The sequence below is a fragment of the Neoaquamicrobium sediminum genome (assembly GCF_013240295.1).
In the GTDB taxonomy this organism is placed as follows: Bacteria; Pseudomonadota; Alphaproteobacteria; order Rhizobiales; family Rhizobiaceae; genus Aerobium; species Aerobium sediminum.
In genome coordinates this window covers 573,222-629,896 of sequence record NZ_JABETK010000003.1, presented here as the reverse complement: position 1 = coordinate 629,896, position 56,675 = coordinate 573,222, and the positions used below count along the sequence as shown (strand labels likewise).

At 61.9% G+C, this 56,675-nt stretch carries 51 protein-coding genes, 5 pseudogenes and 1 other annotated feature (1 of these 57 only partly in view); of the genes and pseudogenes, 25 read left to right on the top strand and 31 right to left on the bottom strand.

All coding sequences use genetic code 11. The annotated features are described in order from the left end of the window. Nucleotides 1–448, bottom strand: partial view of a mechanosensitive ion channel family protein gene (locus HK436_RS25715; RefSeq protein WP_244649404.1) — the 5' portion only. 419 nt of this gene lie to the left of the window's left edge; the window shows 448 of its 867 coding nt (coding positions 1–448); the start codon lies at nt 446–448; its stop codon lies off the left edge, out of view. Nucleotides 449–1,529: 1,081 nt separating this feature from the next. Here HK436_RS25715 and HK436_RS25710 point away from each other — a divergent pair. Continuing rightward, complete coding sequence (locus HK436_RS25710; protein WP_173194489.1) at nt 1,530–1,739, top strand: hypervirulence associated TUDOR domain-containing protein; 210 nt, start codon at nt 1,530–1,532, stop codon at nt 1,737–1,739. 101 nt (nt 1,740–1,840) lie between these two features. Continuing rightward, entirely contained in the window at nt 1,841–2,281 is a 441-nt protein-coding gene (locus HK436_RS25705; RefSeq protein WP_312860743.1) for a DUF488 domain-containing protein, read from the top strand. An 83-nt stretch (nt 2,282–2,364) separates the two neighbouring features. Here HK436_RS25705 and HK436_RS25700 read toward each other — a convergent pair whose 3' ends face one another. Beyond that, entirely contained in the window at nt 2,365–2,559 is a 195-nt protein-coding gene (locus HK436_RS25700) for a hypothetical protein (protein ID WP_173194488.1), read from the bottom strand. Between the two features lie 29 nt (nt 2,560–2,588). Next, on the bottom strand, nt 2,589–3,938 hold the full coding sequence (locus HK436_RS25695; protein WP_173194487.1) for an MFS transporter: 1,350 nt from the start codon (nt 3,936–3,938) through the stop codon (nt 2,589–2,591). 345 nt (nt 3,939–4,283) lie between these two features. Here HK436_RS25695 and rnk point away from each other — a divergent pair, with 345 nt between their 5' ends. The 4 genes from rnk to HK436_RS25675 all read left to right on the top strand — a co-directional run bounded on the left by rnk (nt 4,284) and on the right by HK436_RS25675 (nt 6,495). Further along, nucleotides 4,284–4,724, top strand: coding sequence for a nucleoside diphosphate kinase regulator (gene rnk, locus HK436_RS25690; RefSeq protein WP_244649403.1), 441 nt, complete (start codon nt 4,284–4,286; stop codon nt 4,722–4,724). Between the two features lie 143 nt (nt 4,725–4,867). Further along, nucleotides 4,868–5,407 carry a GreA/GreB family elongation factor gene (locus HK436_RS25685; RefSeq protein ID WP_173194485.1) on the top strand — a complete coding sequence of 180 codons (540 nt, stop codon included), beginning with the start codon at nt 4,868–4,870 and terminating at the stop codon, nt 5,405–5,407. 27 nt (nt 5,408–5,434) lie between these two features. Next, a complete protein-coding gene (locus HK436_RS25680) occupies nt 5,435–6,256 on the top strand; it encodes a sulfite exporter TauE/SafE family protein (RefSeq protein ID WP_173194484.1) in 822 nt (273 codons plus the stop codon). 50 nt (nt 6,257–6,306) lie between these two features. Continuing rightward, entirely contained in the window at nt 6,307–6,495 is a 189-nt protein-coding gene (locus tag HK436_RS25675) for a YjiS-like domain-containing protein (protein ID WP_173194483.1), read from the top strand. 173 nt (nt 6,496–6,668) lie between these two features. Here HK436_RS25675 and HK436_RS32570 read toward each other — a convergent pair whose 3' ends face one another. After that, a complete protein-coding gene (locus tag HK436_RS32570; RefSeq protein ID WP_280515833.1) occupies nt 6,669–6,791 on the bottom strand; it encodes a hypothetical protein in 123 nt (40 codons plus the stop codon). 1,367 nt (nt 6,792–8,158) lie between these two features. On the opposite strand from HK436_RS32570, the gene HK436_RS33825 reads away from it, so the two are divergent. Together HK436_RS33825 and HK436_RS25665 are read left to right on the top strand one after the other, a co-directional pair. Continuing rightward, nucleotides 8,159–8,779, top strand: coding sequence for a PTS sugar transporter subunit IIA (locus HK436_RS33825; RefSeq protein ID WP_173194482.1), 621 nt, complete (start codon nt 8,159–8,161; stop codon nt 8,777–8,779). Nucleotides 8,780–9,160: 381 nt separating this feature from the next. Beyond that, nucleotides 9,161–9,547, top strand: coding sequence for a hypothetical protein (locus HK436_RS25665; RefSeq protein ID WP_173194481.1), 387 nt, complete (start codon nt 9,161–9,163; stop codon nt 9,545–9,547). A gap of 27 nt (nt 9,548–9,574) precedes the next feature. Here HK436_RS25665 and alr read toward each other — a convergent pair whose 3' ends face one another. From alr to HK436_RS32565, 3 genes and pseudogenes are all read right to left on the bottom strand, one after another. Continuing rightward, nucleotides 9,575–10,693, bottom strand: coding sequence for an alanine racemase (alr, locus tag HK436_RS25660; RefSeq protein ID WP_173194480.1), 1,119 nt, complete (start codon nt 10,691–10,693; stop codon nt 9,575–9,577). Continuing rightward, nucleotides 10,690–11,942: pseudogene (locus HK436_RS25655) on the bottom strand (D-amino acid dehydrogenase). Before HK436_RS25655 ends, alr begins: the two are co-directional and overlap by 4 nt. 368 nt (nt 11,943–12,310) lie before the next feature. Next, a complete protein-coding gene (locus HK436_RS32565) occupies nt 12,311–12,445 on the bottom strand; it encodes a hypothetical protein (protein ID WP_280515807.1) in 135 nt (44 codons plus the stop codon). A 608-nt stretch (nt 12,446–13,053) separates the two neighbouring features. On the opposite strand from HK436_RS32565, the gene HK436_RS25650 reads away from it, so the two are divergent. The 3 genes and pseudogenes from HK436_RS25650 to tnpC all read left to right on the top strand — a co-directional run bounded on the left by HK436_RS25650 (nt 13,054) and on the right by tnpC (nt 15,508). Further along, nucleotides 13,054–13,461 carry a transposase gene (locus tag HK436_RS25650; protein WP_173194479.1) on the top strand — a complete coding sequence of 136 codons (408 nt, stop codon included), beginning with the start codon at nt 13,054–13,056 and terminating at the stop codon, nt 13,459–13,461. Then, nucleotides 13,458–13,802, top strand: a complete 345-nt coding sequence (tnpB, locus tag HK436_RS25645; RefSeq protein ID WP_173194478.1) for an IS66 family insertion sequence element accessory protein TnpB — start codon at nt 13,458–13,460, stop codon at nt 13,800–13,802. The genes HK436_RS25650 and tnpB (HK436_RS25645) overlap by 4 nt, the downstream gene beginning before the upstream one ends. 75 nt (nt 13,803–13,877) lie before the next feature. Then, nucleotides 13,878–15,508, top strand: a pseudogene (gene tnpC / locus HK436_RS25640) (IS66 family transposase). A gap of 581 nt (nt 15,509–16,089) precedes the next feature. On the opposite strand, the gene HK436_RS25635 reads toward tnpC, so the two are convergent. Both HK436_RS25635 and HK436_RS25630 read right to left on the bottom strand, forming a co-directional pair. After that, nucleotides 16,090–17,037: a bifunctional GNAT family N-acetyltransferase/nucleoside diphosphate kinase regulator gene (locus HK436_RS25635; RefSeq protein WP_206680575.1), complete on the bottom strand. Its 948-nt coding sequence runs from the start codon at nt 17,035–17,037 to the stop codon at nt 16,090–16,092. A 427-nt stretch (nt 17,038–17,464) separates the two neighbouring features. Then, a complete protein-coding gene (locus HK436_RS25630) occupies nt 17,465–18,340 on the bottom strand; it encodes a LysR family transcriptional regulator (protein WP_173194477.1) in 876 nt (291 codons plus the stop codon). 103 nt (nt 18,341–18,443) lie between these two features. On the opposite strand from HK436_RS25630, the gene HK436_RS25625 reads away from it, so the two are divergent. Beyond that, the gene (locus tag HK436_RS25625; protein WP_173194476.1) at nt 18,444–20,015 is read left to right on the top strand and encodes a proton-conducting transporter transmembrane domain-containing protein; all 1,572 of its coding nucleotides are present in this window, start codon (nt 18,444–18,446) and stop codon (nt 20,013–20,015) included. A 24-nt stretch (nt 20,016–20,039) separates the two neighbouring features. Beyond that, a pseudogene (locus HK436_RS25620) lies at nt 20,040–22,438 on the top strand (YbcC family protein); the annotation flags it as partial. A gap of 624 nt (nt 22,439–23,062) precedes the next feature. Here the strand turns inward: HK436_RS25620 and HK436_RS25615 are convergent. The 3 genes from HK436_RS25615 to HK436_RS25610 form a co-directional block, all read right to left on the bottom strand. After that, nucleotides 23,063–23,773: a CBS domain-containing protein gene (locus HK436_RS25615; RefSeq protein WP_173194475.1), complete on the bottom strand. Its 711-nt coding sequence runs from the start codon at nt 23,771–23,773 to the stop codon at nt 23,063–23,065. Between the two features lie 236 nt (nt 23,774–24,009). Further along, nucleotides 24,010–24,159: a hypothetical protein gene (locus HK436_RS31860; RefSeq protein ID WP_244649402.1), complete on the bottom strand. Its 150-nt coding sequence runs from the start codon at nt 24,157–24,159 to the stop codon at nt 24,010–24,012. Continuing rightward, nucleotides 24,156–24,854, bottom strand: a complete 699-nt coding sequence (locus tag HK436_RS25610) for a LysR family transcriptional regulator (protein WP_244649401.1) — start codon at nt 24,852–24,854, stop codon at nt 24,156–24,158. The genes HK436_RS31860 and HK436_RS25610 overlap by 4 nt, the downstream gene beginning before the upstream one ends. A gap of 135 nt (nt 24,855–24,989) precedes the next feature. On the opposite strand from HK436_RS25610, the gene HK436_RS25605 reads away from it, so the two are divergent. From HK436_RS25605 to HK436_RS25595, 3 genes are all read left to right on the top strand, one after another. After that, nucleotides 24,990–25,652, top strand: a complete 663-nt coding sequence (locus HK436_RS25605) for a 5-formyltetrahydrofolate cyclo-ligase (RefSeq protein ID WP_244649400.1) — start codon at nt 24,990–24,992, stop codon at nt 25,650–25,652. A 96-nt stretch (nt 25,653–25,748) separates the two neighbouring features. Continuing rightward, nucleotides 25,749–27,344 (top strand): cytochrome c oxidase subunit I, encoded by a 1,596-nt coding sequence (ctaD, locus tag HK436_RS25600; protein WP_173194474.1) that lies wholly within the window; start codon nt 25,749–25,751, stop codon nt 27,342–27,344. A gap of 51 nt (nt 27,345–27,395) precedes the next feature. Then, nucleotides 27,396–27,995, top strand: a complete 600-nt coding sequence (locus HK436_RS25595) for a Tim44/TimA family putative adaptor protein (protein WP_173194473.1) — start codon at nt 27,396–27,398, stop codon at nt 27,993–27,995. Nucleotides 27,996–28,116: 121 nt separating this feature from the next. Here HK436_RS25595 and HK436_RS31855 read toward each other — a convergent pair whose 3' ends face one another. Further along, nucleotides 28,117–28,305 carry a DUF488 domain-containing protein gene (locus HK436_RS31855; protein ID WP_312860742.1) on the bottom strand — a complete coding sequence of 63 codons (189 nt, stop codon included), beginning with the start codon at nt 28,303–28,305 and terminating at the stop codon, nt 28,117–28,119. Nucleotides 28,306–28,573: 268 nt separating this feature from the next. Between HK436_RS31855 and HK436_RS25585 the strand changes: the two genes are divergently transcribed. Together HK436_RS25585 and HK436_RS25580 are read left to right on the top strand one after the other, a co-directional pair. Further along, a complete protein-coding gene (locus HK436_RS25585; protein ID WP_173194472.1) occupies nt 28,574–28,717 on the top strand; it encodes a hypothetical protein in 144 nt (47 codons plus the stop codon). Between the two features lie 39 nt (nt 28,718–28,756). Beyond that, nucleotides 28,757–29,044: a DUF6522 family protein gene (locus tag HK436_RS25580; protein WP_173194471.1), complete on the top strand. Its 288-nt coding sequence runs from the start codon at nt 28,757–28,759 to the stop codon at nt 29,042–29,044. Nucleotides 29,045–29,132: 88 nt separating this feature from the next. Here HK436_RS25580 and acs read toward each other — a convergent pair whose 3' ends face one another. The 10 genes from acs to HK436_RS25530 all read right to left on the bottom strand — a co-directional run bounded on the left by acs (nt 29,133) and on the right by HK436_RS25530 (nt 37,908). Then, on the bottom strand, nt 29,133–31,079 hold the full coding sequence (gene acs, locus HK436_RS25575) for an acetate--CoA ligase (RefSeq protein ID WP_173194470.1): 1,947 nt from the start codon (nt 31,077–31,079) through the stop codon (nt 29,133–29,135). Between the two features lie 246 nt (nt 31,080–31,325). Then, nucleotides 31,326–31,544 carry an IS66 family insertion sequence element accessory protein TnpB gene (gene tnpB, locus HK436_RS25570; protein ID WP_280515830.1) on the bottom strand — a complete coding sequence of 73 codons (219 nt, stop codon included), beginning with the start codon at nt 31,542–31,544 and terminating at the stop codon, nt 31,326–31,328. 486 nt (nt 31,545–32,030) lie between these two features. After that, complete coding sequence (locus HK436_RS25565) at nt 32,031–34,331, bottom strand: VWA domain-containing protein (RefSeq protein WP_173194468.1); 2,301 nt, start codon at nt 34,329–34,331, stop codon at nt 32,031–32,033. Next, the gene (locus tag HK436_RS25560) at nt 34,328–35,251 is read right to left on the bottom strand and encodes a hypothetical protein (protein ID WP_312860741.1); all 924 of its coding nucleotides are present in this window, start codon (nt 35,249–35,251) and stop codon (nt 34,328–34,330) included. The genes HK436_RS25565 and HK436_RS25560 overlap by 4 nt, the downstream gene beginning before the upstream one ends. An 83-nt stretch (nt 35,252–35,334) precedes the next feature. Beyond that, nucleotides 35,335–35,700, bottom strand: a complete 366-nt coding sequence (locus HK436_RS25555; RefSeq protein ID WP_173194466.1) for a hypothetical protein — start codon at nt 35,698–35,700, stop codon at nt 35,335–35,337. Nucleotides 35,701–35,708: 8 nt separating this feature from the next. Further along, a complete protein-coding gene (locus HK436_RS25550; protein ID WP_173194465.1) occupies nt 35,709–35,846 on the bottom strand; it encodes a hypothetical protein in 138 nt (45 codons plus the stop codon). Further along, nucleotides 35,843–36,370 carry a hypothetical protein gene (locus HK436_RS25545; RefSeq protein ID WP_011749578.1) on the bottom strand — a complete coding sequence of 176 codons (528 nt, stop codon included), beginning with the start codon at nt 36,368–36,370 and terminating at the stop codon, nt 35,843–35,845. Before HK436_RS25545 ends, HK436_RS25550 begins: the two co-directional genes overlap by 4 nt. Next, entirely contained in the window at nt 36,367–36,789 is a 423-nt protein-coding gene (locus tag HK436_RS25540) for a hypothetical protein (protein ID WP_173194464.1), read from the bottom strand. The genes HK436_RS25545 and HK436_RS25540 overlap by 4 nt, the downstream gene beginning before the upstream one ends. Nucleotides 36,790–36,854: 65 nt before the next feature. Beyond that, complete coding sequence (locus tag HK436_RS25535; protein ID WP_173194463.1) at nt 36,855–37,427, bottom strand: hypothetical protein; 573 nt, start codon at nt 37,425–37,427, stop codon at nt 36,855–36,857. A gap of 1 nt (nt 37,428) precedes the next feature. Further along, on the bottom strand, nt 37,429–37,908 hold the full coding sequence (locus HK436_RS25530) for a hypothetical protein (RefSeq protein ID WP_011749575.1): 480 nt from the start codon (nt 37,906–37,908) through the stop codon (nt 37,429–37,431). Between the two features lie 136 nt (nt 37,909–38,044). Between HK436_RS25530 and HK436_RS25525 the strand changes: the two genes are divergently transcribed. The 3 genes from HK436_RS25525 to HK436_RS25515 are packed head-to-tail and all read left to right on the top strand — an operon-like array spanning nt 38,045 to nt 40,886. Then, complete coding sequence (locus HK436_RS25525; RefSeq protein WP_173194462.1) at nt 38,045–38,527, top strand: putative pterin-binding protein; 483 nt, start codon at nt 38,045–38,047, stop codon at nt 38,525–38,527. Continuing rightward, nucleotides 38,524–39,861, top strand: a complete 1,338-nt coding sequence (locus HK436_RS25520; RefSeq protein ID WP_173194461.1) for a sensor histidine kinase — start codon at nt 38,524–38,526, stop codon at nt 39,859–39,861. The genes HK436_RS25525 and HK436_RS25520 overlap by 4 nt, the downstream gene beginning before the upstream one ends. Beyond that, a complete protein-coding gene (locus HK436_RS25515; RefSeq protein WP_173194460.1) occupies nt 39,858–40,886 on the top strand; it encodes a response regulator in 1,029 nt (342 codons plus the stop codon). The genes HK436_RS25520 and HK436_RS25515 overlap by 4 nt, the downstream gene beginning before the upstream one ends. Nucleotides 40,887–41,206: 320 nt before the next feature. Here HK436_RS25515 and HK436_RS25510 read toward each other — a convergent pair whose 3' ends face one another. Together HK436_RS25510 and HK436_RS25505 are read right to left on the bottom strand one after the other, a co-directional pair. After that, a complete protein-coding gene (locus tag HK436_RS25510; RefSeq protein ID WP_173193772.1) occupies nt 41,207–41,356 on the bottom strand; it encodes a hypothetical protein in 150 nt (49 codons plus the stop codon). 208 nt (nt 41,357–41,564) lie between these two features. Then, a pseudogene (locus HK436_RS25505) lies at nt 41,565–44,619 on the bottom strand (aminotransferase class III-fold pyridoxal phosphate-dependent enzyme). 130 nt (nt 44,620–44,749) lie between these two features. Here HK436_RS25505 and HK436_RS25500 point away from each other — a divergent pair. Continuing rightward, entirely contained in the window at nt 44,750–45,196 is a 447-nt protein-coding gene (locus tag HK436_RS25500; RefSeq protein ID WP_173194459.1) for an Lrp/AsnC family transcriptional regulator, read from the top strand. Nucleotides 45,197–45,263: 67 nt separating this feature from the next. Here HK436_RS25500 and HK436_RS31850 read toward each other — a convergent pair. The 6 genes and pseudogenes from HK436_RS31850 to HK436_RS25475 all read right to left on the bottom strand — a co-directional run bounded on the left by HK436_RS31850 (nt 45,264) and on the right by HK436_RS25475 (nt 52,579). Further along, nucleotides 45,264–45,559 (bottom strand): annotated as a pseudogene (locus HK436_RS31850) (RES family NAD+ phosphorylase). Further along, nucleotides 45,556–45,921 carry an antitoxin Xre/MbcA/ParS toxin-binding domain-containing protein gene (locus HK436_RS25495; RefSeq protein ID WP_376769208.1) on the bottom strand — a complete coding sequence of 122 codons (366 nt, stop codon included), beginning with the start codon at nt 45,919–45,921 and terminating at the stop codon, nt 45,556–45,558. Before HK436_RS25495 ends, HK436_RS31850 begins: the two are co-directional and overlap by 4 nt. Before the next feature lie 305 nt (nt 45,922–46,226). Continuing rightward, on the bottom strand, nt 46,227–49,199 hold the full coding sequence (locus tag HK436_RS25490; protein WP_173194457.1) for an autotransporter family protein: 2,973 nt from the start codon (nt 49,197–49,199) through the stop codon (nt 46,227–46,229). A gap of 5 nt (nt 49,200–49,204) precedes the next feature. After that, entirely contained in the window at nt 49,205–50,809 is a 1,605-nt protein-coding gene (locus HK436_RS25485) for an IPT/TIG domain-containing protein (protein WP_173194456.1), read from the bottom strand. Continuing rightward, complete coding sequence (locus HK436_RS25480; protein WP_173194455.1) at nt 50,721–51,407, bottom strand: IPT/TIG domain-containing protein; 687 nt, start codon at nt 51,405–51,407, stop codon at nt 50,721–50,723. Before HK436_RS25480 ends, HK436_RS25485 begins: the two co-directional genes overlap by 89 nt. Further along, entirely contained in the window at nt 51,404–52,579 is a 1,176-nt protein-coding gene (locus HK436_RS25475) for an IPT/TIG domain-containing protein (RefSeq protein WP_173194454.1), read from the bottom strand. Before HK436_RS25475 ends, HK436_RS25480 begins: the two co-directional genes overlap by 4 nt. 389 nt (nt 52,580–52,968) lie before the next feature. Between HK436_RS25475 and HK436_RS25470 the strand changes: the two genes are divergently transcribed. The 3 genes from HK436_RS25470 to HK436_RS25460 all read left to right on the top strand — a co-directional run bounded on the left by HK436_RS25470 (nt 52,969) and on the right by HK436_RS25460 (nt 56,606). Further along, entirely contained in the window at nt 52,969–54,366 is a 1,398-nt protein-coding gene (locus tag HK436_RS25470; RefSeq protein ID WP_173194453.1) for a sensor histidine kinase, read from the top strand. Further along, on the top strand, nt 54,363–55,082 hold the full coding sequence (locus tag HK436_RS25465; RefSeq protein WP_173194452.1) for a response regulator transcription factor: 720 nt from the start codon (nt 54,363–54,365) through the stop codon (nt 55,080–55,082). Before HK436_RS25470 ends, HK436_RS25465 begins: the two co-directional genes overlap by 4 nt. A gap of 295 nt (nt 55,083–55,377) precedes the next feature. Continuing rightward, nucleotides 55,378–56,606 (top strand): IS3 family transposase gene (locus HK436_RS25460; RefSeq protein WP_173187516.1). Its coding sequence is split into 2 segments (ribosomal slippage): nt 55,378–55,666 and nt 55,666–56,606, totalling 1,230 coding nucleotides; the frame shifts between segments, so codons are not numbered across the junction. Further along, nucleotides 55,659–55,775 (top strand) — a sequence feature (AL1L pseudoknot). (Overlaps the previous gene by 117 nt.) Nucleotides 56,607–56,675: the final 69 nt, after the last annotated feature.

The window sequence follows — 56,675 nt, the reverse complement described above, 5'->3', positions numbered from 1 at the left end:
CGTTGCGCGTGAACAGCCGTGTAGTTCGCCAGCCGATTTCGATCACTCGTCCTCTCGTCCGATCGTTAATGGAAACCCAATCACCGATACGGTAGGGAGCTTCGATGCCGACCGCGATCCCGGCAAAGACATCGGCAAGTGTACCCCGCAATGCAAAGCCGATGACCGCAATCACAAGTCCCGAACCGGCGATAGCGCCGCTCCAGCTCTGGCCAATCACCAGCATCACCGTTGCGATGGTCGCAGCAATGAAAAGAGCCGCTGAAACCAGTTCAAGCAGAAGTTTCGGAACCTGACGACGTTTGCGACCGACCCGTTCCAGCGCCAATCCGACGAGGCGGCCGCCAAGCCAAGCGGCAGAAAAATAGGCAGCGCCGCCCGTCAAGACACGAAGCGGTTTCTCCGAGACGTCAAGTTCGAGCCAGGCCAGTGCCTGAGGGTGCAGCATGTACGACGCGACGGCCGCCGATATGCACAGTAGCGGCAACAGCATACGCGTCAGAATGGAGCGAACGCGCCTCACATCCGCACCACGTCGAAGCGATGCGGTTTGTGTCCCCGACTTGAGCGGCTGCATCCCTGATAGGAAGCCCGCAAAGATTGCACGTCAGCGATGAACGGAGTTTTGCAATGAAGGCAGCATGTGGCTGCACGCGGCGAAAAGTCACCGGAGCGCCTGCGCACAAAGGGCTGGGCATTTATGAACATATCTCTCTCCATCGCCGGGCAGAACCGGCAAGACACCTCGAAGAACCTGTGAAAAGATCCCGGGGCGGGAAAGAGCCGATGTCTCTACATCAACGCGGTTCCGCCCCCGCAAACCCATGGGTCTGCGAGGCATTCCTGATCATCAGTGAGAGGAGTACGTGGGACATACTATGTATTTAGCTATTCATGGCGTTCTTTCAAGTGATCGTTGGTGCGTCTGAAGCACGCATGCGTCTCTCATCTTGCAGACTTCTTTTCTTTGGGATCGGCCGAGATAAAAGACAGCCCCGGTTAAGGCGACGCATTGCTCGGAAATTGCTAACAGGAAGAATTCGCAGCATCGTCTCTGATCCATCTAATACTTTGTAGATTATAATCCATGTACCGCCATTAACCGAACCGGCTGTGGAATAAATACGTTTCGACGTATTCAAATATGCTTGATGTTCGGACTCGGATTTTTAGGCTAAGAGATCGTAAGAAAATTAAGGCAATTTACAACGAATTTCTGATTGACCAAAATTATCGTGAAAGTGCATTATTCTTGCCGCTGGCGACAAATTCTACCAAAAAATTACTTGTAATCCGCATCCGGAGAATTGGTGTGCTCGAACGCTCGCTTTGCCAACTCGCTCATGCCATCTATCCCAAATCGACGACTGCCCGCGCTAACTTGCCGGTGGTACTGGGCCGTCTACTCCGGTCGTTCGGGAATGTAGCTTTCGTTCTCGAACCATCAGCCCGGGCCATGATAGCGCGAATGGAACACTGCCCTCCAGCTTGCGTTAATTTTGCCAAAGCCACTCGAGCGAGATAGTGCAATGGCCAAGTTCAACATCGGAGATTCAGTGAGCTGGAATTCAGAGGGCGGGCGGGTCTCCGGAAAGATCATCAGGATTCACGAGCGTGATTTCGACTACAAGGGGCACATGCGGCGCGCTTCCCAGGAAGAGCCTCAATACGAAATCAAGAGCGAAAGAACGGACCATATCGCCGCTCACAAGGAATCGGCACTTTCGAAAATTGGCTGAGGCAATCGAGGTGGGCACGGCCTTCACCATCGGCCACTCAAACCGATCATTGACGACCTTTAAGCAGATGCTTTTGGGAGAAGCCGTGGATCTGGTCGTTGATGTGCGTCGGTTTCCCAGATCGCGATCCAATCCGGCCTACAATTCGGGAGAGTCTCGCACCACAGCTCCAATGTGACGGGATCGGCTACATCCACTGCCCGCCACTTGGCGGTCTAAGGTCCAAAATCTCGGAGACTCCGCCTGTCGATAACGGCTTCTGGCGCAACAAAAGCTTTCAAAATTACGCCGATTATGCCCTCACCGACGTATTTCAAACGGCATTGATGAAGCTTCTCGACCTTTGTGGCGAAAATCGTTGTGCGCTCATGTGCGCGGAGGCGGTATGGTGGCGTTGCCACCGGCGGATCATCTCCGACTACCTGATCGCACATGGCGTGAGCGTTTATCATGTCATGGATATCGGAAAGCTCACACCGGCGCATTTGTCGGATGGTGCAGTTGTCGATCCCGATCTGCGTGTTCGCTACCCATCTCAGTAGTGACCACTAGGCCTCGTTCGGAAATCGGTTTGTTTCGCAGTGTGCCCAGCGCCTCGATGTCGCACCCAAGCGACGACAGCCAGCTATCGTCCGTTCCGCCGATAACTGAAGCTGGAGCAGAATGACGACACATCACGATTGATGACCGCGACATCCCAATCTTCGTCATGGCTCACAAAGCAAGTGACGCCGTCGCGATAAGCGAACCAGAACAAAGGAAAAGTCGTCAAAGCGGGCGTCGCCTCAAGCATGTTCATGGCCACCACCGAACGCTCCATGCGCCACATCTTGACTTCGCATACGATGACTAACCTACCTCAGTCCCCTTATCGATCGCAGTATCATCGCGATGATATGGGTCTGTAAGGAAAGGATCCGGCGTCGCGTCCGTCGTTCTCACGTCGAGAGCCAGCGACTCTGGAGTCGGCGCAGGCAGCGGCGGCATGACGCGAAAGTCATCGCGCTCTGAGGGATCGAGCGCCCGCGAGCGCATCGATCTCCAGAGTGCATAAAGACCATAGACCGCATAAACGCTGCCCATCGCGACGAAAAACCCGTTGGGTCCCATTCCGTCCATCAGTCGGCCTCCAAGCTGAGGTCCGACCATGTTGCCGATGCCATAGACGATCAGCAGCCCGCCCGACACTTGCAGGAATTCGTCCGCGCTGGCCTGGTCGTTGGCGTGGGCGACGTTCAAGGCGTAGATCGTGAAAAGGACCGAGCCGAGCGCGAACACGCCGACTATGATCGCTGCAGGGTCGGTCGGGGCAATCATCACCATGCAGGCGGAGATCACGGCGCCTAGCGCGCCAGCGAGTGCCATGACGTAGCGCCTGTCGACCCGGTCCGAAAGCCAGCCGAACGGTATCTGGAAGACAACACCACCGACCATCGCGGCGGTCAGCATGGTGGCAATGCCCACCTCGGATAGCCCCGCCGCCTGACCGTACAATGGTCCAAAATAGCTCCAGTTGCCGAAGATCACCCCCGCCAGGAACGAACCGACGACGGCAGCCGGGGATTTTCTGAACAGAGCACGGGCGTTGATCGTTACCTGTGTTAGCGGTTGGGGCGAAGGCGCGACCGAAAGGGCCACCGGAAGCAGAGCCGCTCCGAACGCGAGCGCGCCGACCATGAACAATGTACCGGTCATGATGTTGCCAAGCGGCAGAATGAACTGTCCGACTGCCACGCCCGCCATAGACACGATCATGTACGCCGCGAAGACGGTGCCCCTATTGGCGTTGTCGACGCGTTCGTTCAACCAGCTTTCGATCACCATGTAGCCGCCCACTAGCGTTACCCCGCCCAAGGCCCGGAAGAGGGCCCAGGCGACGGGGTGAGGTACGAGGGCGAGGAGAAGCAGCGAAGCAGCAAGCAGAGTCTGCAGGACAGCAAACACCCTGATGTGGCCGACGCGCCTGACGAAGAGCGGCGTTAGGATACATCCAGCGGTAAAGGCCACGGCATAGGCCGTTCCGATCCACGCAATAGCGGTTGAAGACCAGCCCTCGGCGGACGCTCTGAGAGGAACGAGCATGTTACCTAGACCCGTCCCGACCATCATCAGGAAGGTTCCCAGAAGCAGGGCGCCGAAAGAGCGGAGTCGTTGCCACACGATGCTGAGTTCCGAGTCGATACGTCGAAGAATGAGCATAGGCATTCCAAAGGCTTGCGGCCCGCCCTAAAGCGTCACGTCGCTGGCGCTTTCCGGGTATTGCCGCCGCGCCCCTCCAAAGCTTGACTTTCCTGCTGCAAAGGCCCACCTCTGGGCCATGTACAAGACCGAGCGCCGACTTCTTACGTTCTCCAGGGTTTGCCCCATCGCGGGCATCTAACCCCCGGCCAGGTCGCGTCGCGCCCCGGCCGCGGGGCATAGGCTGATTTCCGCAACCGCGGTCATCGGCATCGAAAGCGGCAACAACTCCAGACATAACATCACCCGGCGACGCTTACGGCGCGCAGGCGGCAGCCACGAGAGGGCCGAGCCATGGCTCACACAATGAAGAAGAACCGAAAGCCTACGATCACCGTAACCCGCACCGACAGCGAGCGACTCTGGCGGCTGGCCGAATCCTATGTCGGACGGAATCGCGCGGTCGCGGAAGAACTCCTTATCGAACTCGAACGCGCGAAGGTGGTCGCCGACAGTCGCGTCGCTGCGGACGTTGTGCGCATGGGCTCCACCCTCCGCTTCACCAGCGACCTCGGCGAGGACCGAAGCGTTACCCTTGTATTCCCGGGCGAGGCCGACATCGCCGAGGGCAGGATCTCGATCCTCACGCCGATCGGCGTGGCGCTGGTCGGTCTCGCCGCCGGACAGTCGATCGACTGGACCGCGCGTGACGGCCGCACTCATCGGCTGAGAGTGGAATCTGTCGAGGCACCTGCATCCCGGAATACGGCGGCAGCCTCGTCGGCGGATCTGCCGGCCGCGTTATGACTGAAATCAGGCCGCCGTGCCGCCTCTCGCTTTTCGGAGGCTGCCTTATCGCAGGATCGTAGCCCCTGCGCCGCATGCCGCGGCCAGGGGATCTCCAGTGCGCCATAATGTATGCGCTCCGTGCGGAGCGATGGAGAACTGCGATGACAAGAGAAACCTGTTTCCTCACGACAAAGGACTTCACGATCGTGGAAGTGATGCGTGACCGCTGCCTCGGCCAGGACGATCCGCTTGCGCCCATACTGAAGCGGAAGATCGAAGCAGCGACCGTGATGTTTCGCGAAGACATCCCCGTCAATGTCGCCACGCTCAGCAGCAGGGTGACATTCAGCGTCAACGGACGCGATCCCGACACACGCGTAATCTCGTACGACAAAGTGACGACCCCAATCGGCATGTTCCTGCCGATCACCAGGCCTCGTGGACTGGCGCTGCTCGGCCTCTGCGAAGGCTCAGAGTTCGTCTTGGCCGACGTTGACGGTGCTGAAGAGCGTATCGTGCTCCACGAAGTGCTCTACCAGCCGGAGGCTGCAAGACGCGACAAGGAAGCCATGGAGCGGATGAGCGCTTTACCTTCGGGTAAGCCGTCGCTGCGGGTGATCCGAGGCGCGCTCCACGATCAGCCCCGTCTTGCGCCGGTGGGCGCTTGCGGTTTCGACGATCCCGGCCCTTCGGCCGCCTGAGCGCGTGCTGCGGTGCAGGAGAAACGCATGACTGAATACCTTATCCTCGCCGCGGCAGCCTTCTTCGCCGGAATGCTGAACACGGTCGCAGGCGGCGGCACGTTCCCGACTTTCCCAGCTCTCGTCTACGCAGGCGTGCCTCCCGTGGCCGTGAACGCGACCTGGGCCGTCGCCGTGTTTCCTGGCTATCTTCTCGGGGCGTTTGGTTTCCGCAAGGAGATCGCCGCGTTCGACAGCATGCGGCTCCTCAAGATCGTTGCCTTTACGTCGATCGGGGGGCTTGGCGGGTCGCTGTTGCTCCTGGTGTCGTCCAACGAGGCTTTCTCGCTCGTCGTACCCTTCTTGCTGGCGCTGGCCACGTTTGCGTTTGCCTTCGGCCCTCGCATCCAGGCCTGGGCCAGCCGCCACGGTTCCGGCAAGGCGGAAGGACCATTCGGCACGGTCCTTGTCTCCATCTATGGGGGCTATTTCAACGGGGGTCTTGGGATCGTCCTTCTGGCGCTGTTCTCGCTCTGGGGCATGCGCGACATCAACGTGATGAACGGCTTGAAGAACGCCCTGTCCTCCGTGCTTTCGGCCATTTCCGTCGCGACCTTTGCAGCGGCCGGCATCGTCGCATGGCCACAGGCGGCCCTCATGATGGCAGCAGCCACGGTGGGCGGGTACGTTGGCGCGCCCGTCGCTCGGGCACTGCCTATGGTCGCGGTCAGGATCATTGCTGATCCGGCACTGACCCCGGGAGAGCTGGCGACAAGCCAGCTCTCCCGGGGACGTAATCCACTACTTAGACACGCGCCGTCTTGCGCTTCTCTCGAGCGCGAGCGGATGCGCGCGGCTGACATCGCTTAACGCCGTGACCGTCGGTCAAGCGGCGTGCGCCCAATCACTTGGAGAACACCATGTTCGAACACGACAACCGCCGACCTCGATCCGCATTCGGAAGACTGCTCCTCCGCGGCCTGCGCCGCTGGCAGCGGCAAAGAGCGATGGACCAGCTCCAGGCTATGGACGACAGGGAACTCTGGGACATCGGTCTTACGCGCAACGACATCCCGCGGGCGGTCGAAGGCTTGTTCAGCGAGAAGTAGCGGTGTCTCACGGGCACTGTCATCCACTCAGTTTCGATGTTTCGAATTGGACCCCACGACGAAGATAATCATTGCATCCGGCATGCTGGGCCTGTTGCTCATCGCATTTGCGACGCTCTGATCGAACGAGAGGATGCCTGCACGCAGACGCAGGTTCGCGTGCAGGCTCAGCGCTATCGCCGCTTGCCGGGCATCGAAGTCCTGGCCATCAGTTCCGAGACGGACCCTGTCCCGACCTTCTTTTGCTTGTTCTGCTTGGGCTTGCGGGCTTCCTTGTTGCCCTTGCGCATTGCCATGACGGCTTCCTTTCCTACGGCCCGCCACACGTGGCTGCATGGCAGCCCGCGGCGCAATTGAAAACTCTCGTGGAAGGATCCCTGGCCCGCCGCCCTTAAGGCTGCACGAGCCAGGGCTAGCTGCCGTTTTTGGGCTGCTTGCGGAACGGAAGCGAGGTGTGGAATGGCTTGGTCACGACTGCGTCTTGGCCAGGGAACCTGGGAAGTCAAACCTTCGTTGCCAGCTACGTCAGATGCCCGGGCGACATAAGGTCGCCTCGGAAAGCTGACGGCGAATGCCTATGTAAGCCGCATGTGCATGGAGACTTTCATCAAGATGTCGAGGCTTGCCGGGAACGGACGCGTGCCCTCCCGGGGCAGGTTCGCCAACCTTGGATTCCGCACCTAAGCCTGCTCCGGGAACTCTCGACGACATTGCGGTCTACCCCTGCGGCCCGAGAGGGCCGCATCGATGGAGCGTGTAATGAGAAACACCCATGTCCGGCTGATCTGCCTTCCCTGCAACCGTCCGCTTCCGCGGTCCGCGGCCAGGTGCCCTTGGTGCCTGTCGCCTATGGTCCAGCCTTCTGGAAACAATGTCTATTCGTGCATCGGGTCCCCAGTGCCTTCGTCAGCGCCGTCGGTGCGGCCATGACGAGGACCTTGAAACAGACGGCTGTCGCTGAACTGCAAACGAGAGCCTACGCGGCTCTCCCCTGGCGCATGAGCAGTGAAGGGACGATGGAGGTCCTCCTGCTTTGCGCGCGGAAGGACGGTCGATGGGCGATCCCGCAAGGGGCGCATGCGGCTGCAAGAACGGGATTTCGGTCCGCCGAACGCGCGGCATTCCATGACGCGGGCGTTGCCGGAAGGCTCGGACCGGAACCCGTCGGCCGCTACAGTATGCATCGCGAGCTTGCATGCGGTCGCACGGAGTACTGCGAGGTCAACGTGTTCGGACTTCATGTCTGGGGCACGCTGACTAACTGGCCTTCGGACAGGAAGTTGCTAAGAAGATGGATGGACCTTGAGGAAGCCAGGCAATGCGTCGCCGAACCTGGGCTTGCGGCTGTTCTTTCTTCCCTGATCGCAGGGCCCGCCCTCCAAGTGGACGGAGCGGCTTTCGGTCGCACTCGCGATGCGGTGCAAGGCGATCCCTCGGGGGTTGCTTCGCCTGCAGGAACGGCTAGGGTCGGCGCATGCTGACCGCGCCTGCCTTCATGCTCCCCAAAGGGGCGCGCCTGCTCAAAGCGGGACGCTGACCCGGACGCCATCTGACCCCCTGGCTCTGCGTCCGGGTCCGCCAGGCTCCAATCAAATCACATCGACTTTCCCGCCCGCAATGCTGGGCAGTTGCCTCGGCGCTTCAGCCAAGGCCGGAGTCCGTCATGGATATTTTCGACCTCCTGCATCGGCGGGACATTGTCTTGAGCGCGCCAGCACGGGCCAAACGTTCACTGCTGCGCCTTCTGGCACACACATTGTCTGCCCGCTGCGGCGTGCCTGCGGATTCAATCCTAGCCGCGCTTCTCTACCGCGAGAAGCTCGGCTCGACCGGTATCGGTCATGGCATCGCAGTTCCGCACGCGCTGATGAAAAGCCTGTCGGAGCCTGCGGCAGCCCTGGCGGTCCTCGACCCTCCGGTCCAGCACTGGGCATCGGACGAGCAACCCGTCGATGTCGTGCTGGCGGCCATCTGGCCGGGTGAACACGTCGGGTGGTTCACGCCCGCGCTCGCCCGCTCCTGCCGCCGACTGGCGTGCACAGGAGCGCTTAAAAGCATTCGAAACGCGGCGACGGCGGATGAAGTCCTTGAATGCCTCCGGCGGCTGAATGAAGCGCGATGGAGTCCGCCCACTTCCTCGCTGCCAGGTTCCAGCCAGCCTGTCGGGGCGACATATTGGGAGCGCCGGAGATGGCGCCAGCCCTCGAAACGAGCCAGCAGGCCCGCTGGCGAGACGGAACAATGTCCGACCAGAACGTCGCGGATGCGTTGGAATGCGACGTGAACGTGGTACGCGAGATCGTTTCAGTGTGGGCCTACCGTACTCCGTCGACCGCGCCAGCTTCCCTCGAGCAACGGCACGGCCCGCAGGCAAGCATCAGGCTCGCAGTGGCGCACGCGCTCCATACGGCCGCCGGGCTTGCAGTCGCCGATGCGGCCGCGGTCGCAGTTGGATGCTGGCAAGTGTCCGCGTCTCTGCTAAGGATCGTGGAGTTCCGCCCGCGACATGGGTCCTCCGCCGTCGATACGGATCCCGACTTGCAGGAATCCGATCCGTTCATGCTGTTTGCGGCGCATGCCCCGGAAGCCCTCCCAGTGGCGGCGGCTGACGAGTACCTCGACGTGGCTGATGGCCGACGCATCTACTGGAGGAAGCCGCGCCGAGATGTCTATCTATGTGCTTGCATGCGAGTTACACAGGCTGTCGGCCGCCTGCAGGCGCGCTGATACTCCAGCACTCCAGGAGGAATATCTGGAACTGCTGGCCCGACTTCGCGAGCCTGCGGACCATTCATTCGAATGGATCGGCACAGTGGCCGACGGGCGCTTCCCGCCCGCGCCCGACAGGTTCGCCGAACGGTGCCCGACGATGCGTCAGGGACCAGAGGGCGGCACGAAACAAAGCTATGCGGAGTCCTACACCAGCAAGGTTTCGGTCAACGTGTCGCTAGCGGCACGCTCGATGAAGCGTCGCGCTCTCGGCCTCGCCGTGAAGGATCCTGTCACCAGAAACAGGCCCACGCCGACCCAGGAACGAACGATACCAAGATGACGACGCCCTAGGAACTGTTCGATGAGCCTACGCTTCTCCGCAACATGTAGTGGGCTCGTAGTCGCGGCTGAAGCGCCGCCCGAGTCGGGTGAGGATTTCGTAGCCGATGGTGCCTGCATTTCTGGCGACGTCATCGACCGTCTGCTCAGAACATAAGAGGTTAACGAAGCTGCCTTCCCCGGGGAGATCGGCGCAGTCGGTCGCATCGACCACGATGCTGTCCATCGAGACGCGTCCTGCAAACGGGAGACGCGTTCCTCCGAAGAACGCCGAGGTTGTTGCGGTTCGCGGCCAGCCGTCGGCGTAGCCAATGGAAAGCGTCGCGAGCCGCATGCGCCTGTCGGCGCAGAACGTATGGCCGTAACCCACGCGAGTGCCCGTGGGCACGTCCCGCAGCTGCAGGACGCGCGCGGACAGCCTGACGACTTGACGCATTGGATTTGGCGTCCCGGGAACCGGGTTGATCCCGTAGAGGGCGGCACCCGGTCTCACAAGGTCACCGTGGAATTCCTGACCAAGGAAAATGCCCGACGAGTTGGCGAAGGAGGACCGAGCCTTCTTCGGAAACACCGAGCGGAGCTTGGCGAACTCGCGCCGCTGCCGTTGGTTGGCGAGATGCGTGGGCTCGTCGGCGCAGGCAAGATGGCTCATGATCAGCTCCACTGAAAGCCCCTCCAGGAGGGAGGGATCGCTTGCCAGCATGGCGACGTCGCCCGAAGACAGTCCGAGGCGGGCCATGCCCGTGTCTAGATGGAGCGCGACTGGCATGCTGCGTCCTGCCTCGCAGGCGCGACTTCGCCAGGCAGTGAGTTCTCCTGCCGTGTTGACGACCGGAATCAGGACCGATCGCAGGAACTCGTCCTCGGCCCCCGGAGGGGTGCCGTTGAGGACGAAGACGCGGGAGCTGAAACCGATCGCCTTCCTAAGAACGAGCCCTTCGTCGAGATGCGCGACGAAGAAGGTCTTGCACCCGGCCTCTTGTAGCGCTGCCGCGACCTCCGGCGCTCCGAGACCATAGGCGTCCGCCTTCACCACGGCGGCACATTCAGCTGGCTTCGCCAGTTTCGACAGCAGCCGCCAGTTGGAAACGATCGCCTCAAGATCGATCGTAAGGATTGCGCCTGCTCGCATTCCCTTCGCGCTCATGCGCGGTACCGTCCGGGATTGAGGTCCGATAGGTCGATATCGGGAACCCTGTCCGAGATGAGGTCCGCGAGAACGCGTCCCGAGCCGCACGCCATCGTCCAACCGAGGGTTCCATGTCCGGTGTTGACGTAGAGCCCGGGGATGGACGTAGCGCCGATGATCGGCGGGCCGTCTGGAGTCATTGGTCTCAACCCACACCAGAAAGATGCGGCAGCAGCGTCGCCCGCCCCGGGGAACAGGTCGGTAACCGAATGCTCGAGGGGCCCGCGGCGGGAACGCGGCAAGGATAGATCGAACCCAGATATCTCGGCAGTACCCCCAACGCGGATGCGGTCTCCCAGGCGGGTGATAGCGATCTTGAAGGTCTCGTCCATCACAGTCGATACAGGCGCGGCCGCGGCATCCGTCACGGGCATTGTCAGCGAATAGCCTTTCACCGGATAGACAGGAACATGCACACCGACGGGGGCGAGCAGTCGGGGAGAATAGCTTCCCGCAGCGACGACGACGGCGTCCCCGTAAGCAGACCGCCCGCTGTTCGCACGCCCGTGACCCTGCCGCCTTCTTGGACGAGTCCCTGGACGGAGACGCCAAAACGAAAATCGACCGCTGCTGATGCGAGTGCCGCCAGCTTCTCGGTAAAGACGCGGCAGTCTCCGGTTTCGTCGCCAGGAAGCCGCAGGCCGCCAACGAACTTCTCCGTCACGCGCGCCAGCGCAGGTTCCGCAGCGACACAGCCCGATGGGGCAAGGACAGTGAAATCAACCCCGAACTGCTTGAGGACCTCGACGTCGCCGACGATTCCGTCGAGTTGCTTCTGGGTGCGGAACAGTTGCAGGGTACCCTGCGATCGCTCGTCGTATTCGATGGCGGTCGTAGCCCTCAACTCGCGAAGGCAGTCACGGCTGTACTCCGCGATCGGCACCATGCGCGCCTTGTTCACGGCGTAGCGCCGCGACGTGCAGTTGGCGAGCATCTGCAAAACCCACGACCACATCGCCGGATCGAACCGTGGACGGATGGCGAGAGGGCCGTGCTTCATCAGGAGCCATTTGATCGCCTTTAGGGGCACTCCGGGACCCGCCCACGGTGAGGAATAGCCAGGCGACACCTCACCAGCATTGGCGTAGCTGGTTTCCAGTGCGGGACCGGGCTGTCGGTCGAGGACGGTGACTTCGTGTCCGGCGCGCGCCAGATACCACGCAGAGGTCACGCCGATGACCCCGCTACCTACGATGAGAACCCTCATGTCCGCCTCCTGCGGACGGCGAGTTTGGAAGCCGCGCACATGCGGCTGGGGCATCTGTCGATCATCATGCATCTCCACCGGGCCAGGGGGCGGACCCGGAAATCAGAACTGAATTTTTGACTTGGTTGGATTTCCGGCCCCCGGTCGACGGCCTTGCGGCCGCGCCAGGGCTAGATGCATGCGATAAGGCTGCCCGCGTGGTTCATGAACCGGATGCGGGTCCGCGATGATGTCCTGTCCATTCGAGAAGTGGGCACGGCACGAACTCAAGCGTTTCCAAGTCCCACAATAGCGCCGACTACGCTTCATGCAATGACCAGCTCGACGATTCCGGGCATCCAGAGGCAGCTGTGCGTGTTGCTGCTCTCTCAGAACAGCAGAGCGAGCACAGCCATCGACGCGACTGCCAGAGCGATCATGCTGGGTACCATCACGGCTACGCCCGAACCGAATGCGAGCGCCGCAACCCAGTCGAACTTCCTGTCGGTATGCTCGCGCATCATTCGCTCCCTGTTTCCGCAACGTTGGTGCGCTCACGATCGTTCCGATCCCGTAGCGGTGCGTCGTCTATCTCGTGCAGCAGCACGCGCTCGGCCGCGCCGTCCAGGTCTTCCAGCTGCGCACTTCAGGCTAAGTCGGCCTGAGATTTCAATTTATTCGGCCCTCCCGTTCGGGTGGAAAGCGCAGTCCTTGCCGCGCTCCCTGCCGCTGCCGATCTCGTTTGCCAGCCAGCCCACCGACTGGTCAGCGGGCTGGCGCGCGAATGTTATGATCGCAACTGCTTTTCGGCCGCAACCTCTCGCCGCCACGCAGTAGGTGGGGCAAACAGATGTTCTGGAACAGAACTTGCGCTGGTGAGCGGCTGTCGGCAACTCCAGCACTGCGGCCCCACTGCCATGGTGCACCCGCAAGATAGGCAAGGTTGAGCGACGATCATGGCTCAGAACTCGATGTTTTTCATCCGATCGACCAGCACGTTCCGATCTTCCGGAGATTTCACCCGGATAGTCATGGCGTTGCTCTTGACCGGAAGTAAGCGGGTAAGCCACCCCACGTAGCGGTTTGTCGGTTTGAGGCTCATTTTCGTGGTGAGAATCACGAGGAGAGTCATATGAGCGACAGGGTGGGTCAGGTTCGGACCTTCGAGGTTTTGACGGCAACGGCGGTGTCATCGCGTCGGACGCCTCGCCATTGGTCGGATGATGAGAAGGCGCGGCTGGTCGCGGAGGCGTTTTCGCCGGGAAGCACGGTAGCAGAGGTCGCCCGCTCTTATGAGCTGGACGTGTCCCAACTCTATACGTGGCGGAGGAAGGCGCTGTCCTCGGGGGCGATCGCGCCGTTGGCGGTGCCCTTGTGTGGGCGTGGTGGCTCGGCGACCGATCCGGTGAAGTTCACGCGCTTTGACGCGGGCGCCAGCGCGGCGGTGGAGCTTGTGGTGAGCGATGTCGTTGTGCGGGTCGGCGAGGATATTGCACTGGATCGGTTGGCCGGGATTATCCGGGCGGTGCGCCAGGCATGATCGCGTCGGGCGTTGTGGTTTACGTGTCGGCGCAGCCTGTAGACTTCCGCAAGGGAGCGGCGTCCCTGATGGCGCTGGTGAGGGATAGTGGTCTCGACCCGTTTTCCGGGGCGCTTCATGTGTTCCGATCGAAGCGGGCGGACCGGGTTCGCATCGTGTGGTGGGATGGCAGCGGGGTGTGCCTCTATGCGAAGGTTTTGGAGGAAAACAGCTTCTGCTGGCCGGGCGTATCGGCGGCGCGGCTGCGTCTGGACCATTCGCAACTGATGGCGCTTCTGGCCGGTCTGGACTGGAAGAAGATCCGTCCTGCGCGGATCAAACGCCCGCTGCTGACGGGGTGAAATCGCCTCTCGGATGGCCGCTCAAAATCGGCTGAACCCATTGGAAAATCGGGCGTTTTGTGCTCTACTCCCTCTATGGTTTTATCCGTTGCCGAACTGCCGGACGACATCGACGCGCTGAAGGCGATGATCCAGGTAATGGCGCGAGAACACGCTGAAATTGCGCGTGGGAGTGCAGCTCAGTTGGACGCAGCGAAGGCGGAGATCGCCCGGCTGAAGGCGGTCGAGGCGGCGGCCAACGAACGGATCGCCAACCTGACGACGATCATGAATGTCCTGCAGCGCGCGCAACATGGCACGCGGTCGGAGCGGTTGCGGCTTGCCGCCGATGACGAGCAGGTGGCCTTCGCCTTCGAGGAGGTGGAGACGGGGCTTGCGGCGATCCAGAGCGAGCTCGACCGCGCTGCCGGCAACAAGCCGAAACGCGCGCCGCGTCCTCGGAAAGGCTTTGCCGCTCACCTCGAACGCATCGAGGAGGTCATCGAGCCGGAAATCCCTGCCGAATGCGCGGGCCTTGAAAAGATTCTGATCGGCGAGGATCGCTCCGAGCGGCTCGACGTCGTGCCGCCGAAGTTCCGGGTCATTGTCACGCGCCGCCCCAAATACGCCTTCCGTGGGCATGATGGTGTGGTCCAGGCGCTGGCGCCGGCGCATATCATCGAATGCGGTCTGCCGACGGAGCAACTGCTCGCCTATATCGCCGTCTCCAAATATGCCGACGGCCTGCCGCTCTACCGGCAGGAGGCGATCTATCTGCGCGATGGCGTCGAGATCAGCCGGAACCAGATGGCTCAATGGATGGGGCATCTGGGCTTCGAGCTTCAGATATGCGCCGATTACATCCTGGAACTGGTCAAGGAGGGCGAAAGGGTCTTCGCCGACGAAACGACATTGCCGACCCTTGTACCCGGCTCCGGCAAGGCCATGACGGCCTGGCTCTGGGCTTACGCACGCGACGATCGCCCCTATGGCGGAACCAGCCCGCCAATGGTCGCCTATCGCTTCGAGGACAGTCGTGGTGCGGAATGCGTGGCGCGCCATCTCACCGGTTTTAGCGGCGTCCTTCAGGTGGATGGCTATACTGCCTATACGAGCCTCGCCAAGGCGCGGGCCAGGCTTGGCAGCAATCAGGCGATCCAGCTCGCCGGGTGCTGGGCGCATCTGAGGCGAAAGTTCTACGATCTGCACATCAGCGGCGTCTCGCAGGCCGCGACCGATACGGTCGTCGCCATGAGCGCGCTGTGGAAGGTCGAGGATGAGGTTCGCGGCCAGAATGCCGAAACCAGAGTGGCGCTGCGGCAGGCAAAGTCCGCGGCCATCGTCACCGGCCTCTTCGGCCTGTGGGAGAAGGAACTGCGCAAAATCTCCGGAAAATCCAAAACCGCTGAGGCCATCCGCTATGCGCTCTCCCGGCGCGAGGCGCTGGAGTGGTTCCTGACCGATGGCCGTATCGAGATCGACTCCAACATTGTCGAACGCGCAATCAGGCCCCAGACAATTACGCGAAAGAATAGCCTGTTCGCCGGTAGCGAGGGGGTGGACGAACCTGGGCAACACTGGCCACGCTTCTTCAGACCTGCAAAATGAACGGCGTCGATCCGCTTGCCTGGCTCACCCAGACCTTAAGCCGCATCGCTCAAGCATGGCCGGCCACCGAAATCGAAGCCCTCATGCCCTGGAACTTCAGCCCTGACGCCATCGGCTGACCGCTTACGACCGGAACCTGAGGCGGCAAGCTTACCTCGATTTCGGGTGCATGCTCTGCGGCCCACTTTTTGAAGCGAGGGATCTTGTTTGGTCCGGCGATGGGGAATGTGTAGCTGTAGCTGAAATTCATAGCGGTTGTCCTCTGAACCCATGACGCAGCATCGCGAGCGCACAGGGCGCTCGCTCAGCGATGGCGGCATGTCAAAACTGGGAACTGGGCTTAACCTGGTGCCGCTCTTGCTTGCGCAGTTAGTAGCACCAGGCCTTCAGCCGGGTTGGCTGAAGCCCTTTGCGTTGAGGACTATGCGAAGATTGATGCGCATCAGGCATCTGTCGGCCATATGCCGATGGAAGTCAATCGACCCCGAGCGGCCTGCCAAACGGGCGAAAACTTACCACCGGCGCCATCGTTCAAAAGCCGAACATCACTACGCGTGTTAATCGGCGCAATGAGAGTTACGTCTCCATGCCAGATCTGAGTCAGTACTCAGCCTGCTGACGGACCCGGGTCATCCGATCATCAGCGGCATCCATAGTTCGTCCGCCACTGAAACTGCGATCCGTTTTAACAGGTTGTGTACTACGCCGACTCGATCTCGAAAGTCATCGTACGACTAGAGCTCAAGGTCCCCAAACGCTTCCGGCTGGTAGACCACCTCCTCGATGCAAATGCGTCTGGTGCGTTCTGCCACCAACCAGTCGATGGAATCGCCTTCCTGATACCCCAGAATCGCGGTGCCGACCTCGGAGAGGATCGATAGCTTTCGAGAGGGTCGTCGGCGTCGTGCGGATAAACAAGAGTTACTTCCTGTTGCGTGTCGTCCACGTTCAGCACGACTCTCGAGTTCATCGTCACGACATCGCGCGCGACATGCTCAGGCTCAACGATAATCGCTCGCTCGATCTCGTGTTTGAGATCCACTTGTTGGGCCTCTTCCTCGACCTCAATCAGTCTCTGTAGCCTTGCCTTGTCGATCTCGGTGACGCAGATCCGGGAAGAATCGGTCATGGCGCCTTCGCGCAGCAATTGGAGATACCGGTCAGCGGTCATGGCCAAATGAGTGAGCGTTGGCGTTCGCAGTTTCGGGAGAAAGCCGCAGCGCTCAAAGCCCTTCAGCGAGCGCGCGTTGTTGGGATGAATTTTGGCGATGACGCATTCTGCCCGCATGTCAAGAAAGGCTAGCTTCAAACCCTCCCGGATGGCGCTCCAGCCAAGCCCGCGTCCCCAGTTGTCGTGGTCTCCGACGACCACAACGATCTCACACTCAGGGCCACTCTTGACTAGCCGTACGAATCCGACCGGAATATCGTTTCGATCGTAGGCCATGAAAAAGCGGCCGCCCTGATTGAATAAATGCGTCAAAATAGGCAGCTGCGCTCGATCGACGGCTTGGGCGATGAACCGCGACACGCTACTTGAGTCACTCAGGTAGCGGGTGACGCGTTCATTTTCCATCCAGTCCATCAGGGCGAGTGCGTGTGTTCGGGTTATTTCCGGCCGCAACGAGATATAAGGCTTCGCCATCATCGCCACCTTGGGTCGCAAAGAATGAAAGCCTGTAACGGTGGGAGCCGTGCTGGTGCTTTCGGATACGGTTGAGGGTTGGAGTGCTTCACTATCAAAAATCCAGCAGTGAGGCCAGAGGCAAGTGCTTGCATATGCGCGAGGGCGCTGCAGTGGCGTCTCTGGAAACGAGCGCGAATGTCCAGTTACGGCTTAGGCAAGGTTCGGCCGATCGTCCGAAATGGTGAAAGGTTTCGCGTGCCGGCAGTCATATGAAAGCCTCTCTCAGGAACGCGAGGGCCACAGTCCGGCGCCCCTCCTGCGAAGTGGGTGCATGCCGGCGGGCGCAAATCAGTCGCTTGATGAGGTCGGGTGGGGCATTTTGAGGAACTGGCCTAACGCGCGATGATGCGGCACGGGCGCTGGGCGTCGGGTACCCCTCCAATCGCTTCTACGTCGAGCCGTGCAGGAGCGTTCGCAAAGCCGGGTTGGGAAAGCGACGTTCCATCGTCACAGCGAAGAAGGTCTCCGTGATCCCTAACGGCTCATCGCCCTCGACGAGGAGGCCGGCCGCCAGCTCATCCTTGACGACGATGGGCGGCAGGACAGCAAGGCCAACATCTTCGCGGGCCAGAAGCCGCATCATCGCCATGTCCTCGACTTCCGCGACGATCTGCGGGCGCACCGCTAGGCGATCGGCAACAGCATCAAAGCCGGCGCGCACGCTGCTCTCCAGCGTCGGCACTATGACGGGATGGTCGCGCAAGAGGTCAACGAGGCCAGCTCTGCCATGAAACCGATCCGGTGTGCCGACGATGCCGACCGGCTGTTCTGCGATCCTGCGGGCCACGAAGGACGTGAGCATATCGCGCGCGGGCGCCTGGTTGATCAGGACGACGTCGAGGTTCAGTGTTTCCAGAGCGCGCAACAATTCAGCGGCGCCGCCGGAGCGCAAGACGAGCTCGATGTCGGTCCGGCCCAGAACGGGCCGCAGAAACTCCATCTGGAAGTTGCGCGACAAGGTGGCGAGCGCCCCGACCCGTAGGGCCCGGCGCGCCGTACCGGTCTCGCGAAGCGTGCCGAGCAGCTCCTCCCCGGTCGCGAAGATCACATCGGCGTGGTCAAGCGCGATGCGGCCGGCTTCGGTCAGATGAAGTTGTCGCCCGCGCCGGTCGAAGAGCGCGTGGCCGAGTTGCTCTTCCAGTTTGCGAATCTGCACCGAAAGGGCCGACTGGGTGAGGTTTAAGCGCTCGGCCGTACGCGTGAGGTTGCCGTCATGCGCGACGGCCCGGAAGTATCGCAGGTGGTGATAATTAAGCGCTGCCATGACGTTCGATAATACCGAACGGATTTGAGCGAACAATGCATTTTATTTCGGACGGTGGCTCGGCTAGCAGCAGGAGGTCACTACCGCTCCTCGGGAGACTGTCTTGTCAATCAATATGCTTCCGCTCGCCGCACCGCTTTTGCTTTTCCTCGCTGCTCTGTTCGCGTCTTTTCGCCAGGGTCGAAGGCCGCCGAACGTAGTGGCCATGGCCGAGGGGTCCGCCATGTTGGCTCTCGCCATCGCGGCCGGGTCGCTGCTTCTCCTGTTGCTGCAGGGCCCGGGCGATAGCGCGCTGATCGGTTGGGCTGGTATGGGCCTCTCCGCGCGGCTCGACGCGGTGAGCGTGACGATGCTGCTGCTGGTCTCCTTCGTCGGCTGGATCGTCCTGCGCTATTCGCATAACTATCTCGACGGCGAGGCTAGGCAGGGCGCCTTCACGGGCTGGATGTGCGCGGCACTCGCCGCAGTCCTGCTCCTCGTCCAGGCCGGCAATCTCGTCCAGCTGCTCGGTGCGTGGATCGCGACGAGCTTTGCGCTTCATCGTCTGCTGCTTTTTTATCCCGAGCGCATCGGGGCACGGCGCGCCGCGCGCAAGAAGCAGCTCTTCGCGGTCCTGAGCGCCCTTTTTCTGGCCGGGTCGGTTCTGCTGATGAGCACGGGCCTCGGCACCACTGACATTGCTTCGATCAACGCCATGGCGAGATCGGGCGACCTCCCCTGGCATGCGTCGGCCGCAGCGGGATTGCTGGCGATCGCAGCGCTCCTCAAATCAGCACAGTTCCCGACCCATGGCTGGCTGACCGAGGTGATGGAGGCGCCGACGCCCGTTTCGGCGTTGCTCCATGCCGGTGTGATCAATGCGGGCGGCTTCCTCCTCATCCGCTTCGCCGACGTCATGCTGTTCGCGCCTGGTGTGCTGGCGGTGCTGGCGATTATCGGCGGCTTCACGGCTCTCTTCGGCGCGCTCGTCATGTTGACGCAGTCCGCGGTAAAGACCTCGCTCGCCTGGTCCACCGTTGCGCAAATGGGGTTCATGATCCTGCAATGCGGGCTGGCGCTGTTCCCGCTGGCACTGCTCCACATCGTCGCCCACTCGCTCTACAAGGCGCACGCATTCCTAGCCTCGGGCGGCGCCGTAGAGCAGGTCGCCTCCATCCGCCGCTCGGGTCCGGTCGCAATTCCCGATGGCAGCGCCGTCGCCCGCGCCTTTCTCATTGCACTGGCGATTTATGGCGCGATTGGCGCCGCCTTTGGTCTCGGGTTCGGGTTCGAGCACAAGTCGCCGCAGGCTCTCGCGCTCGGTGCCATCCTCATCTTCGGCGTTGCCTATCTGCTGGCCCAGGGGCTGGCGGACGCAGCACCCCACGCCCTGACGACGAGGACGGCAATTTATGCGACTACAGCCGCACTCGGCTACTTCGCCCTCCAGACGGCAGCCGAGTGGCTGACGGCCGGCGTGCTGCCCGCGACGCCCGCACCGGGCCGGCTCGAATGGACCTTGATGGCGCTCGCTGTTCTGACTTTCGGCCTGGTTGCAGTCGCGCAAGCGCTATTCCCGCTCTGGGCGGGCCATCCGGCGGCTGCGGGCCTGCGGGTCCATCTTACCAACGGGCTTTATGTCAACGCGATGCTCGATCGCATGCTGGGCGGTTGGGCCGTCCGCAAGCCTTCGTGACGCTCACAGACCAGGTAGAGTACCATGCTGATGACTGCCCCCAAGCCCCAAGTTCCCGGCCGCGAAGCAATCGTCGCGGCGGCGCACGACGCGACGCGCGCCATCCCGCCGCTTTGGCCGCTGGCCTCAAGCGTCGCGGTCAATCCGTTTCTCGGCCAGACGGGCGAACCGCTGGCCGTAACCGCGGCGCGTCTGCGGCGGGCGGCAGGTATCCCGCTAACCATGCCGCGCCGCTGGTATCTGGAGCGCCACCATGGTGGCGAACTTATCGACAAGGACCTTGCGGAAGCGCTCGAGGCAGCGCCTGCATCGCAGCGCCCGCAGACGTTCGCCGCGCTGAAGCAGGCCATGCGCGTCGAGGCGCCACCGGCGCGAGCGCTGCCCACTGTCGCCGAGTTGGCGGGTGAGGCGAGCGGCATCGACTGGCAGGCCGTGGTCGATGAGCGGATCAGCCACTGGGCGGCAGGCTATTTCGATCAGGGCCAGGCGCTCTGGGCCGCAGCGGAAGGACGCGGCGCCTATTCGTCCTGGCGCACCGTCGCCATGCACGACCTGACCCCGGAAATTCTTGGCCTTGCCAACTTCGCCAAAACCGTCGCGGACACACCCGAAACCGCCGAAGCTGCCTTCATTGACGCGGTCCAATTGCTCGGTCTTTCCGAGGCGGCTCTGGAAAGCTGCTTCCACCGTTTGCTGACAGGGCTCGGCGGCTGGGGGCAGCTCGCGCGCTACCGCCTCTGGCAGGCCGAACTGACAGGTGGAACGGACGGAACGGTGACCGAACTCCTCACCATTCGCCTCGTGTGGGACGCAGCACTGCTGCGCCGCTACCAACAGGACATCGGATCGCGATGGCGCGAGACCGTGATTGCCCATGCCGAACCGATTGCCGCTAGCGCGGAGGATCATATCGACGCGATCCTCCAGGAGGCTACTGAGCGCGCGGCCCAGCGGCGGCTGCGGGCCCTTTTAGCTGAAGCGCGGCCTGCCGCGCCGGCTTCGTCGCGACCCGCGATGCAAATAGCCTTCTGCATCGACGTGCGCTCTGAGGTCTTTCGCCGGGCGCTGGAAACCCTGGATTCCGGCATCAGCACCTTGGGTTTCGCCGGCTTCTTCGGCATGGGGATAGCTCACCGCCGTTTCGGCTCGGACGTGGTGGAAGCACGCCTGCCCGTGCTGCTCCAGCCCGCTCTCTTCACGTGCTCTGGAGAGCCGACGCCTCAGACCGGGCGCGCCGATCGGGCGGCAAGGATTGCGTCGCGCGCGAAACGTGCCTGGGGCCGCTTTAGGCTCGCTGCCATCTCATCTTTCGCGTTCGTCGAGGCGGCGGGGCCGGTCTATGTCGGCAAGCTCCTGCGCGATGCGCTAGGGCTCACCCGCACCGCCGCTCCGAACGATCCGGCGCCGCGCCGACCGAGGAAATCGGACCTGAGCAGCGGATCGCGATGGCGGAGAACGTGCTCATGGCCATGTCGCTCACCGAGGGCTTCGCCCGGCTGGTGCTGATCGCTGGTCACGGCGCCAACGTCGTCAACAATCCGCATGCCACCACGCTGCATTGCGGAGCCTGCGGCGGCTATTCGGGCGAGGTCAATGCCCGGCTGCTCGCCTCGCTTCTCAATGAGCCTGACGTCCGCGCCGGCCTCATCGGGCGCGGCATCGTGGTTCCCGAGGACACGCTGTTCCTCGCCGCCCACCACGACACGACGACCGACAACGTCATGATCTACAGCGCCGATCATCCGTCGGCGGACCACGCCATAGACTTGGCAAGGGCCAGAGGCTGGCTCCAGGCCGCGGGTGGGCTTGTCCGCGCGGAACGGGCGAGGCGCCTGCCCCGCGCCGAGTCGCAAGCTGACATCGCCCGTCGCGCCCGCGACTGGGCCGAACTGCGGCCCGAATGGGCCCTCGCCGGCTGCAAGGCCTTCGTCGCCGCACCGCGGTGGCGCACCTCGGGCCGCGATCTGGCCGGCAGCGCCTTCCTGCACGACTATGACTGGCGGCGGGACGGGGGCTTCGGCGTGCTGGAACTGATCCTGACCGCGCCGGTCATCGTAGCGAGCTGGATCAGCCTGCAATATTACGGCTCGACCGTCGCGCCCGGACTCTTCGGTGCCGGCAACAAGCTACTGCATAATGTCACCGGCGGCGTTGGCGTGGTCGAAGGCAATGGCGGTATCTTACGCGCCGGGCTGCCCTGGCAATCCGTTTATGACGGGGAGCAGCTGGTACATGAGCCGCTGCGGCTCTCTGTCGTGATCGAGGCGCCGCGCGAGGCGATCGCCGACATCCTCGAGCGTCACTCGGAGGTCCGGGCACTGTTCGACAATCGTTGGCTGCACCTCTTTGCGCTCGATGAAGATGGTCGAATGGCCTGGCGTTACGCTGGTAATCTGACGTGGAAAGAAGCAGAGGAAAAACCTCGAGTTTTCAGACAAGCCCATGAAAACGCGGCTCCAATCACCAGGCGTCTTTCAGTAGCCACCGTTCACCCGTGTGCACCCTATGCCGGACGGCACGCCGTGCTCGCCACCATGCATGGCAAGGAAGCAGCGATCGCCCGATCTTGCACAACCGTCTCGGGCTGATCATCCCCATCGCGCCTGATATCGACATCGACGCGCTCGGAACCTTCACCGGCGCGGTTCTGAGCGCCGGCACCATTCGCGAGATGACGAACGCGAAGGCGCGGCTGAATATGAGACCACAGGCCTGCCGATCGGCTTTGCCAGCGAAGGCGGCTACCTGGAGCGGGCCATGCGTTTCCATGGGCGGAGCGGTGTGCCTTCGCGTGGCTGGAGCCGATCGACCCCGACAGCGGAAGCACGCTCCCTCACAACGAGAGCATCAATTCGCTGCTCCGCAGCCGCCGGTGAGACCAGCAGTTGAAGCGTTTCAAGATCGTGCTGGGCCAACCGTGCGCTCCCCGGGTGGTTCTTCGGAAGCTGCGGCTCGATCGCCGCGCACACCTCGTCGTCCAACCAGTAGACCTTCCTCATCATTAGTTGATAGAATGAATGATGCTGGAGGGTCGGCTTCCGATAAAATCAGATCGCGCCGTATGCAACCTTATAGGCGAGATCGATTAACACCCTACGGTCGTCGACAGCGCTTACACCTGGAATATTCTCTACGAGCACCTGCGACGCGCGGCGCTCGTCTTCGGACTGAAATGTGCCCCACAGGGTTACCACTCCGTCCGCCACGCTGGCGTCAAGACCCGTGGTAACTGTCCAGCTTTCCTTTCGAAGAGCGGTCAGCACATCCGTCCTGATGTCGGACTCTTCGCGCGAAACCGGCAGCAACGTGCCTTGAAAAGCTACCGCCAAGGCCCGAATGAGGTTCGCGCGGCTCACTATTCCTGTCAGCCGGCCGTCGCGCAGCACCGGCACTCTCTTGATGTGCCTGCGCTCGAGGATGTCGGCAATCTCACGCACCGGGGTCTCTTCGTCCACCGTCACGACATCGCGTGTCATCACGTCTGCAACATGGACGGAATGGGTTTTTGCATAACCTCTGGCCAGCGCGCCGTTGTCCCTGAACAGCCCGAGCCACCAGGAGCGATTGGGCGGCAGGGTGTCAATCTCCTCGCGATGCAGGAGATCTCCCTCGCTGACGATGCCCCTCAGTGTGCCCTTCTCGATCACGGGCACGGCGCTGATGCCGTGGGTCAAGAGGAGTTCCGCGACGTCCGCGACCCGGGCGTCCGGGCCTACGGAAATTATTGGAGATGTCATGATGTCCTTCGCCCGCAACATTGATGCCTCCAACAATCGGACCGGTCTTTGGAACTACCCGATTGTCTTGTCAGTCTTAGAAAAAGTCGAATGAATTTAATCCCTATTTCAACGCAAAATAATTGTCTTAAAGCAGATACTCAGTGTGGCTTCGGTCCGCAGAATCTGATCGACCGCGGGCAGCTTTGCAGCGCTGGTCAATACCCGGTCACGAACGCACGATGGCAAATCCCGGCGGGAGCGCGAAACGGCGGCGATCAGGTGACCACCTGCTTCAGCCCCTGCAACGCGTCCTGCATGTCCGCGCGTCCCTCTCCGGTCTCGGGATAGACGGCATAGGCGGGGTAGGTGAACTCGGGCGCACCTTCCACGATCTCCAACTCGCCCGCCTCGATGTGAGGCTTCACCACCCCCTCCGGAAATAGCCCATACCGCCTGCTCTGAGGATGTAACTCAGGCCGAGCGGGCCAAGCCCTACCATCAACCCCGGCTCGCGGAACGCGGGCGAGCCGGTGCCATGCTGGGCCGCGAAAAGCGGTCCCCAATCGACATAGACATAGTCCGGCGCGGCGTCGTCGTTCACTTCCCGGTCCGGTGTTCGGACCAGTATCAGTTGCTCTTCCTGGAGAAGCTCCACCCTGAACCCGGGCAGAAGCTTCGGCGCGTAGAGGACGGCGATGTCGAGCACGCCGGTTCTCAACTGCTCGATGAGTTGGTCGGGCACACCGACATGGGCATGGATGGCGATTTCGGGCTTGGCCTTGCGCATCCATACCAGCCAGTCGAGCAGGAGCGGGTTCCACAGGCTGAGTTCACCGCCCAGCGCGATCACGCTGGTTCGACCGGAGGGGATCGCAAGCTGTTGGCGGGCGCGCTCCCATATCTGGACGAAGGATTGGGCGAATCGCTCGAACTCGCGACCCGCCGGCGTAAGCTGCGCACCGTTGCGGTTGCGCACGAACAGACGCCGGCCTAGTCCCTCCTCCAACGTGCGAATGCGTGCGCTCACTGTGGTCTGCGTGACGTGCAGTCGGTCGGCTGCGCCGAGGAACGAACCGCAATGGACGATCTCCAGGAAGGTACGGGCGCGATCGATGTCCATTGCTAGTCTCCTATAGTGCAATATTATTGCATCTATCGGGCATTTAATTCCATTTGCTTTCCTGATTCAAGCGTCCCACCATTCGAACCCAAAGGACGAGCCCACAGCCCGAGCGCAGCGAGCGAGATCGTCGCGATGACCAAGGATGACAAAGCGCCTGCGGCGACCGGGGAATACGCTTCCCCGCCCTGCTTCATGCACGAGCTTGCACCCGAATACCGGGCGGCGCCGGAGCGGACCGATGAATGGGCAGATGTGGCCCGCTGGAGAAAGGCGGAGCGCAAGCGTCTGGTCAATGATAGGCTTGCCATGGATGCCGAGACGCGCATGGAACGGTCCCAGAAGATCGCCTCCGGGCTCGACCGCGCGATTGGCAAGGTGGCCGGTCGCATTGTTTCCACGTACTGGCCGTTCCGAGGCGAGCCCGACCTGCGCGACTGGTCGATCAGGGTGATCGAGCGCAGCGGCCGGATTGCGCTCCCGGTCGTCGTACAGAAGGGCGCACCACTCGAGTTCCGCATCTGGACGCCGGGCGATCCGCTGGAACGCGGCGTCTGGAACATCCTCGTCCCCTCGCGCGGACCGGCTGTGCAGCCCGACATCGTTGTGGCCCCGGTGGTGGGCTTCGATAGTGGGAACTACAGGCTCGGTTATGGTGGTGGCTTCTTCGACCGCACCCTTGCGGCGATGACGAAGCGACCTCTCGTCATCGGGGTTGGCTACTCCGAGGCCCGGATTGCCACGATCTATCCGCAGCCGCATGACATCGCCATGACCACGATCGTGACTGACGAGTGACGACACAAGCGGGCACTGCTCGGCTTCCCATGTGACGGACTTCTGCGCCGTCTGAGGCCGGAGCGGCCCGCCGGAGTAGACGGCAGGAGGCCGGCAATGACGGAAGCGACCATCACCCCTGAAGACCACAAGCCCGGCCTCCTAGAGCGTTGGCTTTATACCACCAACCACAAGGATATCGGCACCCTCTACCTGATTTTCTCTATACTCGCCGGCATCCTGGGCACGGGACTGTCTGTGGCGATCCGCATGGAGCTACAGGAGCCGGGTATGCAGATCTTCGCAGCGTCGGAAACCTTCAACGTCTTCGTGAGCGCGCACGGGCTGGTCATGATCTTCTTCGTCATCATGCCGGCGCTGATCGGAGGCTTCGGCAACTGGTTCGTGCCGATCATGGTCGGTGCGCCGGACATGGCCTTCCCGCGTATGAACAACATCTCCTTCTGGTTGCTCGTCGCTTCCTTCATCCTGTTCGTGACGTCGATGTTCGTGCCGGGCGCGCCGGGCTCGTTCGGCCATGGCGGCGGCTGGACGCTCTATCCTCCCTATTCGAGCATCGGCCAACCGGGGCCGGCGGTCGACCTCGTCATCCTGTCGATCCACCTTTCCGGCGCGGCCTCGATTCTCGGCGCTATCAACTTCATCACCACCATCTTCAACATGCGCGCTCCGGGCATGACGCTGCACAAAATGCCGCTGTTTGCCTGGTCAATGCTGGTGACGGCGTTCATGCTGCTGCTGGCGCTGCCAGTGCTGGCGGGAGCCATCACCATGCTGCTAACCGACCGCAATTTCGGCACATCGTTTTTCGCACCGGCCGGGGGCGGTGATCCCATTCTCTACCAGCATCTGTTCTGGTTCTTCGGCCACCCGGAAGTCTACATCATGATCCTGCCGGCCTTCGGCATCATCAGCCACGTTATCTCGACTTTCGCGAGGAAACCAGTCTTCGGCTATCTAGGTATGGCCTACGCCATGGTCGCAATCGGAGCGATCGGTTTCCTGGTATGGGCGCACCACATGTTCACCGTCGGCATGTCGCTCGACAGCCAGCGCTATTTCGCCTTCGCTTCGATGGTCATCGCCGTGCCGACCGGCATCAAGGTGTTCTCTTGGTTGGCGACGATGTGGGGTGGATCGATCAGCTTTAGAACGCCGATGCTGTGGGCCTGCGGCTTCGTTCTGCTGTTCACCATCGGTGGCGTCACCGGCGTGGTGGTCGCCAATCCCGGCGTCGACCGCATGTTGCATGATACCTATTACGTCGTCGCCCATTTCCACTATGTATTGTCGCTCGGCGCGGCCTTCGCCATCTTCGCCGCCTGGTACTACTGGTTCCCGAAGATGAGCGGCTACATGATGAGCGAGACGCTGGGCAGGTTGCACTTCTGGGTGACCTTCGTGGGGGTAAACCTTATCTTCTTCCCGCAGCACTTTCTCGGGCTCGCCGGCATGCCTCGCCGCTATGTCGACTATCCGGATGCCTTCGCCGGCTGGAACCTAGTCTCCTCGACCGGCTCCTACATCTCTGCCGCCGGGCTCGTCATCTTCCTCGTCGCGGTGGCGGAAGCGTTCGCCCGCAAGCGGCCCGCAGCCGCCAACCCATGGGGCGAGGGCGCGATGACGCTGGAATGGACGCTGTCCTCTCCGCCACCATACCACCAGTTCGAAACATTGCCGCGAATACGCTGAGCGGACAGGGCAGGCAGGGTCGAAAGACCCGAGCGTGCCATGGAGATCGAAATGAGCGAATTTGTCGATATGAGCGGCAACCTGTCAGCAATCATCCTGTTCTGGCTGTGGTGGGCGCTGCTGAGCGTCCTGGATGTGATATCCGCGAAGAATCGCGCAGGAACCGCAGGGTCGAAGGATGTCAAAGAGTGCACTGACCGGATCGACCCCGCCTGCTGCGAGAGGATCCGGCGAATTGATCCGTCGTTCGATGAAGGATATTTCCTCCAAGGGGCTTCCAGGGCCTACGAGATCATTCTCGAAGCCTACGCCGCAGGCAGTCTTGATACGCTGCACACGCTGCTCGAAAGCGAGGTGCTTACCGCATTCGAGCACGCAATCACCGATCGTGAAAGCAGGGGCGAGACGCTGGAGTTGACCTTTATCGGCATAAGGGACGCCCGCATTGTCGATGCCGAAGGCGCGAAAGGCGGCGCGGCAATCAGTGTCAGTTTCACCGCCGAAATCGTGATTGCAACTCGTTCCCCTGACGGGAAGATCGTCCACGGCGATCCGGAGCGCGTGGTCGAAACCCGAGACCTCTGGACATTTGGGCCTGATCCGGCGTCCACAAACCAGTCGTGGCTGGTGACTGCGACCGACAGCGCATGAGAGATCCCGGGAGGCGGTAGCCGTCGTGCCTGACGGCGAGGAAATCCCGCAGCACGACAACATTGTTGCGCTCGGTGTCTCTCGCTGCCTCGAGCAGTGTCGTGGCCGCTTCCTCTATCCCCTAGCAACACGCATCCATCTCTGTTCCATTGGCCCGCCATTCCCATTCGTAGCGACGACGGAACTCCGGCCATTTGTCCGAATCAGGCCCGAACCATTGGCTTAACTCGGTACTTGGGGCGATTTCCTTCGCCCAATGGTCGATGCAGGCTTCCTCCTTGCCGAGACCGCGCGGCCACAGGCGATCCACGAGGACTCATAGACCGTCCCTATGATCCGGGGCCACATAGACGCGCTTAAGCTGCAGTTTCAAGGTCATCGAACACGAGCCAGACAAGGCACTGCGCCAGAGCTGCGGGCTAACCGAGCACAAGCACACATGCTTCGGTTCGCGAGGCTCTTGAGATAGCATGAACTGCGGGCGCTGCATGATTCCCGACACGCCTCGCTGCAGGCAGGCACATGTTGCCGCCCGGCTGCCGAAGGCGCCGCGACTAAGGTGGAAAAGAGGTTAAGCGATGGCCGAGAAAGAAAACGGCAGGGGTGCCGCCCACCCTGCGTCGAACAACCCAGACGAACGGGAGCAGAGCCCTCTTTTGCCGGTGCATTGGCGGCCTCATCCGATCATCGGCGGGATGGCCGCCTTGGCTATCATCGTCTGAGGGCGGGGCGTGACTGAGATTCCGAACACGGACAAAGCGATGAAGGTCGATATCGACAATAGCGAGATCACCGTCGATGCGCGCGTTCTGGGCGAGCTGTTACACGTTCCAGCGGCCGAAGTGCCGGGATTACTACGGCTGGGCGCTATCACTAGCATATGCGAACGCGGTGTCGGTGCAGATGCCGGACGCTACCGACTGACCTTTTTCCATTCGAACAGTCGGGTTCGGCTGAGTGTCGATGCTCAGGGACGGATCGTGCAGCGGGCCGTGATCGATTTCGGAGACCGCGAATTGCCGCCTGTGCTCCGTCGGGCAGGTTCGTAGGCCTGCGACAAGAAGGGGCAAGCTTTAGACACGTCGGCGTGGCAGGGCTGGCGGCTGAGCAAGATGCGACCGGCAACCTGCCGCCTGACTATACCGCATCCTTTCTGGCCCTTGCGACATCCGCAAGAGCTGCAACGACCCCGGGGTCGACAAGGGTGGAAACGTCGCCGAGTTCCTCGACCTTGCCCTCCGCGAGCTTGCGCAGGATGCGTCGCATGATCTTGCCAGAGCGTGTTTTGGGCAGTGCGGTAGCCCACTGGATGACGTCAGGCTGGGCGATCGCGCCAATCTGGCGCCGAACGAAGTCGCGCAGCTCCTGCCTCAGCGCTTCCGTTTCCCCCTCGCCAGCTTTAAGCGTGACGAAGGCGTGAATGCCCTGCCCCTTGACCGCATCGGGATAGCCGACGACGGCCGCCTCAGCGACGGCCTGATGGGCGACCAGCGCGCCCTCGATCTCCGCCGTGCCCAGCCGATGGCCCGACACGTTGATGACGTCGTCGATGCGGCCGGTGATCCAATAGAAGCCGTCCTCGTCGCGCCGGCAGCCGTCGCCGGTGAAGTAGAGGCCCGGGAACCGCCGGAAATAGGTTTCGATGAAGCGCGCCGGGTCGCCATGGATCGTACGCATGATGCCTGGTCCTGCGTCCCGAAGGCACAGCAACCCCTCGGCGACACCTTCAAGCACCCGACCTGCGTCGTCGACAAGCACCGGCTCCACGCCAAAGAAGGGCAGCGCCGCAGAACCTGGCTTGAGCGGCGTGACGCCGGGAACCGGCGCGATCATGATCGTACCCGTTTCCGTCTGCCACCATGTGTCAATCACCGGGCAGCGTCCCTCGCCGACCACCTCGAAATACCAACGCCAGGCTTCGGGGCTGATCGGCTCGCCGACCGAGCCAAGGATCCGCAGCGAGCTGCGGTCGATGCGCATGACATGTTCGTCGCCCTCCCGCATCAGCGCACGAATGGCGGTCGGAGCTGTATAGAAAATTGTGACCCCGTGTCTGTCGCAAATCTCCCAGAATCGCGATGGTGTCGGCCAGGTCGGTATACCCTCGAACATCACCGTGGTGGCGCCGTTGGCGAGCGGGCCGTAGACGATATAGCTGTGCCCCGTCACCCAGCCGACATCGGCGGTGCACCAAAAGATATCGCCGTCGCGGTAGTCGAAGACGTGGCGGTGCGACAGGGCACAAGCGACGAGGTAGCCGCCCGTCGTGTGCAGCACTCCCTTGGGCTTTCCGGTGGAACCCGAGGTGTAGAGGATAAACAGTGGATCCTCGGCATTCATCCATTCGGGCTCGCACTCGGCGTTCATTGTATCGACGAGGTCCAGATAGCGTATGTCGCGACCTTCCACCCAATCGACCTGGCTCGCCGTACGACCGACGACGATGCATTTCTCGACGAACGGGCAGCTCTCTATCGCTTTGTCCATGTTGTGCTTAAGGGGTATTGTTCTGCCGCCCCTTACACCCTCATTGGCGGTGACAACGACACGCGCGCCGCAATCCCTAATTCTGCCGGCGAGCGCTTCCGCAGAAAATCCGCCAAAGACCACCGAATGCACCGCGCCCAACCGGGCGCAGGCAAGCATCGAGATCGCCGCCTCGGGAATCATCGGCAGGTAGATCGCGACCCGATCTCCCTTACCGATCCCCAGCGATCGCAGGCCGTTGGCTAAACGGCAGACGGCGCCATGAAGCTCCCGGTAGGTGATCCGCTCGGCAAGGCCGGGCTCGTCGCCCTCCCACAGGATCGCCACCTGATCCCCGCGCGCATCGACATGCCTGTCGACGCAGTTGTGGCACGCGTTGAGCGTACCGTCCGCAAACCATTTGATCGAAACGATGTCGGGTCCAATGTCGATATTACGCACCCTTGTGAAAGGCACCTGCCAATCGACGCACAGAGCCTGCTTAGCCCAAAAGGCATCGGGCTCCTCAATCGAGTGCCGATACATCTGTGTAAAGGCATCCATATCGAATGAAGGGACATAACCCGGCACACTTACGACATCGAGTGTAGCAGACATACGACCTGTTTCCGTCTTGCTTGAGGGCCGGAGCGAAGCCGGATATGACCAGCAACCACGACATTATCGGAGCTGCCAGACCTCACCTCAAATGAAATTATGTGCCGTCTCTGCGCAGTAATTTTGTAGTGAAATATTGTCCTCCACATTGTCCGCGCCCGCTATTCGGCTAGAGTGCGGGCACCTGAAACTTTCAAACTGCTTGAACAGCGCCGTCAAACGCATCACGCCGCGCTACACCTTCGGTCAGCGGAACTCGCCATCCTCCAACAGTTTCGCATGTATACAGACGCCAGTGCGGTCCCCGAAGATCAGCTTGAACCGATCCGTTCGTTTGGCACGGAAGATATAGACCGCATCGCCACATGGATCGGCACCCATCGTCTCGCGAGCCAGCGCGGCCACTCCCTTCCCTCCCTTGCGGAAGTCCCCCGTTTCATCGGTACCATATCTCTGACGGCACATGGCGGCCCGATCACGACGTTGCCGTCAGCGCACGGATCACCGCCGCAACCGTCTTGGCGTCGGGTCTCCGGCCAACCCGACTATCGATGCCCTCGATCTCAAGCTCGATCCCACTTCGGCTTTTCCGTGGCGGCCTATGTCTTCCATGAAACTGCCTTTTAGCAGTTCGCCCCGGAAGCAGACCGGAACGCCGTTCGGCAGCTAAGCACGGCTGCTGCGTGGTATTCCGGTGCTTGGCTGCTTGCACGGGTGATAGGCATAGCTCTGCGCAGAACGGGACCTGATCGCCGCAAGGCGCCGAAGCTGCTCGGAGAGCTCATTGCCGTTATCGGATTCGCCATTCGCAATGTGCTTTGCCTGCGATCGTCCCCTGTGCCCCTGGCTCTGCAGCCGCGACGGGTACGACAAGGGCGAGAAAGCCAAATTCAATGATGGCTGATGTGAGCATGGCTGTGACTACTCTAGGTTCATTGGAATTGTCGTAGATCATTCGCCGAGCGTGATCATCGCGCGTCCGAGAACGCTCTGGCTTTGTAGGTCGAGAAACCGCACTTCGTATTGTCCCGGCTCGTCCGGGAGCTTGAATACCGTTTCGGTTTCGTCGCCCACGCGATGGACTGCAATCCAGGTAAAGTCGGGCGCATCAGCTCGTGCCAGCGCCACGCGCCGGTCGGCATCGCCAGCTTCGATTGTCCACGAAACTGTAACGATATCGCCCGGCCTTGCTGTACCAGGAACCATAAGCCCGGCACCCTCGTCTATCGGCGCATCCGCCGCCAGCACCTCGAGCGGTCGCCGGGCCATGACCCGATCGCCGCGGTCCAAATGGTAGCGGATTTCATAGGCACCAGGCTCCGCGGGTGCAGTGAACGTGGCCTGATCTTCGTCCTGAATACGGCGATAGCCACTTTGCTCGCCGTCCGGTGTGCCGCCGGGAACGATGGCTATGTAGTCGCGCGGATGTATGGCACCGGTCCAGGATAGCGTGATCTCGGCGCCGGCCCGCGCCCTGTCCGGTCCGTCAAGCGAAACATCACCATCCAGCACCTCGACCGGAGTGCGGGCGAGCACGCGGTCCCCCACGTCCAGTTGCAGGCGCACCTCGTAGAGGCCGGGCTCGGCAGGCGCCCGCAGCTCTCCCTCGCTCTGATCTTGCATGCGATCATAATCGGCATAGGTGCCGTCCGCGGCACCGGCGGGAACGATCGTCACGTAGTCGCGCGGATGCAGGCCCTCGCCCTGCCAGGCGACCGGGAACGCCGACCCGACAACGACTTGAGCCGGCGCGGAGACACTGACCTCGGCGTCGACAACCTCGATCGGGGTGCGGGCGAGCACGCGGTCCCCCACGTCCAATTGCAGGCGCACTTCGTAGAGGCCAGGCTCGGCAGGCGCCCGCAGCTCGCCCTCGCTCCGACCTTGCATGCGATCGTAGTCGGCATAGGTGCCGTCCGCCGAACCGGCGGGAACGATTGTCACGTAGTCGCGCGGGTGCAGGCCCTCGCCCTGCCAGGTGACCGGGAATGCCGACCCGACAACGACCTGGGCGGGTGCGGAGACCGTGACGTCGGCATCAACCACCTCGACCGGGGTGCGGGCGAGCACGCGGTCCCCCGCGTCCAATTGCAGACGCACTTCGTAGAGGCCAGGCTCGGCAGGTGCACGAAGCTCGCCTTCGGTACGGTTCTCCAGCCGGTCATAGTCCGCATAGGCTCCGTCTTCGGCGTCGGCGGGGACAATTGTCACATAATCACGCGGAGCCAGTCCCTCACCTTCCCAGCTCACCGTAAACGCGGAGCCAACCAAGGTTTGTGCCGGGCCGAATACCTGGGCGGCGGGCTGCTGCGACGTGATGGGCGGGAAAATGGCGTGGACACTGCGCGCGCTGTCCAACGCCAAACTGGCCTCGGTCTGCGAGAAGTCATCCTGCGCCGTCGAATGGACCGTCACGATATACTCGCCGAACGGAAGGTCCGTGGTGAAGGGGTTCGCGGTGCCGGTCTGCACCATGTTGAACGAAGTATCCGATATCTCCCAGATCACCTCGCCGGACAGAAGCGGAAGCTCCAGTGGCGCTGCTGGCCGCTCCCAGACGGTCTCGTCGCCGATCTCCTCGCCTCCGAGATTTGCGGTGAAGGTGAAACTCCCTGAGGCAGGCGCGGCAGTGACCTCGCGCAAGGCCTCGTTGAGTTCCTGGGCATTGTCGGCAGTCAGGAAGCGGCCGCCGGTTTCCTCGGCGATGCATTGCATCTGCAACAGGGCGTCGGCTTCGCCCCGCACATCGAAGCCAATGACATGGGCGGTAAAATCTACGCCCGCTTCTTCCAATGCACGGGCGGCGGCGCAAGGATCAGGATTGCAGGTCTCGATCCCATCGGAAACCAGGATCACCGTCGCCGCCTGTTCGGTGTGGCGCAACGCCTGAGCCGCGGTGATGACGGCATCGGTCATCGGGGTCATGCCCCGCGGGTTCAACCCTTCAACGATGCCGGCGATCTCTGCCGCAGTGCCGGGCGCGGGTTCGACCAAGGTCTCGATATCCGCGCATTGCCCGCGCTCGCGATGGCCATAGGTGACGAAACCGAGATTCTGATCGGCGGGGAAATCCGACACAATGTCCCCGACGACATCGCGCGCGATGGTGATTTTGTTTATCCCATCGATCTGCCCCCACATCGACCCCGAGGCGTCCAAAACAAGGATCGTGCTGGGGCGCTCCTGGGCAAGCGCCGCCGGCGCAAGGGCGGATGTCAGGGCGATAAGCCCGGCGGTCACAAGAGATCTCATGCGGCTTCTCCATCGCGCGCTGTCCCGAAGCGGGCACCGGCGCGCTCTTTCAGCTTGCGGAAATGTGAGGACATCTGCTCCAGCCGCGCATCCCACTCAGGGTCGGGCTCCTGGCCATCGGTGATCCTGAAATAGACCTGCATCAGGCAGGTGACGGCGAAGGGCTCGAGAAAGGCCGCCTTGACGCTCCAGGCGAACAGCAACGCGAAAACGAAGCCGCCCGCCGACCAGGCGCCGGGCATGACGTAGACCAGTGCCGCTGCCGGCGCGAGCATCACGAGGAAGATCAGGAAGGCGAGACCATAGGTGAAGAGGGTCAGCCAGGCGGCGTTCCGGAGCATCGCCTTCCAGTTCTGGCCATAGAGCACCAGCGCCTCGCGTGCGGATCCCCAGGGATCGGTCGAGCGGGTGCGGATGGCATGGGCGAGGATCACCTCATCGATGAAGCCCACCGCCACGCGCAGGAAGGCCTGCACAATGCCCATCAACTGCCGGACATAGGGGATCGGCAGGATGGACAATACACCGCGCACAAGGCCGATGACGGCGCGAATGACTCCCTTGACCAATTGGTCCAGCGCGAAGAGCAGTGAGGCCTGGCCGAAGCGCCCCTTCACCACGGCCGCTGCATGGGCAATCTGGCCGCGACCTTCCGGGAGGGGCTTGCCGTCAATCAGTTCGACAAGAACCGCGACATGGCCTGCCTTAACGATATAGAGAATGTATTCCCGAAGCCAGTACATTACAGCGCCGGTCAGGCCAAAACCAGCCATGCCGCCCCATACCATCGCGGTCGCGCGGAACTCGTCATCCCCGAAGGCGCCAACGCCCCAGCCGACCCCAATACCGGCGCCGGTGGCCAGAATATAGGCCAGTGTGATTCCGAAATAGACGGCGGCACGTAGGAGCACGAAAGGCATTGTTCGGCCCAACAGTCCGAGAGCTTGTCCGATATTGAAATCCCACATGGCTCCGGTTCCTTTTGGGGCAATCAGCTTGAAGGTTAAGATGCGGGGGAAGCTTGTTCGCCCCCGAGATGGCGTCGCAGCCAGGCATTGATGTCATTGGCGACCTGCCCAGGTCCATCGCCCGATACGCCCCAACGTGACAACGGAACCCGTGTTGCCGGGCGGGTGTTGCGAAAAACCAGAACCACCTTCGAGGTGCTGCGGTCCTCTCGCGAGGTATGGCTGCGGTCAAGTTCGGCACTGTCGAGCGCCTCGAGCGGATAGTCCCGCTGACGCGTGACGAGGCGCGATGTCCGGATGATGCTGACCAGCCCCGACCCTGCGTCCAACCTGAGCCGTGTGCGCTCGGACAGGGCGATATATCCCGCGAGAAAGGCCCCGTTCAGCCCGACCAGCAGCACCAGCGCGGTCAGGATTTCTCCCCGATCAGATTGGCCAGCCCGATCAGGGTGATCGGCAGGACAGGCAGCATGACGAACCACAGGATAAAGCGCGGTATCGCCAGTTCCAGTTCCAGTCGTTCGGGCGTATTCGTCTCAATACTCATGACGGGTTTCCCTTTCCCTGGCGGGAGAGCCAGCCATTGACGACGCCCGTCAGATGCGCCACCTCTTCGGGATCCGGGCGGAACATGGGCACTATGATCTCGCGCCGCTCTGGTCCCGATCCGCAAATCAGCACCAGCCGGGTCTCATCGTTTCCTGCCGCCGTGCCATAGTGCGCGATGCTTTCCAGCTTGTGCAGGTCCGAGAGTGCGAATGTCTCTTCACGCCGCCCGCGCAATGTGGTCACACGCAGCCGGACAAGACCGGCATGCCTGTCCAGGCTCAGTTGAGTCAGCTGCACCAACTCGTGCATGTAGAGCCAACCGATCAGGCCCACCACGGCAAGCACGATGATCCCCGTTCCGGTCGCACCATCCCCGATGGCTGCCAGGCCCGCCGCGATCGCCACCAATATCACCGCCGCAGCAATCACCGCCCGCCGGACCGGACGATTCTCGATCTCCAGCACGCTGTCGGAGATTTGCGTCACGCGCAGCGGATCAGCCAGAAACTCGGCCAGTGTCATGGGCCTGCACCCAACGACGTGTCGATCCGCCCCTCGACGTCGCGACAGTCGTCCGGGGCATCCCGGCGGCATAGGGTTGCCGCAAAGCTGGCCTGGATGCGGCCTTCATCCTCAAGATCCAGCAGGTCGATCGACATCTGCGGCGGCTCTTCCTCGCTTTCCCAGACCGCGCCCGCCATCGCCCCGCGATCGGGCCGCATGTCGATGGCCAGACCGGCGGGCGGCGTATCTCCGGAAGGCTTGCCGTGAAAGATCAGGCCGATAGAAATGCTGCCGTCACCAAGTGCATGCAGTTCGATCATGGTCAGCGGGCCGATATCGGTGATCTGCACCATCGCCGAGCCATCATCCTGACGCATCACCTGCCAGTTCAGTTCTTCACCGTCCAAGTTTGCCCCGATCTCGCCGATGGCGTCCAATGCACCAGCGGGGGTTGCGATTCCTAGGGCCAGGACAAGCGGGACAAGCACCTTCATTGGCATTCCTATCGGCTGATCAGCTGTTCGCGGACGCCCCGCGCCGAATTGCGTTTTGTTCCCATCGCCTCATTGGCCGAGAAGAAACTGATGATCCCGTCCGAGCGCCGCGCACCGGTGCCGAATTGCCATTCGAATTGCGGCGCCGAGACAATCTGGCAATCCTGAACCAACGCCCATTCCCAAGGCTCCGCGCCGGGCTCGGAACCCGTTGAAGTCAACATATAAAACTGCGGGTCCATTGCCTCGCCACGCACAAAGTCAAAGCGCAGCGGCTTGTTGCCACCTCGAACCGGCACCAGTTCGGTCTGAATGCCGTCCGAACCCAGATACAATCGGTTGCGGTTCCGATCATAAATGATCTCGAAGGTGCTCTCCTGAACGCCTATTGCCACACTCGTTCCGATGGCGGCTTCGGTCCACGTTCCCGCGATCAGCGGACCAATCTGTCGCAGGTCAAAATTACCGGCGCGATGGACGTCCGCGTGGCAGACCGGGTTGGACGGTTCACCGGCCAGTGCTGAGGTTGCCGTAGCGATCAGCAGCAGGGCCGCAGTTTGGGCAAAGGCGGGTCCAGCCATCTCAGTCAAGCTCTTCAAGCCGGGTGTCGAAGCTGAAGGTGACGGGCCGGGTTTCGGATGAGGGGCCGCCACTGACTTGCCCGGTGAGCGTGCCCTTCAAGGCGACAATCCCGTCGCCCGGCGTGAATTCCTCCAGGGTCAGTGTCAGGCTGTCCTGATCGCCGGTCCAATTCCGTCCCATGTCGCGCGCAAAGGTGATCGTCAGCGCCATTTCGCCGGGCGCGGGCAATTCGCCATTGATCGTCAGTTCCAGATTGACCGGCCCCTGATCGCCCTCCATCTGTGAGGCAAGCAAGGAGGCATCGGCATAGTTGCCGATGATCGTCGCGCCGGACAATTCGGGGGCAACAGTCAGCTCCAGCGGCTGATCGCCAAAACTGCCGGTAACCAGCCCTCCAGGCTCGTCGGCCAGCGCCGGCAGCGCCAGAAGACAGGCCAGAACAGGTATGCCCGCTCTTCGCATGGTCGAGAAGATGGTCAAGCGTAGATCCTCCTGCTGTTTGATTCCGAGTTTAGTTCTGCTCAAGACTGGCCGCCCCGTTCGTTTGAACGGGGAACATGTAGTCTCCTGTGATAGAGTTCAGTCCGGAACCTGGTTTTCATTTTGGGTTGTGGTGATGAGCTTGCGGTATCACATCGTTCAGACCGCGTTGATGACGGCACTTGTGTTCATGGCCGTACCAGCGGCTGCCGAGGACGTCCTGCTGACCCTGACCGGCGCGGTCACGAACGGCAGAGTGGAGATGACGCGCGCGGATTTCGATACGATGGACTGGCATGAGTTTTCGACATCGACCAGCGTCACAGATGGCAGGCCGGAGTTCCGCGGTGTGCTGATGCGAGACGTCCTCGCCCATGCCGGAGCCGAGGGAAGTAGTGTGCGCGCGACAGCGTTGAACGACTATGTCGTCGATATACCTGTCGAGGATTTTCACCGGTTTGATGTTCTAGCCGCGCTTTACATGGATGACGTGCCTCTGACCCCGCGTGACAAGGGTCCAGTCTGGATCGTCTATCCGCGCGACAATCACGGCGTTCTGGCCGATATACGGTATGACATGCGATGGGTCTGGCAGCTTGTCGCGCTGCATGTGCAATGACCGGCACAGGCGGGCGGGCCCGCTATCTGTGGCTTGGTGGGCTGGTGGCGATCTGCCTGGGCCTGTTGGCGCTGGCTGCGTGGCAGCTTGTGGTGCTGGAACGCCAGATGCGCATTGCCGCAACCGAGAACATGATCTGGGTCTTTGGCCAGACGCAGATCGAGGCCTTGAACCTTGCGCTGGCGCTCTCGGATGAGGCAGCGCCACAACAGATCCAGACCCGTTTTGATATATTGGTTTCGCGGCTGACGCTGTTGGAAGAAGGGCCGCAACGTCGCTTTCTCGAGAATGCGGGAGTGTCCGAAACACTTGCACGCTGGCGCAGTGGGCTTCTGGCGCTTGACCCCGCGCAAGGTGCCGATCCGGCCGCGCTGCGGGCACATGTCACGGCGCTGGTCGCTGCACTAAGGACCAAGGCGAGTCTGGTGATGTCCCATGAATGGCAGAGTCAGGCCACGCGCCTGGACAGCCTGAAGCACCTGCATTTGCTTGCGCTGATGTCAGTGCTGGGGGCTGCTGTAGCGGGATTGGGGCTGGTGGCAATCCTGATCGATCGTGAGAGGCGGCTGATGAGCGGACAGCTGGACCACCTGCGGGCTGAGAAGCTCGCCAGCGATCTGGAACGCGAACGCGAAACTTCCGAGAACCACCGCCGGTTCGCCGACCTGATTGCCCATCAGTTCCGCACGCCGCTAGCCGTAATCGACAGCGCGATGCACCGCCTGACGCGGCGCAGCGGCGGCCCGGTTCCACCAGAACTGATCTCGGAAAAGGCGGCGGTGTCCCGTGAGGCGGTCGCGCGGCTCGTGAAGTTGACAGATACCGCATTGATGATGTCCCGGCTGGAACGCGATGCGGTTCTTCCTAGCCTGCGCGCCCATGACCTAAACGATCTTGTATCTTCAGTCATTGATGACCTGATGGCGACGGCGTGGGACCGCGACCCGGCCCGTATTCGGCAGTCGGTGCAAACAGAACCAACTGTCGCGCTGTGCGATCCGATGCTGACCGCCGAAATTCTGTCCAACCTCCTGCGCAATGCGCTCTTGTATTCTCCGCCCGATTGCCGCGTCGATGTGAGTGTTTTTCAGTCGCGGGACTGCATCGTCTGTCGGATCGAGGACAGAGGGAGGGGTATGTCGCCCGAAGAGATTGAGCGTGCTTTTGACAGGTTCTACCGAGGCAGCGGGCACGAGACTTTGCCCGGCTCCGGATTGGGGCTGACGCTTGCGCGCGATCTGGCGCGAATACAGGGAGGAGACGTGACCTTGACGCAGCGTGACGGGGGAGGCCTGACAGCCGCGCTTTACCTGCCGAAGGATGACGTCGCATGACCGCGCCACTGATCCTGTGTGTCGAGGATGAACCATCCCTGCGCGACGACATCGCCTTCGAACTGCACGAGGCCGGTTACATCGTGAGCGCCGCCGGAGATGCGCGCGAGGCGCTGGCCTGTCTGGAAAGGCAGCGCCCCGATCTGATCCTCTGTGACATCCTGATGCCCGGCATGGACGGCAAGAGGTTCATGTCCCATTTGCGCCGGACGAGACCCGATCTTGATGACGTGCCCTTTGTCTTTCTGACTGCCCTGTCCTCGCGCCAGCAGGTAATCGATGGGCGCATGGCGGGGGCCGACGATTATGTGACCAAGCCCATTGATTACGACCTGCTTCGTGCCACCGTTGAAGCGCGCCTGAACCGGATGCAAAGGTTGCGCGAAATGCCGGGAGACCGGTCCGGCCTGACCGCCCTCGACCGCTTGGCTCTTGGCGTGGTGCTGCTCGACGCCAATGGCGGCGTGGTCCATGCCAACCCTCTCGCCCAAAACTTGTCGGGCGCGGCCGGAATCTCGCTGAGTGGGCGTATTACCGCCAGCGGCGAAAATGGCCGGAAGCTGTCCGCGTTGATCGCAGGGTTGGCCCCGGGTAAAGGGATGGCCCCCACGGGGTTGCGCTTGGACGATGGGTGCCGGCTCGTGCTTATCGGGATGTCGCTGCCAGCGCACTCGCACCATGATGAGGCGGTCGCCATGCTGATACTGAGCGGCACAGACAGCAAGCCCCCTATGAACACTGCGACCCTTGGCCAGTTGTTCGGCCTGACGCCGATGGAAGCCCAGGTCGCGTGTTTGTTGGCCGAAGGGTTGCGCCGCAGCCAGATCGCAGACCGGTTGGCGATCTCGGGTACGACCGTCGCCTTCCATCTGCGAAACATCTTCTCCAAGACCGGGGTGCAAAGGCAGGCGGAACTGGTGGCATTGATTCTGTCAGTCCCACCGACACAGTGCTGCGGTTGTGAGGACTTCGCGCCGCCCGTGCCGGACTGCGGGTCGCTACGCCCCTCGCCCCGTCGGCAATGAAATCGATCGGTGGCTAACAGATGGCGAAACAATTGCAGATACGGTCGCCGACGACGACCACTTGCTAGGGTCCAGATCTGTATTTTGCAGAGCTTGCGGTGTTTCCCTTGAGGGTTTCAAGGATCTGTCCGCACTGACGGCTGCGAGCAGCTGTCGTGCTGTATCGGGTTTCACAAGGCCGAACGTTGCATTGACTCAAAGCGGGCTCGTTGGCCCATCTGGTTACCTTCGCAGATCGTTCGTCCCTGCGTTCCCTCTCGGGACACCGCCCTCGGATCAGCTTTCCGGCTTCACCGCTGGCATATGGAATCTACCTCACCTCATGCTTCGAACAAAGTGCCGTCAGGCAGCATTGCGTGCGTGATCACGGCAAGACGGCGGGCAAGCGCCACGCGCGCTGCATTGTTGACCGAATCTTCGATGGCGGCACCCACACGATCATCGTAGGCGTGATTCGCGATATTGCCCATTACACGTCACGGAAGCCTCTTATCTATCATGCTGGTTCATTTGGCACCGTTTCGATGGGGCTCCCAGAATGAACTACCGAATAACGGGAAACCTGTGAGGAATACCTCTCGCGCATGATCGGGATTGGAACGGAGATACCTTGGGGCAGAATAAACGCCCTGACGGGAAGTGACATGTCGCAACGCGCGCGAATACTGCACGGGCCTGCTAAGCGCCTTCGGCTGATACCATGGCGAAAGTGTCCTCTAACACTTCAATAAGATGATCCGCATCAGCACGGCTGAAGACCATTGGCGGACGCATCTTAAGCACGTTGTCTTGCGGTCCCTCGGTGCCGATCAAGACGCCGCGCACCTTGGCCCCCTCATTGACCTTGCGGGCGAAGGCAGTGGCAGGCTCCTTCGTTTTGCGGTTGTTAACCAGCTCGATACCGAGGAACAGGCCCTGCCCCCTGACGTCGCCGATGACCTCATAGCGCTGTTGCATCGCCCTGAAACGGGCGACGAGGTAGGCACCGATCGCGGCGGCGTTGTCGCGAAGGCGATCCCGCTCGATAACGTCGAGCACGGCAAGACCCGCAGCGCACGACACCGGGTTGCCGCCGAAAGTGTTGAAGTATTCCATGCCATTGTTGAACCGATCGGCGATCTCGCGCGTGGTGACCAGCGCCGACATCGGGTGGCCGTTGCCTATGGGCTTACCCATGGTGACAATGTCGGGAACCACGCCTTGCATCTCAAAAGCCCACCAGTGGCTGCCAACACGACCGAAGCCGACCTGCACCTCATCGGCGATGCATAAACCGCCAACAGCGCGGACCATCCTGTAGACTTCGCGGAGGTAACCCTCGGGCAGAATGACCTGGCCAGCGACGCTGGGGATGGATTCCGCGATAAAGAAGGCTGGCGCGCGGCCCTGCTTGCGCATCGTTTCGATCTGTTCGCCAATGCTTTCGGCAAAGCGTAAGGCATACTCCTCCACCGGCCAGTCCAACGGCGCACGGTAGCTATCGGGAATGGCCGCCTCGAAGACATGCGCCGGCTTGCCCTTGCCGCCCTTGCGCTTGTATTTGTACGGGCTGAGGTCGATCAGTTCCTGGGTGGTGCCGTGATATGCCCAGTCGAGCACCAGCGCATCATTACTCCCGGTCATGGTGCGTGCCATGCGCAGCGCGAGCGAATTGGCCTCGCTGCCGGAGCAGGCGAATGAGGCGACCGACAAGCCCTCCGGTAAGGTTGCTGTCAGCCGCTCGGCGTAGGTGACAACGGCGTCGTGCAGGTAGCGCGTGTTGGTGTTGAGCCTCGCTGATTGGGTGCAGATGGCCTCGACTATGTCTGGGTGGGCGTGGCCGAGATGGCAGACATTGTTGAAACAGTCGAGATAGGCGCGGCCTCGGTCGTCGATCAGCCAGGCGCCCTCGCCGCGCACGAACTTGATCGGCTCGGAATAGGAGATCGACAGATTAGGCAAGAGCGACGTCCTGCGCGCGGCGACGATCTCGGGGCGCGTCCGACCTGTCTGAACAAAGGTCTCGGGGGTATGCCGGCGAGCGTTGCTGCATCCGGAAACAGCTCGCCCCAAACATTGAGATATCGCGCCTCGCCGACACCCAGTATATCGCGGGCGGAGAGATTGAGGTCGGTCGATATCTGGAGGTGCAGGTGCGGCGCCCACCCTCCGTTTTCCACTGGCGCTCCCATTTCGCCGACGAGCGCGCCGGCTTGCAGCTTCTCGCCCGGCTTTAGGCGCGCCATCGCCTCATGTGCCATGTGGCCCCACAGTGTGACGAAGGGCGGGCAGCCGTCAGGTCTGTGTTCCAGTTCTATGAGACAGCCATAGCCGAGTGGGTCTTCCTCGATTTCCACGCTTCTGACGGTGCCGGGGAGCGGCGTGTAGACTTTGTGCCAGCCTGCAAAAACAGGTCGAGGCCAAGGTGATGGACCCGGCGGGCGCCCTCGATGAAACGCGAACAGAAGATATCGGACGTGTAAACCGTGCGCGCCTCACCCCATGGGCCGATGCCAAGTTCGATGCCGTGTTCGGCACACCAGGCGTCCCACCAGGCGGTGGCCTTGTCGGGCTGCCGGGCGGCCGAGGTGACGGTCATCGGATGGGCCGGATCGCCGTAGGGCACCAGCGCCTTGACCTGGGTTGCCGGGTGACGATCGAGGACCGGCGCAAGGCTTTTCCTGTTGGCCTCGATCCAGGCGACTACGGCCCGGGCGCCCGGTGTAGCTTCGAATCCGCAGGCGTTGCGTAGGATGGACGTGGCGAACCTGCGGTTCATGGCGCCAAAGCGGCGGAGCAGCCGCCAGGCCGGGGCCTCGGAGATAGCAAGATAGGGATTGTCGGCGGACTTCTCCTTGCGCTGCGCCGACAGCGTAACGGAGATTACCAGGCGCATCGCGATGAGGTCGAACAGGACGTCAAGCTCCTCCTCGCGCAGCGGATACTCGGCGTGGAAGCCGGCAACCAAGGTTGCAGCAGCGCCGATCGGGTCTTCGACATCGAGAATGGAGTAGGCGCAGGCAACGGCCACCTCAGCGATCAGAGGTGAGTAAAGCGCGTCGCCGAAATCGATTATGCCGGCGATGCGCTCATGGTTGTCCTCGTCGACGAGGACATTCCAGTCATTGGCATCGTTATGAATGACCTGGGCACGCAATCCCGCAAGATGCGGCGCGACCGCGGCATCGAAGTGATCGAGCAGGCCACGCACAAGCGCACGATCTGCCACATCAGAGATATGGTGGAGACGCTGACGCGCCGCACCGGCTTCGCGGATGTCCCAGTCGAACGTACGCAATGCGCCAGGATGGATGAAGCCCTGAAGTGCACTGTCAAGTCGGCCAAGCGCACGGCCAAGATTTTCGAGAAGCGCAGGGGTTCGCCCTGACATGGCCATGGGCAGTCCGGGCAACCACGTCACAAGGCGGACCGCGTGACGTTCGCCGGCATCACTTATCGCGTCGGCCAGCGGCGTGCCGTTTTGCGAGATCGTCAGTCGGGGTGCGGCGACATCGGGGTTGTTTCGCGCGAGATGGTCAAGCAATGCGACTTGGAACTCGCACTCCGAAACTGGTTCGCTGGCGTTGACAATCTTGAGGATCCACTGCGAGCCGTCATCGTGTGAGAGCTTGAAATTCTGGTCGCGCTCACTATCCAGGACTGTGACACGACCACCGATGCCAAACCTATCCATAGCCAACTGGGCGGCTTCTCTAAGGGAAAATGCGGGCGCGGGATGAGTCACGTCGGTCATGGGCAATCCAAAATTGTCATTACTGGAGCTTGGCACGAGCCGAAAAGTTCGGCATCCGGCAAAGCGTCGGTTGCACCGACACTATGACGACCTGGACCAGCATTTTAACGACGCGGATCGAAACCTCGCCATGAACGAACTCGATGCCAAGGACAGAGCCATTCTGGCAATTCTTTCTCAGGAGGCCCGCATCCCGCTAAAAACGTTGGCTGGGCGGGTCGGGCTGTCACGAAGTGCCACCAGCGGCCGCGTCGCCGCCCTTGAAAAGAGTGGCGTCATACGCGGCTATCGCGCCGATATCGGACTAATGGATACCAAGCTGGTTTCGGCGTTCCTGCTGATGACGCTGGTATCTACGCCATCAATCGGTGTGCTCGACCAACTGGCGGGCTACGCGGAGGTGCGACGGGTGTCGTCGGTCACCGGCCAGCTCGACCTGGTGGTCGAAGTCGAGGTGGCTTCGATTGACCAGCTGAACACCCTGCGTGACAACATTTCCGCGCATCCGAGTGTGCAGAACCTCACGACGCTGATTGTGCTGCGGCGGGACATCGAGCGGCGGGAACCAAGTAGCTGAGCCCGTTGCGGCATTGCCGTGTAGGTTGGCAAAAGGCCCCTCCCCTGCCCCGGGAATTTGCAACACCTCAGCGCCAAGACAACTGGTCCTTCGGTAGCCGGCCACTCGGATCGAAGACCCTCACCTTGTGCGGCAGATCCTGCCCCCAATCGATTTCGTAAGAACATAGCGCGCAGGAATCTATTCGATGCGCAAAGCCCAGACTGGGTTCCTTGACCGCCGTCATAATGCTCAAGCCGAGATAGAGGGCCGGTACTCCCTTGGGGTTGAAGCAATCCCCCTGATTGCTGCGCCATCCCCCGACATCGGCTTGAGTGCCCATCGCGGATCATGCGCTCGGTAGCATGTCCCTAAGAATCTCACGCAAATCCGCCAAGAGCCATGTGATCGAGATAGTCCCGAACTGCTGCAGCCTTGCCTTCCTTGACCAGGGCCTCGGCAGTCCGGCAGCCGAATGCCGGCAAGGGCTGGGCGCGATACCAGGCCATGGCCTGCTCCTTGCCGCCGGCCCACTCCGTCACGCGGCTGATGATCTCCAGCATTTCACGAAGGCGCCCCTGCGTTTTGGGAGCATGGCTGCGCTGGGCACGATAAAGCGTCTCTCGCGCAAGCCCCGCGGCCTCGGCAAGCTGGGTCTTGGACATCCCAAACTCGTCTGCGAGCTTATTGACCGCGATCCTTCCAGTCCGATCCATGTAGGACAGCACCAAGGATTCGTCAGGCATGGAAACTTTTGTGGCCGCGGTCATTCAGGTTACCTTGCCATATCGAATTGCACAATTCTTGTGCAAAATATACGGCGTCTTTGACTAGGCGGCGACTCTTTTCGATTTTTTGGCATGATGCTTGCTCCCGGAGGAGCTCACATCCGATCGGTTATCCGTATCATCTGAGTTTGGAAATCCGCTCCCAAGTCGCACTCTCAGGCACTCAAGATGGCCCGGCACCAGCTGTCCCGCGCGGGTGCTTAGGTCAAAATGAATCTGGCCTCCGGATTTAGCCACTGAACTTCATTATCGATTGTCGATGCCTAGAACCGCCTGGCGAGTTCCAGGCCGATCGCGTGTTCCTGCGTGTCGTTTCCGAACGCCGTGCGGTAGTCGAAGCCCAGTGTCCAGGCCTGCGGGAGCTCGGCGTCGAGCGACAGGCCCAGCGTCACATAGCTTCGGTTGGATGCCTCGATATCCAGCCAGTACGGCAATCGCTCCATGTCGATGTAGCCCATGCTGATCCGGCTCGATCCCGCGAAATCGTGCGTGTACTCAACGCGCGCGCCCGGGGTCAGTGTGCCCCAGCCCGTCTTGAAGGCGTATTTGGCGCGAAGGCCGATGACGCCGGATACCGTATCGATGCTCTGGTCTCCGTAGCGCAGCCCGAAGTCGCCTCCGCCTTCTTCGGTGAAGCCGTCGAGCCAGGTACGGGACATCTCGACGCGCCCATAAGGCGAGACCAGCCAGGCCTGGTCGCGGAACTCGTAGGCCGCGGTCAGCGAACCGAAAAGCTGGTGTCCCGAGCGCGTGCCGTTGGCGAAGTCGCCGTTCGCGGTGACAAACCGTCTGCTGTCGAAATCGAGCCAGCTTCCACCAATGAGGCCATCCAGGAAGAAATTGTCGAGCGGCTTGTAACTGCCGTAGACAGCCGCGCTGTAGGCACGGCCAGTGCTCTGCGTGCCGTTGGCGCCGACATCTGTTCGATCACGGCCGAAGCCGACACCGAAGCCGCCGATGAACTTCTTCGAGAACCGATAGTCGATCCCGGCGCTGACCCCGACCATCGTGTGATCGAGGGCAAGTCCGCCATCGTCGCTCTCGCCGAAATTGACGTAACCGCCGGTCCAGGCCGCGAAGGGTCCGAGATCCGGTCCTCCACCGTTGCCGGATGCGGACGAAGTGGCCTTCTCATCCGAGGCGAATGCGCCGCTTTTAGACGCGCCGGTATCATGCGGCGCATAGCCGAGGACACCCGGTTTCTCATGGGCCCGTTCGACAAGCTGCTGGATTTCACGGTCGCCGCGGCTTTCTTCCGCATTGTAGCCGAGGCGCAGATTCATGCTGTTCGTGCGCCGGTCTCCTTCGTCATGCAATTGTTCCAGCCGGTCGTTGAAGTTGCGTGTCTGCACCTGCGCGAAGCGCTTGGCGGCATCGACCTGGGCAGTCAGCAGTCCCACCACCTCCGGGTCCTGCGCAGGGTCGGGCCGACCGACGATGGTGAACGCGATCGTTCCGGGCGCCGACGTTCCGGCGGCGTTGGAAAGCGTGAAGCGTAGATCGGCTTCACCCGCGTAGGTGGCGCTCGCGGCAAAGATCAGTTGGTAGGTCTGGCCGTCGCGCTCGATGCGGGCCGTGCCGGCCGCGGCATTTGATAGATCGACGATCGCGGCCCCCGTGAACGGGCCTCCTGTGGCGCCCTCGGCAAGGTCTACGGATGCCGTGTCGCCCGCATCGACTTCGATTGTGCGGGAGATGACCGTCGGCACGGGCTGCGCCCGCTCGACCGTGACCGTATAGGTTCGGGTCGTGGTGCCATCTTCGGCGATGACTCCGACCTGAATCGCCGTTGAGCCGACAGACAAGGCAATCGCCTGACTGGCACTGCCGGACGCCACACTTTCCCCGTTGACGGTAATCGCTGCTTCAGCGTCATCGGCTGTCGGCGTCAGTGCAATGCTATCGACGGCGTTGGCCACGCCAATCGCATAGTCGAAACTGCCGGCGTCGAAAGCGGGATCGAGCGTACCGACACTTGGCACCAGATTCGCCAATCTCGCATTGGAAGACGCCGCGCGGGTGACAGTGGCGGTATAGGCACGGGTGGTCGTACCGTCCGCGGCAGTAACGACGACCTGAATGGCGGTCGACCCAACCGCCAGCGCGATCTGCTGGCTGGCGCTGCCGGAAGCGACCGTTTGCCCGTCAACGGCGATCGTTGCTGTGGCCTCCGTCGCGGTCGGCGTCAGCGTGATGCTGTCCGTCCCGTTGTCGACGGCAACGGCATAATCCGTCGTCGCCGGGTCGAAGGCCGGATCGAGAGCCCCCGCGCTCGGCACAAGGCCCGCAAGCGTCGCCTCGGCGGAAGCAGCGCGAGTGACTGTGACCGTATAAGTTTGCGTCGTCGTGCCGTCCTGCGCAGTGACCACCACCGGGATCGCCGTCGTGCCAACCGCCAGCGCAAGCGCCTGGCTGGCGCTGCCGGACGCAACAGCCTGTCCGTCAACGGCGATCGTCGCTGTGGCCTCCGTCGCTGTCGGCGTCAACGTGATGCTGTCCGTCGCGTTGTCGACGGCAACGGCATAATCCGCCGTTGCCGGGGCGAAGGCCGGATCGAGTGAGCCGGCGCTCGGCATAAGGCCCGCAAGCATCGCATCGGCGGAAGCCGCGCGGGTGACCGTGACCGTGTACGCCTGGGTCGTCGTGCCGTCTTCTGCTGTCACGACCACCGCGATTGGCGTGGAACCCACCGCCAGCGCGATCTGCTGGCTGGCGCTGCCGGAAGCGACAGCCTGTCCGTCAACGGCGATCGTCGCTGTGGCCTCCGTCGCTGTCGGCGTAAGCGTGATGCTGTCCGTCGCGTTGTCGACGGCAACGTCATAAGTGAGCGTTGCGGGATCGAAGGCCGGATCGAGCGTGCCGGCGCTTGCCGCAAGGCTCGACAGCGTCACATCGGTCGAGCCGCCGCGCGTCCAGGGCGTCCCTGCTGCGAACGGCACTGTCATCGGATTGCCGGCCAAGTCGGTGATCGATCCATTCGCGCGAGCATCGAGGCGCAGCGAGCCCATACCGGATATGCCGGTGACGTTGACATGGTAGGTCACGCCATCCGCGGTGCCGATGCCGGCGATCTCGCCCACGGCAGAACCAGCTGTTGTCAGCACGAAATCCGACTGGTCGACCCCGTTCACCTGCTCGGAGAACGTCACGTCGAAAAGGGCCGACGTCGCGTCCGGTGCCGGGCTGCCGCTGACCGCGCTGGAGATCGCCGTCGGCGCCACGGCATCGACGATCACGCCGCTCAGGTCGGGTATGCCGTTGAGCGTAAGATTGGCGGCGGTCCCGTCGGTGCTCTCGATAGTCCCCCATTCACGAGGATGGATGGGCCAAGGCCGATACCGGACGGGGCGAGATCGCCAGCCTGCACCACATACCTGAACCTTACGACGACGCCACTATGAACATCGTAGTCCGCATATCGAGTCGTCCCGCCGATATCGATCGGCAATCGGGGATTGCCGGAAGCCACCACAACATCATCAAAATAGACATTGAAGAGTATGGTTTCACCTGCAGTGTAGGTGCCATCCGAGACGGTCACCAAATAAGGATTGGGAGCCGGCGCTCGATAGGTGAAGCCATCGGGTTCCGTGACCGTGCCACCCGGCGTCGCCACCGCAACATCCACCGCGCCAGTCGATCCCGCCGCCGTCACCGCCCTGATCTGCGTGTCGCTGTCGACCGTATGGCTTGTCGCCGCCACGCCGCCGAACGTGACGGCGTTTGCACCGGTCGCACCGGTCAGGTTCGTGCCGGTGATGGTGACCGTCGTGCCGCCGGCCGCCGGGCCGGTGTCCGGCGAAATGCCGGTGATCGTCGGCGCCGGAGGCAAGACAGCCAGCGTGTAGGTTCTCTCCGTCCAGTGAAGGCTATAGTCTCTGGTTGTCGCCCGAACCGTGAAGTTAACGGCGCCAAGTGCCGGTGGAGTCCCAGAAAGATCGCCGGTGTCACCGTCGAGAGTGAGCCAGGCGGGGAGATCAGCGGACGAATAGAAAAAGCCCGTATAGCCGCCGGTTGCCGCTACCGTCTGACTGTAGGTCTCTCCGACAACCCCATCGCCGAGCGTGTCTGGGGAGACCTCTATCTCCTCGACCGCTATGGTGATGTGACAGGTTTCGGTGACGGTACCGGCCCAGGTATCGGAATATGCATGACTAATGCCGCAGCCACTCGGCGGGCTGCTGTAGGTATTCGCACCGCTTGGATGGATATTGATATGAAACGGCGTTCCAACGGGCACGGCGTCGCCATTATCGATGCTCGTGCCGGAGTCAAAAGCAAGGGCTACAAATCCAGCACCCGTGTCCCAGGTAATAATAGCCGATGACGTGTAGGTGAAACCAACGACCTCCGTCGCGCTGCCGCCCGGCGTCGTCACAGCGACCTCGACCGCACCGGCCGGCCCTCCGGGCGTCACCGCCGAGATCTGCGTGTCGCTGTCGATTGAGAAGCTTGCTGCGGGTGTGCCGCCGAACATGACGGCTGTTGCACCCGTCAGATTGGTACCGGTGATCGTCACCGTCGTGCCGCCGGTGTCCGGCCCTGCATAAGGCGAGATGCCGGTAATTGTCGGAGCATCCGGAGCGATCGTTACAGAAACATCAACTGGCGGCGAACTGAACGGCCCAGTGCCCGTGCTACTGTCAATCGCAACCACACCAAACGTAAACGTTCCAGCAGTCGTGGGCGAGCCGCTCAAGCTGCCGTCCGCCGCCAGCGTCAACCCGGGCACCATCGTTCCTGAAACCTGGGCATAATCATACGGAGTAGCACCACCGCTCGCGCCGCTCGCGATGGATTGGCTGTAAAGGACGCCCACGGTGCCGGCGGGCGGGTTGGTTGGCATGTAGATGATCGTCGGGGGAAACCGTAACTGTTACCGTCGCCGGCGAGGAGGTGCCGCCGGCATTGGTGGCCGTATAGGTGAAGGTGTCCGGGCCGGCATAGCCGGAGGTCGGAGAATAGGTGATCGACATACCGGAAACGTTGGCAGCGCCGTGTGCGGGAGCCGTGGCAACGTCGACCGAGCTGGCTGGCATGCCGGTTATGCTCAATGTGATCGGGTTGTTGCTGCTGCCATAGGCGACCGTAGCGGAGACTGGATTCGCGGTTGGTGGGCTGTTTTCGACAGTAAATGCTGCCGGCGCGGTGGCTGTCCCTGCGGCAGCAAAAACTTCAACGTCCACAACCCCACCCGGGTGCGCAGGCACCTCGGCGAGGACCGTACTGTCATTGACCGCCGTCACATCAGCAGAGACCACACCGCCGAAATGAACACCCGAGGCGCCCGTCAAGCCAGCGCCTGTGATGGTCACCATCGTGCCGGGCGCGCCAGTGCTTGGCGAAACGTCAGTGATTGTCGGCCCGCTCGCATCATCGTTCAGGATCGTGCCTACAGCTTGTGCGTCGACCACCGTCGCGCCCGAAACGTTTGTGACGTTCACGAAGAAGGTCTCGTCCGCTTCATCGAGCGTGTCGCCGTAGATCTGTATGCTGTACGATACAACGGCATTGAGCGAACCAAAGCTGACGCCAGTATCACTGCTAATCTGGTAGTCGTCCCCCCGGTGGCAGTGCCGTCAGCTGTGGCGATATCGAACGTCACCGATCGAAACTGCGGCAAAGGCTGGTCGAGCTGTATGGTGAACATGGCTGTGGTGACGCCGGAATCACCCTCCAACACGGAGACGTCGCCAATTGACAAAAACAACTCCACCGGGGCGTCATAGGTGAACCCATCGGACGCAGTAACGCTGCCGCCGGGTGTGACGACTTCCACATCGACAGGGCCCTGCGCGTGTGGGGGCGTCACGGCCGTGATCTGCGTGTCGCTGTTGGCAGCGAAACTTAAGGCTGGATCGCCTCCGAAGCTGACGCCGGTCGCGCCCGTAAAGCCAGTGCCAGTGATGACTACACTCGTGTTGTTGCCCTCAGCGGCGCCGTTGCTTGGCGAGATGTTGGCGATGGTAGGAGCACCGGCGCTGGGACCGACGACGGTGAGCGTGAAGGTTTGCGATCCAGAGTGGCCGTACCCGTTTGTTGCGCTGGCCGTGAAGGTGAAGCTTCCTTCTTCGCTGGGCATACCCGACACAGTTCCACCACTAAAGGTCATGCCTGTCGGGACCGCGCCAGACTCCAGCGTTACAGTGAAGGGGCTGTCGCCTCCACTCGCCATCACGTCGAAAAACCCGAACTCCCCTTCCACCAGTTCGGTCGGCCCCACACCCATAACCATGATTGGGGTTTCGTAGCCTGCCACATGACATGTTTCCGTGATGGTCGCCTGCCAGCTATCACCGCTGCCGTGAACGATATTGCAGCCGCTAGGTTCAGACCCATACGTCCATCCGGTCGGAAAATTGAAATCGAAGGTGAGTGTCGTTCCGACGTCCACCAGGTCGCCGTTCGACACGAATCCGCTCGGGCCACCGTGCACCATAACGAACCCGGAATCCCACGTGACGGTGGCCGTCTGTGCGCTTGCCGGAGTGGTGACCCCCAGCCCGGCAAACAGGAAGATGAAGAGCAGCATGAGCCGTGACAGGCGCGAGATCGATCCAGTTTCACTGCGTCCAGCAGTGACCGCATTCGCGAACAGAACGCTTGAACTGGCCATCTTCGCCCCCGACCTAAAGAACCGTCCCGCAGACGGTTGATGTGGCTCGTGCGGCGTGTGCGCGTTGCAGGAACCACGACCCAATGCCCCCTCAAGGCAAAGCGCCGGCAATTCCTCTCAAAGTCGACATCTCCCAGGCAACGTTGGCCCTAGGAAGGTTGTCAGTGCCGCATGAAATCCACCTAAGGTAGCTTTTGAACACCCACTGAATCCACCGACCAATTCTAGTGAATTCTAACCAATTCTTGCACTTGCGGCCGTGACTTGCCTCTCCACGCAACTCCTGCAAAGCTCGGAACTGATGCAGCGGAGGGCCGCAAGGGCGGTACGAATGCGCGGGGATGCTTGATCTCAAAACGGTCCTTGTGGTCACCTTCGCGATCGCTTGCTTGCAGGCGGTCGCCTGGACGTTTGTCTGGCTAGCCTGGCGCCATCTCTACGAACTCAGATTTCTTGCAGCAGGCCTCGCCGCGATCGCGCTTGGCTTGTTTCTCATGATCGTACGCGGCATGGAGCCGGCCGGATGGAGCATCGTGCTCGTCAATCTCGTGATCAAGATCGGCCTTGTCCTTCTCGCCGAAGGGCTTGCCCGTTTCCTGGGACAACCGCGCTACACGTGGGCTGGTGTGTCGCTGCTGGTTTTTCAGCTCGCGACTTGGACGATCGCGGTGAGGGTCGATCCTGGCAACGTAGCCATCCGAATCCACCTTTCGACCGTCTTCACGGTGATCATGATGTCGATCATGTGCCTTGCGCTTTTACGCGACAGGACGCAGCCGCAGCTGCTGCGCTGGATCACGATCGGCATCCTGCTCGAATACATGATCGCCAGTCTCATGCAGAGCGTGATCGAGCAAGGACGAGCCGTATCCGGCTCGGCCTTCGTGCTGGCCGATCATAACGCCTGGTATCTGATGCAAGGCGCACTGTTCCAGATCGCCTTCTTTGCTTGCGTCCTCTTCATGGTCAGCACCCGCCTGTCGACGGATTTGCGCGAGAAGAACGAAGCCCTCTCACGTGAAATCGACGAGCGTCGAAGGTTGGAAACAAAATTGAGTGCGAGCCTGGAGGCTGAACGGGCGCTGCGCGAGGAGCAGGCCGATTTCATGCGTGTCGTCAGCCACGAGTTCCGCACACCGCTTGCCATCATCCGCAACGCAACCGAGATGATCGGGCTCGTCGGCGACAAATCCCCTGATGCGACGCGCGAACGTATCGCCGGTATCCGCGACGCGCTGAACCGGCTGTTTTCCCTCATCAACCGCTTCATGTCGGACGACCGGGATAGCCGGTTTCAACCCGAGCATATAACGCTCGCCTCGGTGTTGCTCGACCTGAGGCTGCATTTGAGAATGACAGAGCAGGAACACCGCCTGAAGCTCACCGTGGATGACGAGCGGACCTTACTGGTGGCGGATCCTGAGATGCTGACGACCATCATCATCAATCTCATCGATAACGCCCTCAAATACTCGCCTTCAGATGAGCCGGTCGAGGTCGACGTACGACGGCGGGACCGTGATTTGATCATTCAGGTGCGCGATCGGGGCATCGGCATACCCAAGGACGAGCAGCACAAGATCGGGCGACGTTTTTTCCGCGCCTCCAACGCTGCGGCGCGCGGCGGAACAGGGCTTGGGCTATACACCTCGCGCAAGCTGCTTGCCTATCATGGTGGCACGCTGCAGCTGGTTGCCAACGTCGATCAAGGGATGACGGCAACAGCAGCGTTGCCGCTGCCCGCTGTAGACGCGACCCAACCTCGCCCGGACAAGATAACGGCATGACCCACATTCTTATCGTCGAAGACGAGCCCCGGCTGCGCACGGATCTGGTGGATTTTCTGCACCTGAGCGGTCTTGAGGCTTCTGGCGTAGCAACAGCCCGTGATTTACGGGAAGAGTTGTGCGGGGGCTGCAGGCCGGCAGTCGTGGTCCTTGATGTCGGACTACCGGACGGCAACGGGTTCGACCTCGCCGCCGAGATCCGTCGCGACCACCCATGCGGCATTATCATGCTGACGGCGCTCGGCGACAGCGACGACCGGATCCGTGGCTTCGACAGCGGCGCCGATATCTATCTCGTCAAGGACAGCACTTTGCGCGAGATCGAGGCGGCGATCCGCAGCCTGCTGCGCCGCACAGCCGATCTACCCAATTGGACTGGCAATGACGAACAATGGGTCCTCGACAGCACCGGCTGGATTCTGACCGCGCCCAGTCAGCGGGCACTCACGCTAACCGCGGCAGAGTTCGCCTTCGTGAATTTTCTGTGCAGCCGGACTGGCCAGGTTTGCCATCGCGAAGAACTGGTCGAGATCATGGCGCGTCCTCGATCGACATTTGACAACCGGCACCTTGACGCAGTCGTCAACCGACTGCGCCGCAAGATCGAGTCCCGCACCAATCTCCCGGCGCCAATCAAGGTTGTCTATGGCGTGGGCTACATGTTCACCGCTTCAATCGTCGCTCGTAGCGGCAGCTCATCGCGCAGTGAAGGTTAGCCAACTCATGCTTCGCGCGCAGCACCAAGCTTGGTACCTTGGTGCTGCCGACCAGACGAGGGACCGAACGCGGATTGGCAATCAGCCGAGTGATCGCACAGATGATAGCGCACACCGCAGCCGGGTGGTGGAAGAGATTTCATCCGAGCCAGAAGAAACTGCCAGGCCAGTGTCAGGCAATGAGTTGATTCGCCTCAGGCAAAATAATCCAGTACATTTAACTACATGAAGATGGATGGGATTGAACCGCTCCGGGTTTGCCGGAGGCTCCAACTCCTGAGAAGGTGGAGCCATCATGAGCAAGACGACGAACAAGTTTTCCCCGGAAGTGCGCCAGCGAGCCGTGCGGCTGGTGCTGGATCACGAACATGAACATCCCTCCCGGTGGGCTGCGGTCATGTCGATCGCGTCCAAGATCGGCTGCACGGGCCAGACGCTGAACGAGTGGGTGAAGAAGTCCGAGGTAGACGCCGGCAAGCGCGCCGGTGTGCCGACGGACATGGCGGCAAAGCTGAAGGCGCTAGAGAGGGAGAACCGGGAGCTTCGGCAGGCCAACGAGATCCTGCGCAAGGCTTCCGCTTATTTTGCCCAGGCGGAGCTCGACCGCCCGTTCAAACGATGATCGGGTTCATAGACGATCACCGCGGGGTCCATGGGGTCGAGCCGATCTGCAAGGTTCTGCCGATCGCCCCGTCGACCTACCACGACCACGTCGCCAAGCGCGTCGATCCGGAGAAGCTGTCGGCGCGGGCGAAGCGGGACGGTGTCCTGAGGCCTGAGATCGAGCGCGTCTTCGCCGAGAACTTCGAGGTCTATGGCGCGCGCAAGGTCTGGCGGCAGATGCTGCGTGAAGGCTTCGCCGTCGCGCGCTGCACGGTCGAGCGGCTGATGGCCGACCTCGGCCTTCAGGGCGTCATCCGCGGCAAGCCGATCCGCACCACGGTGCAGGACAAGGCCGCCCCGTGCCCGCTCGACCATGTGAACCGGGTCTTCCATGCCCCCGCGCCGAACAGGCTGTGGCTGTCGGACTTCACCTACGTCAGCACCTGGTCCGGCTTCGTTTACGTGGCCTTCGTCATCGATGCCTATGCCCGCCGCATCGTCGGCTGGCGGGTGAGCAGGACCGCCCATGCGGGCTTTGTCCTCGATGCTCTCGAACAGGCCCTGCACGAACGGCGGCCCATCCACCGCGGCGGCCTGGTGCACCATTCCGACAGGGGGTCTCAATATGTCAGCATCCGCTACACCGAGCGACTGGCCGAAGCCGGCATCGAACCCTCCGTCGGCAGTGTGGGCGATTCCTACGACAATGCTCTCGCCGAGACGATCAACGGCCTCTACAAGGCCGAGGTCATTCATCGGCGCGGGCCATGGCGTAGCTTCGAGGCCGTAGAGTTCGCCACGCTGACCTGGGTCGACTGGTTCAACAATCGCCGGCTGCTGGAGCCCATCGGCAACATCCCGCCGGCGGAAGCCGAGGAACGCTACTACGCCATGCTGGAAGAACCAGCCATGGCCGCGTGACTCAAAAGAAACGGCCTCCGGCAAACCCGGGGCGGTTCAGTTAACGGCCTAGGCCGGGAGCAGCAAAAC

What these genes read in the sequence shown, in the direction of transcription:
- HK436_RS25710 (WP_173194489.1), top strand. Translation starts at nt 1,530, where the DNA reads ATGGCCAAGTTCAACATCGGAGATTCAGTGAGCTGGAATTCAGAGGGC.
- HK436_RS25705 (WP_312860743.1), top strand. Translation starts at nt 1,841, where the DNA reads ATGTGCGTCGGTTTCCCAGATCGCGATCCAATCCGGCCTACAATTCGG.
- HK436_RS25700 (WP_173194488.1), bottom strand. Translation starts at nt 2,559, where the DNA reads ATGGAGCGTTCGGTGGTGGCCATGAACATGCTTGAGGCGACGCCCGCT.
- HK436_RS25695 (WP_173194487.1), bottom strand. Translation starts at nt 3,938, where the DNA reads ATGCTCATTCTTCGACGTATCGACTCGGAACTCAGCATCGTGTGGCAA.
- rnk (WP_244649403.1), top strand. Translation starts at nt 4,284, where the DNA reads ATGAAGAAGAACCGAAAGCCTACGATCACCGTAACCCGCACCGACAGC.
- HK436_RS25685 (WP_173194485.1), top strand. Translation starts at nt 4,868, where the DNA reads ATGACAAGAGAAACCTGTTTCCTCACGACAAAGGACTTCACGATCGTG.
- HK436_RS25680 (WP_173194484.1), top strand. Translation starts at nt 5,435, where the DNA reads ATGACTGAATACCTTATCCTCGCCGCGGCAGCCTTCTTCGCCGGAATG.
- HK436_RS25675 (WP_173194483.1), top strand. Translation starts at nt 6,307, where the DNA reads ATGTTCGAACACGACAACCGCCGACCTCGATCCGCATTCGGAAGACTG.
- HK436_RS32570 (WP_280515833.1), bottom strand. Translation starts at nt 6,791, where the DNA reads ATGGCAATGCGCAAGGGCAACAAGGAAGCCCGCAAGCCCAAGCAGAAC.
- HK436_RS33825 (WP_173194482.1), top strand. Translation starts at nt 8,159, where the DNA reads ATGGATATTTTCGACCTCCTGCATCGGCGGGACATTGTCTTGAGCGCG.
- HK436_RS25665 (WP_173194481.1), top strand. Translation starts at nt 9,161, where the DNA reads ATGTCTATCTATGTGCTTGCATGCGAGTTACACAGGCTGTCGGCCGCC.
- alr (WP_173194480.1), bottom strand. Translation starts at nt 10,693, where the DNA reads ATGAGCGCGAAGGGAATGCGAGCAGGCGCAATCCTTACGATCGATCTT.
- HK436_RS32565 (WP_280515807.1), bottom strand. Translation starts at nt 12,445, where the DNA reads ATGATGCGCGAGCATACCGACAGGAAGTTCGACTGGGTTGCGGCGCTC.
- HK436_RS25650 (WP_173194479.1), top strand. Translation starts at nt 13,054, where the DNA reads ATGAGCGACAGGGTGGGTCAGGTTCGGACCTTCGAGGTTTTGACGGCA.
- tnpB (WP_173194478.1), top strand. Translation starts at nt 13,458, where the DNA reads ATGATCGCGTCGGGCGTTGTGGTTTACGTGTCGGCGCAGCCTGTAGAC.
- HK436_RS25635 (WP_206680575.1), bottom strand. Translation starts at nt 17,037, where the DNA reads ATGATGGCGAAGCCTTATATCTCGTTGCGGCCGGAAATAACCCGAACA.
- HK436_RS25630 (WP_173194477.1), bottom strand. Translation starts at nt 18,340, where the DNA reads ATGGCAGCGCTTAATTATCACCACCTGCGATACTTCCGGGCCGTCGCG.
- HK436_RS25615 (WP_173194475.1), bottom strand. Translation starts at nt 23,773, where the DNA reads ATGTTGCGGGCGAAGGACATCATGACATCTCCAATAATTTCCGTAGGC.
- HK436_RS25610 (WP_244649401.1), bottom strand. Translation starts at nt 24,854, where the DNA reads ATGGACATCGATCGCGCCCGTACCTTCCTGGAGATCGTCCATTGCGGT.
- HK436_RS25605 (WP_244649400.1), top strand. Translation starts at nt 24,990, where the DNA reads ATGACCAAGGATGACAAAGCGCCTGCGGCGACCGGGGAATACGCTTCC.
- ctaD (WP_173194474.1), top strand. Translation starts at nt 25,749, where the DNA reads ATGACGGAAGCGACCATCACCCCTGAAGACCACAAGCCCGGCCTCCTA.
- HK436_RS25595 (WP_173194473.1), top strand. Translation starts at nt 27,396, where the DNA reads ATGAGCGAATTTGTCGATATGAGCGGCAACCTGTCAGCAATCATCCTG.
- HK436_RS25585 (WP_173194472.1), top strand. Translation starts at nt 28,574, where the DNA reads ATGGCCGAGAAAGAAAACGGCAGGGGTGCCGCCCACCCTGCGTCGAAC.
- HK436_RS25580 (WP_173194471.1), top strand. Translation starts at nt 28,757, where the DNA reads ATGAAGGTCGATATCGACAATAGCGAGATCACCGTCGATGCGCGCGTT.
- acs (WP_173194470.1), bottom strand. Translation starts at nt 31,079, where the DNA reads ATGTCTGCTACACTCGATGTCGTAAGTGTGCCGGGTTATGTCCCTTCA.
- tnpB (WP_280515830.1), bottom strand. Translation starts at nt 31,544, where the DNA reads ATGTGCCGTCAGAGATATGGTACCGATGAAACGGGGGACTTCCGCAAG.
- HK436_RS25565 (WP_173194468.1), bottom strand. Translation starts at nt 34,331, where the DNA reads ATGAGATCTCTTGTGACCGCCGGGCTTATCGCCCTGACATCCGCCCTT.
- HK436_RS25560 (WP_312860741.1), bottom strand. Translation starts at nt 35,251, where the DNA reads ATGCCTTTCGTGCTCCTACGTGCCGCCGTCTATTTCGGAATCACACTG.
- HK436_RS25550 (WP_173194465.1), bottom strand. Translation starts at nt 35,846, where the DNA reads ATGAGTATTGAGACGAATACGCCCGAACGACTGGAACTGGAACTGGCG.
- HK436_RS25545 (WP_011749578.1), bottom strand. Translation starts at nt 36,370, where the DNA reads ATGACACTGGCCGAGTTTCTGGCTGATCCGCTGCGCGTGACGCAAATC.
- HK436_RS25535 (WP_173194463.1), bottom strand. Translation starts at nt 37,427, where the DNA reads ATGGCTGGACCCGCCTTTGCCCAAACTGCGGCCCTGCTGCTGATCGCT.
- HK436_RS25525 (WP_173194462.1), top strand. Translation starts at nt 38,045, where the DNA reads ATGAGCTTGCGGTATCACATCGTTCAGACCGCGTTGATGACGGCACTT.
- HK436_RS25520 (WP_173194461.1), top strand. Translation starts at nt 38,524, where the DNA reads ATGACCGGCACAGGCGGGCGGGCCCGCTATCTGTGGCTTGGTGGGCTG.
- HK436_RS25515 (WP_173194460.1), top strand. Translation starts at nt 39,858, where the DNA reads ATGACCGCGCCACTGATCCTGTGTGTCGAGGATGAACCATCCCTGCGC.
- HK436_RS25510 (WP_173193772.1), bottom strand. Translation starts at nt 41,356, where the DNA reads ATGGGCAATATCGCGAATCACGCCTACGATGATCGTGTGGGTGCCGCC.
- HK436_RS25500 (WP_173194459.1), top strand. Translation starts at nt 44,750, where the DNA reads ATGAACGAACTCGATGCCAAGGACAGAGCCATTCTGGCAATTCTTTCT.
- HK436_RS25495 (WP_376769208.1), bottom strand. Translation starts at nt 45,921, where the DNA reads ATGCCTGACGAATCCTTGGTGCTGTCCTACATGGATCGGACTGGAAGG.
- HK436_RS25485 (WP_173194456.1), bottom strand. Translation starts at nt 50,809, where the DNA reads ATGCCAACCAACCCGCCCGCCGGCACCGTGGGCGTCCTTTACAGCCAA.
- HK436_RS25475 (WP_173194454.1), bottom strand. Translation starts at nt 52,579, where the DNA reads ATGGCCAGTTCAAGCGTTCTGTTCGCGAATGCGGTCACTGCTGGACGC.
- HK436_RS25465 (WP_173194452.1), top strand. Translation starts at nt 54,363, where the DNA reads ATGACCCACATTCTTATCGTCGAAGACGAGCCCCGGCTGCGCACGGAT.